Origin of the sequence: Adhaeribacter terreus (assembly GCF_042657365.1) — a bacterium.
GTDB classification, from domain to species: Bacteria; Bacteroidota; Bacteroidia; order Cytophagales; family Hymenobacteraceae; genus Adhaeribacter_A; species Adhaeribacter_A terreus.
On the sequence record NZ_JBHSKT010000012.1, the window covers coordinates 1 to 57,671 of the forward strand.

Consider the following 57,671-nt stretch of genomic DNA (forward strand, 5'->3'; position numbering starts at 1 on the left):
AAGATACGCCAGTCTTATCTAGCTTTCCAAACCGCTATTCCCCTTTCTGCTTCCCTACCCTCCCGGCTTTCCCGGTAACAATATTGCCTGCAACGCTTTAAGCTCCGAAAATATTTTTAAACTTTTTCCTGACCTCCCCGTTTAGGGCAGTTTTTATGGTCAAAACCGTAGCGTTTTCTCATTTTGCTCCAGAGCGACTATATAATAATCAAAAACGTTTCTGACTTTTTAATACAAAATCAGTAGCGTTTTTAACTTCTTATTAGATTTACTTAGGTAAAAATTAAAAAGCCGGCCAGAATTTAATCTAGCCGGCTTTTTAGTTTATATAATACCTTCTCCTAACCAAAGAATGATGCATTTGGCGTTTTTAACTGAGCAATTACAGTTTGGCCGCCTTTGGTTTTCTGACCTAGTTCTACTTTCATTTCGGTATCGAGTGGAACGAAGATATCTACGCGGGAACCGAATTTAATAAAACCGAATTCTTCGCCCTGGCTTACTTCATCTCCTTCCTTTACATACCATACAATTCGGCGAGCCATGGCACCGGCAATCTGACGAAATAACACTTCCGGACCGGCAGTGCTTTCTACCACTACTGTAGTACGTTCGTTTTTGGTACTGGACTTTGGATGCCAGGCCACAAAATAATTACCAGGATGGTACCGGAAATATTTTACTATGCCGGAAACCGGGTTACGCGTAATGTGTACGTTAATCGGCGACATGAAAATTGAGATCTGCTTACGCTTATCTTTAAAATATTCCGGCTCCTCTACGTCTTCAATAACTACTACTTTGCCATCGGCGGGAGCAATAATCAGATCTTCGTGTAAAAGCAGGTTGCGGAACGGGCTCCGGAAAAACTGCAGCAGTAACAGAAACACAATTGCGGAAGCAACAGCAAATATCTTATTGAAGGTATCGTTGGCAGCATTGAAGTTGAACAGCAAAATGTTCAACACTAATACTACGAGCAATGTAAAAAATAAAATTCTGCGTCCTTCCTTGTGAATTTTCATCTGTTTTGAAACGGTATTGTAATAATTTATAATAGCCCGGGTTGAAAAACAGCCCGGGCTATTGGTGTTTAACCGGCACTTTTTCCGGTTAAAATGATAGCGTTTTTAATATTAGAAACCGCCTCGGAACTTATAAGTCTGGGCCACTTTATCTATAGCAACAATGTAAGCTGCAATACGCATTGGCACATTGTGTTTCTGCGAAGTAGCGTATACTTTTTCGAAGGCATCGGTCATGATGCGCTCAGCACGCTCCGTAACCAGCTCTAAAGTCCATTTGTAACCTAAACGGTTCTGAACCCACTCGAAGTAAGAAACGGTTACCCCACCAGAGTTTGCCAGGATATCCGGCACTACCATGATCCCTTTTTCGTTGATGATCTTATCTGCTCTGGCGGAAGTTGGCCCGTTAGCACCTTCAACGATCAGTTTTGCCTGAATTTTATCAGCGTTTGCAATGGTAATTACGTCTTCAACGGCAGCTGGCACTAAAACATCTACTTTAGAAGTCAGCAGATCGCCGGGAGCAGCCATTAATTCTGCACCAGTAAAACCTTCTAAACGGCCTTTGTGCGCATTTTTATAATCAATTGCCGCATCGATGTCGATACCGTTTTCATTCCAGTAAGCACCGGTTACGTCGCTGATCGCTAAAATTTTAACGCCTTTTTCGAAAAGCAATTTAGCCGCCCATGAACCTACGTTACCAAAGCCCTGAACGGCAGCAGTAGATTTAGTTGGATCCATGCCCAGTTTTTCCATAGCAGCCATAGCCGAAACCATAACGCCACGACCAGTAGCTTCTACGCGGCCCAAAGAACCACCTAAAACCAATGGCTTACCGGTAACTACCGAGTTTACGGTCATACCTTTGGTTTTGGAATATTCATCCATCAACCAAGCCATTTCGCGCGGACCAGTACCCATATCCGGAGCTGGAATATCCTGGTCCGGACCGAAAGTATCGATCAGCGACAATGTATAGGCGCGGGTTAAACGCTCGATTTCGCCGGCACTCATTTTAGTAGGGTCGCAAACAATACCGCCTTTAGCGCCACCGTAAGGAATATCAACAACGGCACATTTCCAGGTCATCCAGGCAGCTAAAGCTTTTACCTCGTCCAGGAATACACCTTCGTCGTAACGGATACCGCCTTTAGAAGGACCTAAAATTGTAGAATGCACTACGCGGAAACCTTCGAAAACACGCACCGAACCATCATCCATCGTAACCGGAAGGTTTACGATAACCTGGCGGGCAGGCGATTTTAATACGTTATAGGTATCGTCATCCAGGCCAAGGCATTCGGCTGCGATGTTGAAACGTTCCATCATTGACTCGAACGGATTTTCTTTGTCCTTGATCGGAGCCGGTTCTTTATATGCCATTGTATTGCGCATAATAATATGATCTTTTAAAGGCTGTATTTTAAAGTTGAAATCAGGAGCCAAAGTTAGCAGATTCCCGCCATTGCAAAAAACAAAACGAGGGGAAAAATACAGGCTTTTTTTCTAGAATATTTTCAGGAACGCAACAACGAACGGCACCACCATAATAAGGCTGTCGAAACGGTCGAGAATACCGCCGTGGCCCGGAATTAACGTACCGGAATCTTTTACGCCCAGGCTGCGCTTCATCATAGATTCTACCAGGTCGCCCAAAACCCCGAAAACCGAGATAATTACCGCAATACCTAACCACTGAAAACGCGTCAGATCGGTCATGAATTCGGCTAACAGCCAGGCAACGGCAATGGCTAAAATGGTGCCGCCTACCCAGCCTTCCCAGGTTTTGCCCGGCGAAATGCGTTCGAATAATTTATGCGTACCGAAAGATTTACCGGCAAAATAAGCACCGGAATCGGCGGACCAGATGAGCAGCATAATACCCAGAATAGGCTGCCAGCTATATTGGCCGAACGGAAACGCGATTAAACTCAGCAGCGCAAACGGCATGGCTACAAAAAAAACGCCGAGCAACGTAACGCCAATATTCAGAAAAGGCTGCGCTTTTTTGCGGAAGAGTTCGGCCAGAAACGGTAGCATAATGGCCGGCAAAAGTATGAAGAGCAAGTTCTCGCGGATCATCGCTTTCTGATCGAGGAAAATCATTACAAAAACGGCTGCTGCCAGCAACACGCCTAAAAAGCGGTTTGGTTCTACGTTATTCACGCCCATAAGCCGGTAAAATTCCAGCACGCCCAAAATAGCCAGCAAACCGAAAAGCAGAAAAAAGGTCCATTCGCTGAACCAGATCGCCCCGATGAAAACGGCCCCGCCAATAACGCCAGCAATGATGCGGGTTTGCATATTATTAAGTTTAGAAGAATTTTCCGGGGCCATATCAAGTTGAAGGTTTCGGGTAAAAAGGCTAAAACGCTATGGTTTCAGGCTTAAAAAGTGTGATGACAAAAAAACGCTATGCTTTTACGGCAAAAAACTCAGGAAGCTGCCTTTTCCATTTCCAGGCAGTTTTCGGGCGTGTTTTCGTAGCGTTTTTTCAGGTAGAAAAGCAACAGCAAACTCATAACCAGCGAGAACAAACCCATGTACCAGGGCAGGGAATCGGTGCTTTCTACGTTGGCTTTTATCAGGTTTTGTTGCTGCAAATAAAGCATAAAAACCGTAAAACCGTTATTCATAAAATGCGCCGCAATGGGCACCCATAAATTCTTCGACCAAAAATACAGGTAACCGAAAAGCGCGCCTAAAAGCATACGCGGGAAAAAACCGTAGAATTGCACGTGAATGGCCCCGAATACAAAAGCTGTAAGCCAGATGGCTACGTGGTGATTTTTCAGCAAACGCGCCAGATTCTTCTGCAACACGCCCCGGAAAACTAATTCTTCGCCAATGGCCGGCACCAACGCAAAAGCTACCAAACCAATCAGCATTTGCCCGATAGTATCGAAGCGCGTCAGGAATCTGGTGAGTTCGGCTAAGGTTTCTTCCTTTTCTTTGGCCCAGAGTTCAAATCCTTTTAAAGCTTCGGGCAGCACCATTTTGGAGTTCCAGTCTATGAGCCACGAATTAGCCGGCATAATTACCAACGCCAGCAAAGCACTGAGAAACAGTAAGCCTACGTAGTTTTTCTTCGCAAAAAGATACCGTTTTACGCTAGGTTCGGCTAAACTTATAAAGAGCAAAGGCGCCGCCGTGAACATGAAAAAGTGCGTGGCCAGCTGGTAAAAAACCATCGCGCCGCGGCCGTTCGGGAAAGCCTGCGGATTTACGGTGATCTGCGATATATCGGACACGCTTAAGCCGAAGAACAAATTCAGGCCCAGCAACGCCCCAAACATACCCACGCAAATACCGCCCACCATAAAGCCCAGCAACAACAGAATTTTGGTAAACGGGTGCAACTGAGGCGAAATGAAACCTTTCATACCGGCAAATTGGTTTAAAAGCCGTAAATTTACGCGAATTTTTAAATTAAGATAGGTTTGGTTCAGATAGGCAACATTTCCCTCCCCGATTTTCCGCTTTTGCTTGCTCCCATGGAAGACGTGAGCGATCCGCCGTTCCGTGCGGTTTGTAAAGCCAACGGCGCCGACCTAATGTACACCGAATTTATTTCTTCGGAAGGTCTGATCCGTGCTGCGGCCAAAAGCCGGATGAAGCTCGACGTTTTCGATTACGAACGCCCGATCGGGATCCAGATCTTTGGCTCCGATATAGAATCGATGCGCGAAAGCGCGGTAATTTCTACCATGGCCGGCCCCGATCTGATCGATATTAATTATGGCTGTCCGGTGAAAAATGTGGCTTGCCGGGGCGCGGGTGCAGCTTTGCTGCGCGATATTCCGAAAATGGTAGAAATGACTTCGGCCATTGTAAAAGCTACACACCTGCCGGTAACCGTTAAAACCCGTTTAGGCTGGGACGACTCTACCAAAAACGTAACTGAAGTTGCCGAACGATTGCAAGACATTGGCATTCAGGCACTTTCGGTGCATGGCCGCACGCGTGTGCAGATGTATAAAGGCGAAGCGGACTGGACTTTAATTGCTGAAATAAAAAATAACCCGCGCATCAAAATCCCCATCTTCGGCAACGGCGACATCGATTCGCCGCAAAAAGCCGTGGAATACAAAAACCGCTACGGCGTTGATGGCATTATGATCGGTCGCGCGGCAGTTGGTTATCCGTGGATCTTTAGAGAAGTAAAACACTTCATGAAAACCGGCGAAATATTGGCACCACCAACCTTGGAAGAACGCCTGGAAGCCTGCAAAATGCACTTTCAGAAAAGCCTGGAATGGAAAGGTCCAAGACTTGGTGTTGTAGAAATGCGCCGCCATTATGCCAATTATTTCCGCGGTCTGCCAAATTTCAAGCCTTACAGAACGAGATTGGTAACCGTAGATGATCCGGCGGAAATTTATAATATTCTGGACGAAGTGGCTGTGGCTATGGCTGGCGTGGAAGTTGAAGTTAGCGGACAAAGCGAGGTTAAAAGTTATCCGGAAGCTATGAACAGCTATTAAGAAAACGGTATTGATTTTCATCGAAAAAGTGCCAGGTGATTTCGCCCGGCACTTTTTATTTTCCTTCGCCAGGCTTTCCGTTAAAAACACATTTATCCCGACTTTTTTGCTGAAATTTGCTACCGTTTTTAAAAATAGATTCCCATCGAAACCTCAGTTAAAACCCCAATAAACCCGGTAGCAACGGCGCAAGTGCCTGCAACCGGAACCCCTCCCCTTGCCTGGTTTATTTTAATCTTCCTTTCGCTGATCTGGGGCACTTCGTTTATCCTGATCAAAAAAGGCCTGGAAATTTACACCGCCGATGAATTGGGAGCTTTGCGTATTACCATTGCCTGTTTGTGTTTATTGCCTTTCGCCCTCAAAAACCTGACTTCTATTCCACAACGGTTCTGGAAATGGATTGCTTTCAGTGGTTTTATTGGCAATTTGATTCCAGCATTCTTATTTGCTTTTGCCGAAACCGAATTAGCAAGTGGCCTGGCCGGCGTTTTAAACTCTTTAACCGCCCTGTTTACTTTAATTATCGGAGCAATATTCTTTCAGCAGCGAATTACAAGTTTGCGGGTTGCGGGCATTATTATCGGTATTGTGGGCACGGCCGTTCTAATTTTTTCGGGTGGCGCGGAAGAAAATTCCGGAAATGCGTTGTATGGCGTGCTGGTGGTAATTGCCACGATCATGTATGGCGGCAGCCTGAATATTATAAAGCACAAAATGGCCGGTTTGAATGCGCTGGCTATGGCTAGTTTATGCCTTTTATGCGTAGGCCCGTTTGCATTTACGTATCTTTTCACAACGCAGGCCTTCAGCAAACTGGCGCATACGCCGGGTGCCTGGGAAGCGCTGGGTTACATTGCGTTGCTGGCCGCTTTCAGTACGGCAATCGGATTGGTGCTTTACAATAAGCTCATTCATATGACCACCACGCTTTTCGCCAGTTCTTCTACTTATTTAATGCCGATCGTAGCTTTACTTTGGGGTGTTTTAGACGGCGAAACCATTCATCTCTACCATTACGGCGGCATGTTTATAATTTTACTGGGTGTGTTTATCGTGAACCGGGCGAAGTAATTCACAACACTAACTTTCAACGTTTTACCCGACTTTTCAGCCTGAAAAGCATAGCGTTTTAACCGCTAGCCAAACCTTCATTTCGCATCAAAGACCAAATCTGGTTTCTGATTCTGCAATTTGTTATGTTTATTTGCGCGTCGGCTTGCATAAAACAAGCCAGGCTCATTTATACGCGATTTATCATGCATAAAATATTCGGGTTTATCGTTCTTTTGCTGCTTTTCAGCTGCGATAAAGAAAAAGAAGTTCGCACTGCTTCGTTACAACCGCCTTTAGTTACCGGGTTCCTTTTTAGAGATTTTTATGGCAACCCAATTCAGCAGGTTGGAAACCCAAACGTGAAAACAGAAGGAACTGATGCGGCAGGATACAGATCTTATATGACGGTTTATCCGAATCCGGTTAGAGATAAAGCCCAGGTTACTTTTTACTCACCAACACCAGCAGGTAAAAAAAGTCTTTGGATAGTGGCCGGTTTACAAGACCAGAATCTGAACAGCCATAATTTTATGCAAGCCAGTTTCCCCCAAATAGGCGGCCAGCCGCTTCTGAAAATTGATCTTGAACCAGATGCCCAATCCAGAGTTTTAACCTTAAACCTCGACAACTTTCCAGCCGGCGCTTATCGCGTTTATTTGCAACTAGGCGACCTTTTGCTCTGGGATAATATTCTGAAAACAAACTAATACCTTATCATAAACTATGAAAACCAAGCTTCTTACTTTTATTGCCTTTTTCTGTACCGTTTTTTCCTTTAACAGCTTTGCGCAAACTTCCGATTCTGTTGCCGTTCGCCGGACGGTAGGTTTAAGCGCTAATGTTCAGAATAGTGAATTAGGCATAACCGTACCCATTTTTATCTCCCAAAAATTTGTGCTGGCGCCGGCTTTAGGTTTTACTTATGCCGAAGGAATTGCTACTGATATCTCATTTGGCATTATGCCGAAATATTATTTCGAAACCGGCCGTTTTGCACCTTATAGCGCATTGCGTATTGGCGCGATCATGAATAAACCGAATTCTGAAAATATGGAAGCCAAAAGCACTACCGATCTCTTCGCCGGAATAGCCGGAGGCGCCGAATATTTCCCGATCCCGAATTTCAGTTTTGGCGTGGAAGGTCAGATCAATTTCACGAAAGCCGCCGAAGGATCTTCCAGATTTGGGAATACGGGCGGCATTACGGCCAATTTGGGCACGGCAGTAACAGCAAATATTTATTTCACGCGGAAATAAAACGAGCCCTTTACTTTTCAACCTGAATTTAATAGCGGTTTTTACATATTTAGTTACCAGAATATTCAACCGGAAAACAATTATACCGTAGCCTAAGTTATTAAGTAGGCAGTCTGGAGGAATTGCGTATTGAGAAAAAAAAGCCCCGGACAGCACGCACGCTAATTCCAGCTTAAAATTCCCTGGTATGAAAAAAATTGCAATTTTCAGTTCAGTTCTGTTGCTGCACCTTTCCGGCTGTGCCTTTAAAACTCCCGAAGAAAACACTGTGCAGGGCAACGTTAGCAACCCAAAGGAAGTCAGACCATTTGCTACGCACGCTACCGCTTTAGAAACGCTGGTCTTCGGGCCGTGGCAAGGCACCATTCCCTGCGCCGATTGCCCGGGCATAAATTACCAACTTACGCTGCAAAAAGACCGCACGTACGAAGAATCATCCGAATACCTGGAAAAAGGAACCAAACCTTTTCTGGAAAAAGGCACCTGGCTCATCACCCAGGATTCTGTGGTAATGCTTACCAAACCGGTCGGGCAATCGCAGTTCCGGTTTTCCAAAGGCAGTTTATTTATGCTCGATCAGCAGGGCCAGCCCATAACTTCCAGCATGGCCGAAAAATACCGTTTAAACCGGCCCGGCGCCGGAAACGGCAACGGCAAAACCAGTTCCATGGAAGCCAGACGGAAACAGGGAATCGATTTTGTAGCAATGGGAAATGGCAGCGCCTGGATCCTGGAAATGGACCTTGATAAAAGCATCAGCTTCAGCAGCCCGAACGAAAAAATAAAACTACAAGGCACCGAACCTTCGGAACAAAAACTGGCAAACGGCAAGGCTACGGTTTATCGGGCTAAAACGGAAGCCGGCACTTTAAGCGTACGCGTGACCAAAGAAGCCTGCACCGATAAAAAATCCGGGAAGCAACTGCCCTATACCGTAGTAGTAACCGCCAACGCAATGGATTATAATGGTTGCGGAAAATATCTTGCTGATGAAAACCTGAACGGAGACTGGGCTTTAACGGGCATGAATGGCAAACCGGTAAATCCGGAAGGCCTTCCCAAAGGAGCACCAACCATGCAAATAAAATTAGCTGAAAATCTGGCTGCTGGCAATGGAGGTTGCAACCGTTACTCTGGAACAATAGACGCAAAAGGCGATCAGCTGATATTCGGAGCAATAGCCAGCACCAAAATGGCTTGCGCCGGCGCCGTAATGACGCTTGAAAACGATTACCTGAAACTGCTTTCGGGCAAAACATTTACGTATGAACTTGAAGGCACTACCTTGCGCTTAAAAGCCAACGGACAAACCGCCCTCGTTTACCGGAAAAACTGATTAACCGCTTATTTATTTTCAGCTTTAAGAAGAATAAAAAAAACGGTTAACCAAGGGTTAACCGTTTTTCGTCATCTTAAAAAATCTAACCTTAAAACCTTTAAGTATTATTCTTTCTCCACGGCACCGGCCACGGCGCTTGCATTAACTTTGTAACGGTCGCTTACGGCCATGTAATTGGAGAATTGTTTTGGGTTCATGAAGCTTTGCAGCTTGAAATTGTAGCGGTCTTCGGCTTCATTCAATTTCTTGTTCAACATATCCGGGTCGTTGCTGTACATGCTCTGGATCTGAGCGGCAGCTTCCAGTTTTTCGGCGGTGTATTTCCGAACCTGGATGTATTCCGACTCGTTTAACTGTACTTCGTTCATCATGCGGCGGGCAATATCGGAGGCCTGCGAATTGATAGAAGATGAACCGGTTGGGGCCTGTGCAGAAGCATTAACAGAGATCAATGTAAAAGCAATAAAGGCAGAAGTAATTAATTTTTTCATGGCTCAGAAAGGTTTATATTTTGTATCTATTTTTTTCTTCATTTCAATTTATATTCCTTTAACTCTCAGAAACAGGCTTCGGTTGCTTAAAAATTGCACCAAAATTGCACTTTTCCCACATAACCCTAGTAGTTAGATAAGGTCATTTCAATTATGGAGTTTTTCACCCCAAAACCATAGCGTTTTTTCAGTGATTTTCTCCCGTAATCTGCCCAAAATCCTTTAGCCAGCATTAAAACATATTAATAATCAGATGTTTAATTCCGGATGATTATGATCTCAGTTTCTACCGGAACAAGCTCGCTTATCTGAATTTTCCGGATTCTGAAAACGGTAGGGTTTAAGGGCTAAAAAGTCGGGCTTCCGGAATTTCTGCATGTGGTTTTTATTTTCTTACTTCGCTGCTATTCTAATTTTCTGTTACATGCCTGCTTCTTCTGAAATTCTTGCCAATGCCCGAGCCTTTGTGAAAAACGAACTTGCCCGCGACAGCAGCGGCCACGACTGGTGGCACATTTACCGCGTAACCAACACCGCCCTGGAAATTGCCCGCCACAAAAACGCCGATCTGTTTGTTTGTGAATTAGCCGCGCTGCTCCACGACGTTGCCGATGAAAAACTGAATGCCAGCAAAGCCGCCGGTATGGAGAAAGTAAAAAACTGGCTCGAAGAAAACCAGGTTCCGGAAGAAGTTGCCGCACAGGTTCTGGAAATTATCAGCACCATGTCGTACAACGGCGGGCATAACGAACCCATGAAAACGCTGGAAGGAAAAGTAGTGCAGGACGCCGACCGGCTCGATGCACTAGGCGCGATTGGTATTGCGCGCACCTTTGCTTACGGCGGTCACAAAGGCCACCTCATGCACAATCCGGAGTTAGCCGTTCGCACCGAAATAACCAAAGAAGCTTACCGCAACGCCGAAAGTACGCCCATTAACCATTTTTACGAGAAACTGCTGAAACTGAAAGACCTGATGAATACCGATTACGGCAAGAAACTGGCCGCCGAAAGACATGCTTATATGGAAAATTTCCTGGCGCAGTTTTATGGGGAATGGGAAGGAAAACGGTAGGGTTTAGAGGGTAAAAAGTCAAAAGCCGGCTAAGTTTTTCAAATCAACAAACTGATTGAAAACGGAAACTGTTTTGCCTTTTTTCTGCTGCTGCACTTCTATCCGGAGCTTTTTAATACCAGCGGCAAGCCAACCATTAACCATGAAAGTTTCTTGCTCCGGTTTATTTTTACGCTTCGTAATATGGGCTTTGTGCAATAGTTTACCAGTAACTGCATCAGTGATCACAATTAAAAGCTCCGCCTTGTTCGGGTACTTTTCCAGCGGCAGCCGATACCATATCGGAGAATTTGCAATGCTGCGCATCGTTTTCCACTCCTGCTTTATTAATACCGGAACTTCGTTTGCGGTGCCGTATGCTACGATCTGGTAAAGGTAATTTCCTGCTTTCGGCAGCGAATGTGTGAAGGTATATGCCTTTAGCAATTTGCCATAACTATCGCGCATCACTGTTTTCCGGCCACATGCAATCGCTTTAAACTGCGTGGCTTCGCGGCGCAAAATCTGGAATTCAGTAGCTGAAACAGAATCTGGTAAAATCCATTGCAGCGTTACTCTACCGTTTTGTATAGAATTTTCGGCTGGTATTACGGGCGTAACTGAAGCCGGAATTCCGTTCGGTTTGGTGCTGATTGCGATATTGAACTGACATTGGTCGTTTAGATAACCGTCTATATTCAGCAAATAGGTTTGTTTGGCCTGAAGTCCTTCCAGCGGCACGAAAATATCGTCCTGGCTGGCCAGTGAGGTACAGGAAATAATATGATAGCTTTCTGGTTCGCAGGGCCTTCCGGTTAAAACTACCAGTTGCACGCCCCGGATATCGCGGCAGGTTTGCCCGCTGATGTTTACAAAGTAATCGCCTGAAACATCCGGAGCGAATTCGAACCACTGGTCGTTGTGATATTCCACGCATTTTCCGGTCAGGCTTTCATCTACGCAACTACGCTGCACGGTGCAACCGGTGGTGTTCGACCAAACAATTTCTTCAAGCTCTAAAATGCGGCGGTTTTCAATATTATCGTTCGGAACCTGCGCTTGGATAGAACCGATGCAAAACAGCCAGCATATCAGCCAGAGAACGTTATGCTTAGTGCTCATACTGTTATTCTAGTTGTTAATCATCGGATTCCAATTCAAAAATTGTTTCTACGCTGGCATTAAAAAGCTTTGCTATTTTTAGGGCCAGCACGGTAGAAGGCACAAATTTACCGGTTTCAATGGCGTGCACGGTTTGCCTAGAAACTGCAATGCGCTCTGCGAAATCTGATTGCGTAAGATTATGGGCGTTGCGGTATGCTTTTACGTGGTTTTTCAAAACAACATTGGCTTAAGAACCGGAAACGATTAGCGGAAGAAAAACAACAGCGCCAAACCAATGATCTGCACTACCACAAAAATGAGATAGAATTTTGGCTGAATGCGCATATTTTCGCTTACCGAATTATCGGCCGACGATAGATTCAGATTAAAATAAAGGCTCGCGTGAAAAAAAAGCAGGTATGCCAAAAGACAGCCGATCAGTAATTCCAACGTAAAAGGAACCTCAAAAATGCCTTTCTTAATACCGCTCATATTAATAATAATCAGCATGGTTGCCAATAACTGAAACCCAAGCCGCATGGCTACCGCCCTGATCTGTTGCACCCGTTCATCATCTATCTTTTCTTTGCTGAAAGCCATTAAAAACAACCCCAAAGCAAATATCCAGAGACTTCCTTGTACTTGCGAGTCGTAATTAAACGCTTCTACTGGCAAAACCTGCCCGGTAAACTTAAGCCAGCAGAAAAGTAAAAATCCGGCAAGCGTTATAATTGCTCCGGCAGACTTGAAAAAAAAGTTGTTCATCGGGAAAGGGGAAACTGTAGTGCTCATAAACTTCGGATTTAATAAAACATGCAGCAAATGTAAACTAAACTTTACATTTGGCAAAATTTTATTCATCCAGATTTACAAGCGCATTGCCCGTTTTACAAACGCCTTACTTTTTCAGCCTGAAACCCTAGCGTTTTGGCGCATCATTTTCCAGGCGAAGTTTGCTGTGCGTGCGGCCGTAGAAGAAATACACAATTAAACCCAAAACCAGCCAGGCCAGGAAACGGCTCCAGTTTGTAATGCCTAGTTCGGTCATTAAATACAGGTTGGTAACCAGACCTAGCACCGGAATTAAAGAAAGATTATTTTTGAAAGTATAGTAAACCAGCACGAGGCAAACCAACAGAAAACCAACCATGGGTAATTTATGCTGCGTTTCTTCCCAGCCGCCTTCAAATTTCAGAAAGTTATTAATTCCTTCGGCGTTGAAATAAAAACCGATCGCGAGAACAGCCACCAGAATTAATGGGAAAATGAATTTACCATTATAATACGGCACTTTAAAACCCGCCCGCATCCGGTGGTCCGGGTCGCGTTCCAGAATTAAAATGCCGGCGCAAACCAACACAAAGGCAAATAAAGTCCCAATGCTGGTCAGATCGGTAACTTCGGTCAGGTTCATGAAAAGCGCAGGCACAGCCACTACAAAACCGGTTACAATGGTAGCAAAACTCGGCGTCTGGTATTTCGGATGAATTTTAGCAAACGCTTTCGGCAGCAAACCGTCTCGGCTCATGCTCATCCAGATACGCGGCTGCCCCAGCTGGAAAACCAGCAAAACGCTCGCCATGGCAATAACTGCACTCACCGAAATAATGCCCGCCATAAAACCCAGATCCAGCCGTTCGAAAACGTAAGCCAACGGATCGCCAACGGCCAGTTCTTTATAAGAAACCATGCCCGTTAAAACCAGTGTAATAATTACGTACAAAACCGTGCAGATCACCAGCGCATAGATCATAGCTTTCGGCATGTCGCGTTGCGGGTTTTTGGCTTCTTCGGCGGTAGTAGAAATGGCATCGAAACCGATATAAGCGAAGAAAACGGCCGAAACGCCTTTTAAAACGCCGCTTACGCCATTCGGGGCAAACGGGCTCCAGTTTTCGGGCTGCACGTAAAAAGCCCCGACCGCAATTACCAGCAAGATCACGATCAGTTTCAGCAACACCAGCATATTGGCCGTACGTTTCGATTCTTTTATACCGATGTAAACCAGGTACGTGATTAAAACCACAATGAGCAACGCCGGAATATCGGCTACCAATCTCACAGAACCTAAAGCGGGGGCAGTTTGCCAGGCTTCGTAAGCATTTTGCAGGTTGAGCGGAATATCTTTTAAAGCCGTGCCGGAAGCCAGTAATTCAGAAACTTCCTTGTGGCCGCGCATGGCGCTCAGAAAATCCATGGTGAGGTAAGCCGGAATGTGAATATTCAACCCCGCCAGTAAAGACGTAAAATAATCGGACCAGGAAATGGCTACGGCAATATTCCCGATAGCGTATTCCATGAGCAAATCCCAACCGATGATCCAGGCAATTAACTCACCGAAGGAAGCATAAGCATAGGTATAAGCGCTGCCCGAAACCGGAATAGTACTGGCAAACTGCGCATAGCAAATTGCCGAAAATGCGCAGGCAATAGCCGTAAAAACGAAAAGCATCGAAACTGCCGGTCCGCCGGCCGCACTCGCATTACCAATGGTGCTGAAAATACCTGCTCCGATAATGGCTGCAATTCCCAGAGAAGTCAGGTCGCGGAGGGTTAGGTTCCGGGCCAGTTCCAGGCCACCATACATTTCGTCTTCGTAATGCGTTTCGCCGAGGAGGCGGTTTATATCTTTCTTGCGGAAAAGCGCTTTAAAATTCATGCGTGCCTAAATTAGGCTGAAAAGATAAGAAAATCCTGAAGAAAACTGCGCAAAAGCTGCTTTTCCTTTCCGCAAAACGCTATGCTTTCAGGCTGAAAAACTCTTTATTGCAACCGGACAGCCGTATTTTCAGAACCGAAGCCCGCTTTTCAGCTGCGAATAATTATGCCAAAGCCCCGTGTCGAATTCGGGCGTGGTGCGGTATAGAGCGTATTCCAGCATAAACTTTCGCCAGGTTACTCCTATTCCTACACCACCTTTTCCCACGAGCCGTTCCACATCTTTTGCCGGAAGCGTATAAGCGCAGCGTTTTTCATTGAGCACCCCGCCCTGCAACGTAGCATTGTAAAGCACCAGTTTTTCTTCTGCCGAAAGGAACGCGTAAGGCTTGAGTTTTTGGTACGTTTTCCCTACCATTTTTGCCGGCGCATAATTATTACTCCGGAAAGCATCGGTGGCGCCTAAGCATAAAACAAACCCGCCGTTCAGATCATTGTACAACGTTCCGGCGCGGGCCCGGGAAGTGAAATACAAGCCAGCCAGATCCTTTTTTTCGAGCAGGCGTTTTTCCAGTTTCAGATTATAATTCAGAACCATGTCGTGGGCTATCTGGTTTTTCCAGCCGTGCGGCAGGGGATCGCCAAGCCAGGTGTGGAGTTTGGTTTGAAAAGGTTCAGCACCCGACCACGGCCCCATTACGCCCAGATCCAGTTCCGAAGTAAAAAGCAGATCCTTTTCCGGTTTATAAGAGCGCTGAATAAGGCCGGCGTAAAAATAACCCGCAAACGGCCGGTCGCCGCGCTGAATTTCAGCCGGTTCAATTTCCTGCGGTGTAAAAGCATCGTTCACCAAAACCAGAACCGTACGTTGCCGGGTTCCGGGTAATTTTAAAAGCAATTTCCTGAAAAACCTGCGTTCGAAAAGCGGTGCAATGTATTCGGCCCGAATGCCCTGCGTATAATAATAATCGGTTTTAAAGTGTGCGTCGTTGTCGTAGCTTATTATTAACCAATGTGAAACGTTCACCGAATCGGGCGTTGTTGCTTTTAGTTCCTGTGCAGATAATGAACAAACCGGGAACGCCAACCACATGAATATAAAAACCCAACCACGCATAATTCTCCTGCACACACAATAGCCAATGCTTCTGATAGTTGTATGCGCGCAAAAGAAAAAAGGCTGAAGAAACCCAGCCTTTTTAGTAAGATGCCTGATTTATGAAGCAAACTTTAATTCCTGATTTGCAAACAGTTAAAGCTGGCCAACAAATAAAGCCTGAATTACAAAACGCTATGCTTTCAGGCTTAAAAACTACGGGTTCCATTTTCAGAGAAATGCTTTGTATTTGCTCATAAATTTCCGGCTTTGTCTTATACAGTTTGAAATGCATGCATCACTTTTCAGGCTTAAAAGCATAGCGTTTTCTGAAAAACAAAAAAGGCCCGACATGATGCCGGGCCTTTTCTATGGAAATTAAAAACAATAATTAACGCACTACAACAAAACGCTTTGTAGCTACACCTTCCGAAGTTTTAACCTGTAACAGGTAAGTTCCCGAATTCAGGTTAGCAACGTTCAGTTTTGCAGAGCCAGATACGTTTTTCAGGGCAGCAACCTGCTTGCCTGTCAGATCTAAAACGGCTACTTCAGCTTTCAGTGTATTGCCTAGTTCAATGTTCAGCACTTCTGTAGCCGGGTTTGGATAAACATTTACCAGACGGGCCAGCTGCGCATCTTTCACACCGTTTATCAGGATCGTTACGCTTTCATTCGCAAGGGTCAGGGTATCGCCAGTGGCTGTTTCTACAATAGCAAGGGTGTAATCGTAACCACCCGGAGCATTGAAGACCACGCGGAAAGCAGTAGTATCGTCAGCTAAAGTAAAACCAGCAGCAGGGCCGAACATTACTTCACCGTTTGCATCGAAGGTTAAAGGTAAAAAGTTACCAGAAACCGCATCTTCGTAGAACAGTTCAATATCGGAAGCTTGCGCCGGGTTAGTCAGGCTCAGTTTAATGTTCACAGTTTTACCAGCCATATCGCCAGCTTTCACACCTACCAGGAAGTCATTTTGCGCACGGGTTACCATGTTCGCACGAGCATTCAGATCAGAAGCAATAATTGCATCTACAAAAGCAGCAACAGTGATCGATTCTGCCGTTGGAGTAGCCAGCGCAACACCGGTAGCGGCATCTACAATTGCTAACGTGTAATCATAAACACCAGCAGAAGCAAACGTTATCTTGAAATTGGTAGCTAAGTTAGCCAGCGGGAAGCCGGTAGCCGGACCAAATTCCATTTCGCCGGTAGCGTTGAAAGTCAATGGCAGGAAGCTACCCGGAGTTGCTTCGTATAATAAAGTAATATCGGATGCCTGCGCCGGATTATCCAAAGTCATTTTCACTTTCACCATCTGACCAGCATAAGTACCGGTAGTAGTAGCAACAGAGAAGGCTTCTTCTACCGTTGTTTTTACGTTCGCGCGACCGTTAATATCAGAAGCGATGGTTGGAGCTACAGCCGGAGCAGCTACCGTTACAGATTCAGTAATGCCAGAAACTACAGCAACGCCGGTAACAGCATCAATAATTTCTAAAGTAGTAGCGTAAGTGCCAGCGGCGCTGTAAGTAACACGGAAGTTTGAAGTAGCATTAGCCAGCGGGAAACCAGTAGCCGGACCGAATACGAATACACCGTTTGCATCGAAAGTGAAAGGCATCCAGGTGCTGCTCAGCGTTTCGAAATATTCTAATGTCATGTCTGCAGCTTGTGCCGGGTTGGCTAACGTAGCTTTCACTTTTACCATGCGGCCAGCCATATCACCAGCTACAGTTGTTACGTCATACGTTTCCTGCACGCCGGTTACAACACCTGTACGGCCGTTTAAAGTAGAAGCAATGGTTGGGTTTACAAAAGCAGCAACGGTAACCGATTCAGTGGTTGGAGTAGCCAAAGCAACGCCAGTAGTCGCATCGTTAATCGCTAAAGTATAGCTATAAGTACCGGCAGCAGCGAAAGTAACTTTAAAGTTGGTAGCTGTATTCGCTAATGGGAAACCGGTAGCCGGACCGAATTCTGTTTCACCGGCAGCGTTAAAGGTTAATGGCAGGAAGTTACCCGGAGTTGCTTCGTACAATAAAGTCATGTCAGCAGCCTGCGCAGGATTAGTCAAAGTCATTTTCACTTTTACCATTTGTCCGGCAGAAGTACCAGTGGTAGTGGCAACCGAGAAATTTTCTTCAACGGTAGTTTTTACGTTCGCACGACCGTTAATATCAGAAGCAATGGTTGGAGCTACAGCGGGAGCAGCTACCACTACGCTTTCAGTAACCGCAGGAATCAGAGCCACGCCAGTAGTAGCATCCACGATCTCTAAAGTAGTAGCATAAGTGCCAGCAGCACTATACGTTACACGGAAGTTTGAAGTAGCATTAGCTAATGGAAAACCAGTTGCCGGAGGACCGAATACAAACACACCGTTCGCATCGAAAGTGAAAGGAACCCAAGTGCTGTTAGCAGTTTCGAAATACTCTAAGGCCATGTTTGCTGCCTGCGCCGGTGTAGATAAAGTAGCTTTCACTTTCACCATCGCACCAGCCATGCTGCCGGCAGTAGTAGTTACGTCGTAAGTTTCCTGCACACCAGTTACAACACCAGTGCGGCCGTTTAAGGTAGAAGCAATGGTTGGAGCCGTAGTTACAGCTGCAGTTCCGGTAAGTTTTACTTCATCCAGACGAGCCTCTACTGAACCTGTTTGTTTTGTCCAACGCAGTTTCAGACCATTGATCTGCGCAGCTGCTGGTAACTGAATGCCAGAAACGGTGTACCAGCCAGTAGTTGCGGTTGCAGCTTCAGCAAAAGTATAGGTAACCGGTACATAAGCTATGCCATCCCAGTAAGCAAGTTCAATAACCGGCAAATTGTTAGCCTGCTCTTTACGGTAAGCAAACTCTAAAGAAAGGTTTGTGTAACCAGAAGCGTCGATGCCTTCAATAGCGAAGATACGTTCAGCACCGGATGCCATCCAGATGTTGGCGTCGGTAGTGCCATCCGTTCCTTTTGTATTCGATTTACGAACGCTTGTAACGGTGGCCGAAGTCCCACTGGTCATTGTCAGGTTATCATTATCGAAACCATCCGCCGATTCATGTACAGGAACATCGGTGTTGTTATTAACCGTACCCATTTTCTCGAAGAAAATCTGGGTTTGCGCCTGGCTGGCATAGCCACCCAGTACCAGGGAAAGCACAAGAACAGCCTTCCTACATAAGTTTGTAAAATTGTTCATTAATAGATTAGATAAAGTATGTATAAAAATTGCAATGAATTCAATAAGTAACAAAAGACCTTACTCTTTCCGACCGCAAAGGTAGGATTAATATCCCGAGAATAGCAAGGTGTTATTGTAAATTATTAATCACAAGTCTGGAGACAACTAATTGTTGCTGAACGTTGCCTGGGTGTGAAAAAAAATAAATAAAAAGACAATGCGCTGCTAACAGCATAGCCGAATATCAGAAAGGAAAGGAAAAGAAGATAAACCGCCGGAAAAGTACAGGCAAAAAAAACCAAAACGCTATACTTTTTGCACTAAAAAGTATAGCGTTTTGGCAACATGGGATAAATAAAATTTCGCAAAACGCTATGGTTTCAGGCTTAAAAAGTGCTTATCGCGGCAGCAGGATCCTAAACGTTGTGCCTTTACCCACTTCACTCCATTTCACGAATAGTTTACCGTTGTGGTAATTCTCGATGATGCGTTTGGCCAGCGCCAGCCCTAAACCCCAGCCGCGTTTTTTGGTAGTATAGCCGGGCATAAAAACGTTGTCGATCTTATTTTTCGGAATGCCTTTGCCCGTATCTTTAATATCGATAGCAATAAAATTTTTACCGCTCAACGAAAGATTTACATCAATGCTGCCTTTGCCTTCCATAGCGTCTATGGCGTTCTTACAAATATTCTCCACCACCCATTCATAAAGCGGAATATTTACTTTGGCCGGAATATGGCTCGGAAAATCGGCGTGCAAACTGAAAATTACTTTCTGCGAAACCCGGCTTTTTAAATAGGAAAGTGCTTTTTCGGTTACTTTCAGAATGTTTTCGTCTTTTAAAACCGGCACCGAACCAATATTGGAAAAACGTTCGGTAATAATTTCGAGGCGCCGCACATCTTTGCCCAGTTCTTCTACAATTGGTTCATTCTCGAATTTCGGGTTATAGCGCAGATATTCGTACCAGGCCATTAAACTACTAAGCGGCGTGCCTAACTGGTGCGCAGTTTCTTTAGCCAAACCCACCCACACGCGGTTCTGCTCAGCTTTGCGCGAATAACTGAAGGCAAAATAAGCCATGAGCGCAAAACAGGCCATTACAGTAAGCTGCACATACGGGTAATAGCGCAGCTGCGTGAGCAAAGTAGAATCTTTGTAAAAAATGTAATTCGTAAAGCCTTCCCCAAATTCTACCAGAATAGGTTGGTGCTGCGCTTTCATTTCAGCAATTTCTTCGCGCAACAGCTCGGCTTTTCTTTCTTCGGTAATATTTTCCGGCAGCCTGAAATTCTTGTAATCCATCACGTTCTCTTCGCCGTCGGTCAGAATTACGGGCACCGATTTATTGGCTTCAATAATTTCTTCCTGAATAAAAACGGTATTATCGTCGGTTTCTGAGCCCACCATAAAGCGCAAACCTTTAGCATAAATATCAATAAGCTGCTGTTCGCGCTCGGCTACTTTTTTTACCAGCAGGTTGGTATAAACCACGGTGGCTGCGCCAATTAAGAGCGCAATAATTACAATTATGAGCTTAATGCGTGATTTTTGAGTGTAAAGGGAAGACATCATATTTTAAAATACCGCCTCATTGCGGCGTATTTTCAACGGAAAACAGGAAAGAAATATGCACTTTTTTCGGGATTATTTTTGTTGAGAAATTATGTGGCCCCCGAAAGCAAGCTAATTTATAATCGTTTTAAATAAGCAAAGCTTTGAGCTTCACCTTTACTATTAAGAAATACAAACGTAATTTTGCGTGTTGGTTTGAGTAATTGACTATGCTCCGTAATTTTAAAGCCGTTAGCCTCTCGCATAAAAAAGCGCCGTTGGCTATCCGCGAACTTATTGCTTTAGACGAAACTGCTTGCAAGCAATTTCTGCAGATGATGCAGACTTACCTGCAGGCTACCGATATCCTGATTCTTTCTACCTGCAACCGCACCGAAGTTTATTACAGCGCCGAAGAAGACCTGAGCGCCGAAATTGTAAAACTGCTGGGCGTTTCCAAAGGTATTGAAAACATTAGCCAGTATTTCGATTTCTTTACCATTCTGAACCAGCATACCGATGCCGTGCAGCACCTTTTCGATGTTTCGATGGGCCTGGAGGCGCAGGTGGTTGGCGATATGCAGATCTCGAACCAGGTAAAAACCGCTTACCAGTGGTCAGCCGATAATAATGCCGCCGGTCCGTTTTTGCACCGTTTAATGCACGCCATTTTCTTTACCAATAAGCGCGTGCAGCAGGAAACTTCTTTCCGCGACGGCGCCGCTTCTACTTCTTACGCCACCGTAGAACTGGTAGAAGAACTGACCGCCGACATGCACGAACCGAAAATTTTAGTTGTTGGGTTAGGTGAAATTGGCGCCGACGTTTGCCGCAATTTAGCTGCTTCATCGTTTGCTAAAAACGTAACCATTACCAACCGCACCTTAGCCAAAGCCAAAATTCTGGCCGAAGAATGCGACCTGAAAGTAATTCCGCTGGAAGAACTGGTGCCAGCCATGAAAGAAGCCGACGTGATCATTTCTTCGGTTGCCATGGATTCGCCGTTCTTTACAACCGAAATGATCAAGCGTCTGGATGTGCTTTCTTTCAAATTCTTCATCGATCTTTCGGTACCGCGCAGCGTAGAAGCCGAAGTTGAAAATATTCCGGGCGTTCTGGTGTATAATATCGATACCATTCAGAATAAAGCTACCGCTGCCTTGCAACTGCGTTTAGACGCTATTCCGCAGGTAAAAGCCATTATTACCGAAAGCATTGAAAGTTTCAACGACTGGACGAAGGAAATGCTGGTTTCGCCAACCATTCACAAACTGAAGAATGCGCTTGAGACCATCCGTCAGGAAGAAATGGCGCGTTACATGAAAAAGCTGAATCCGGAAGAACTTAAACGGATGGATGATGTAACCAAGTCTATCATGCAGAAGATCATTAAATTACCGGTTCTACAACTAAAAGCAGCCTGTAAACGCGGCGAAGCGGAAACCCTGATCGATGTACTGAACGATCTTTTCGACCTGGAAAAACAACCGGAAGAAATTCAGCACTAAAAACGGTATTGTTTTAAGCAAAAAAAGTAAAGCCCCGGCCTAATGGTACGGGGCTTTTTTATTGTCTATGCTTTTGTTCCGGAATTAATACTTCTTCCAGAATTAATGAACCGTTCTAAAATATTAAAACACTATATAGTAATATTAAATAATTTGGTTTATGTTTGAACTTTCTATAAACGGATATCAATTTTACGTCATTTCTATTCACAGAGCCTGCGTTTACCAATTATTTATAACAATTAAATTTTTATCCACATATTTAACAAAACAATTATGAAAAAAATTACCCTTCCAGCCTTAGCGCTTGTTGCAAGTTTAGCTTTTTCTAGCTGCTCTCAAAGACTTGTAGATTTTACTGTAATCAGTTCTAAAAATCATTCCTTGATGCTAGATAAGTCACAGGGGAAAAGGGTTAAAGCTTCTAGTATAGGACCTTTTGGCATAGGTGCCAGCATTAAGGATGCCATGGATAAAGCTCTTCAAAGTGCCGGACCAGATATGGATTTATTAGTTGATGGTGTAGTACGCGTAAACAATTACTTTTTTGTTGGCGGTTATCAAGTTGAAGGCCTAGCCGTAAGCTCCACCAAATTAAGAGGACAACTTGGTAAAGAAGGTTTTGAAGCGTGGTGTAAAGCAAATAACGTTTTTGACCCGAACAAAGCCGAAGTAATTGCAGAGTAATTTTATTTTTAGCACTAGAGCAAAAAAGGATGGCTTACGGGCCATCCTTTTTTGCTCTAAATCTAAAATCAAAAACTTTTTAAATATCGGTGCAGCATTCTTCCAGGCAATCTATCACGTCTATAAGTTTCGGAATAGAGAGGGAATAATAGATCTTGGTTCCAACTTTAAAAGACGAAAGCACGCCTTTATCTTTTAAAGTAATTAAATGTTGGGAGGCAATGGCCTGGGGCAAATCAAGATATTGGTAAATTTCGGTAACCGTCATTTTATCTTCTTTACCCAAAAGGTCCACAATTGCGAGCCGCTTCGGGTGCGCCAACACCTTCAACATCGCCGCGGCTTTATCAATTTTCTTAGATTCCACTCTGGATAATAACGTTCTCATAACTTAAAAAATTTTAAAACAGGTTCATTTACTTCGCACTTTCACGTTAAAACGTCACAAAATACCGGCGCCGTTCCCTCACGCATTGTGCGAATCATAAATTAACCGTTACTTTAAATTATGAACACTTTTCACGTTATCGGGCTTATGTCGGGCACCTCGCTGGATGGAGTCGACTTAGCATACTGTCGTTTTACGTTAGATAAAGGCAATTGGATATATAAAATATTAAATACTGCTACAATTGAATATCCCGAAGATTGGATTATTCGGTTAACGACCCTCCCGCAAGCTTCTGCGCTCGATTTTGTGGCTACTGACCAAGGCTACGGAAAATATTTAGGCGAACTGGTTGCCGCTTTTATAAAAGAAAACAACCTGAAACCGGATTTTGTAGCGTCGCACGGCCATACCATTTTTCACCAGCCGGCGCAACATATTTCCTGGCAACTTGGGCACGGTGCGTATTTAGCTGCTTCAGCTTACCTGCCCGTAATTTCCGATTTCCGCACGCTGGATATAGCTTTAAACGGCCAGGGCGCACCTTTAGTACCCATCGGCGATAAACTCCTTTTTTCCGGTTTCGATTTCTGCCTGAATCTCGGCGGCATTTCTAATATTTCCTTCGATTTCAGCGAAAAACGCATTGCCTACGATATTTCGGCTTGCAACATGCTGTTGAACACCCTAGCAAACGAACTAAAATTAGCTTATGATAAAAATGGCGAACTTGCCCGCAGCGGAAAACTGCACCAGCAACTTCTGAATGAGTTAAATGCTCCGGCTTATTTTACTGATAGCTTCCCGAAATCGTTAGGCAAAGAATGGGTTGATGCACACAGCTTAAAAGCTCTGCAAAATTCTGCGAGTTCCATTCCGGATAAACTACACACCACTTGTCATCACATTGCTTTTCAAATTTCCGAAGCGGTAAAAACGGTAGGCAAAACGGCACAAAAACCCAAAATGCTGGTAACCGGCGGCGGCGCTTTCAACACCTTTTTAATAGAATTGCTGCAAAAATATTTAGTCGAAAGTTGTGAAGTTGTAGTGCCGGAGCCCGAAGTAGCAAGCTTTAAAGAAGCGCTGATCTTTGCGTTTTTAGGTGTACTACGGTGGCGAAATGAAGTGAATTGTTTAAGCTCCGTAACCGGCGCGAGCAAGGATAATATTGGCGGGTCAATTTATCTGAATTAACATCTTTAACCAGTTAATGAATTCTTATCTTTGCCGGCAGAACTAAAATACCTCCTTATAAATGAAAGAATTACTTGCCAAATTTGAGAACAAACGTCCGGAAATAGTTTTTGAATGGAAAGACGCTGAAACTGAAGCCGAAGGTTGGGTAGTGATCAACTCGCTGCGCGGTGGTGCTGCCGGCGGCGGAACCCGCATGCGCAAAGGCCTGGACAAGCGCGAAGTAGAAAGCTTAGCCAAAACCATGGAAGTAAAATTCACGGTTTCCGGTCCGGCCATTGGCGGCGCCAAATCTGGCATTAATTTCGACCCGGCCGATCCGCGCAAACGTGGCGTGCTGGAGCGTTGGTACAAGGCCGTTATTCCGCTTCTGAAAAACTACTACGGCACCGGCGGCGACCTGAACGTGGATGAAATTCACGAAGTAATTCCAATTACCGAAGATTACGGCCTGTGGCACCCGCAGGAAGGCATTGTAAACGGCCATTTCAAAGCTACCGAACCGCAAAAGATCAACAAAGTTGGCCAGCTGCGCCAAGGTGTAATTAAAGTGATTGAAGACGCAAACTTCACGCCTTCTTTAGCCCGCAAATACACCATTGCCGACATGATAACCGGTTACGGCGTAGCCGAGGGTGTACGTCATTTCTACAACATCTGGGGCGGTGAGTTTAAAGGCAAGCGTGCTATTATCCAGGGTTGGGGCAACGTAGGCGCGGCCGCCGCTTATTATTTAGCTTCCGAAGGCGTTAAAATTGTAGGCATCATCGACCGCGTGGGTGGTTTGTTGAAGCCGGAAGGTTTCTCTTTCGAAGAAATTAAAGACCTTTTCCTGAACCGTCAGGGCAATGCACTTTCTGCTCCAAATCTGATACCGTTTACCGAGATCAACGAGCAGATCTGGAAAGTTGGCGCAGAGATCTTTATTCCGGCGGCAGCTTCAAGATTAGTTACTAAAGAGCAGGTTCAAACCATGATGACCAACGGCCTGGAAGTAATTTCGTGCGGCGCGAACGTACCGTTCCAGGATCCTGAAATTTTCTTCGGCCCTACCGGGGAATTTGCGGACCAGAACGTTTCCGTAATTCCGGATTTCATTGCGAACTGCGGCATGGCCCGCGTTTTTGCTTACCTCATGGGCGACAACGTAGAAATCACCGACGAAGCTATTTTCACGGATATTTCTACGATCATTGGCAACGCACTGAAGAAAACGCACGCGCAGAAAAACAGCAAAACCGAAATCGCTAAAACTTCTTTCGAAATTGCGCTGAGCCAGTTGCTGTAATTGATTTATCATAAACTGCTCTTTCGGATTTGTAATCCGAAAGTTTAGAGCTGCGGATTGCAAATCCGGAACAGCAGAGTACGGCTCCATAAGTTCCCTTGGCTTCGCTCGGGATGACGCAGTAACACGAAAATCCTCCCCCTACCCCCTCCGAAGGGGGACTAAAATTGTAAATGTGTCCGGAAGAAATTTCGGGCACATTTTTGCTTTAAAACGCTATGGTTTTCGACCAAAAAACCGTTATTGCAGTATTACCTTTGCCAAATCGTTGCACACGCAATTATGGATCTTCGCACATTTTTACGCACCGAATTCCTGAACAATACCATGGAGAATTATTTCTGGTTTGTAGGCATTCTGATGTTCGGTTATTTGTTTAAAACCTTCGTTTCCAAGCTGGTTTCGGAAATCATGTTCCGGCTGCTGAAGAAATATTCGCAGGACGTTACCAAATTCGATTTTAAGCGCCTGCTTATTCAGCCGCTCGAATTCTTGGTTTTCCTGTTCTTCCTTTATCTCGCTTTCGACAGGCTGAACTTCCCGAAGATAGACCTGCCGGCCAAGGAAGTTTATTACTGGAAAGGGAAACTGATCCGTGTTTACCGGGCTTTCCTCATCGTTTCGCTTACCTGGGTGGCTTTGCGTTTGGTAGATTTTATAGGCCTTATCTTCATGAAACGGGCCGAAAAAACGCTTTCCAAAATGGATGACCAACTCGTGCCGTTCTTCAAAGATTTCGGGAAAGTGATCGTGGTGATCATCGGGTTTCTGTTCATTATTTCCTTCGTTTTCGATCAGAAAGTAAGCAAGATCATTGCCGGTCTGGGAATTGGTGGTTTGGCGCTGGCTTTTGCCGCGAAGGAAAGTCTGGAGAATTTGCTGGCTTCGTTTACAATTTTCCTGGATCAACCTTTTATTGTAGGCGACCTGGTACAGGTGGGCGAAATTACGGGCGTGGTAGAAAAGATCGGCTTCCGGAGTACGCGCATCAGAACATTAGAAAAAAGCTATGTAACGGTGCCAAACAAAAACATGATCGATAAACCGCTGGATAACTTAACGTTGCGTACTTTCCGGCGGGCCAAATTCGATATTCATTTAACCTACAACACGTCTTCGGAACAGATCAAAAATATTGTAACCGATATTCAGCAGTACATTCTGGACCACCCGCGCACCAACGACGAAGGCCGCGTGCGCTTCATGAACCTGGGCCCCAGTTCCAAGGATATTATGCTGCAATATTTTGTAGATACCATGGATTGGGACGAATACATTGATACAAAGCAGGAAATCAACTTTAAGATCGTGGAAATTGTGGAAAAATATGGCGCTAAGTTTGCCTTCCCAACCACTACCCTGCACGTGGCTAAAGACGAGAAACCGGATCTGGGCCTGGAAAATCAGAATACTGAATGATTGAATTGTTAAATTGTTAAATTGTTAAATTGCTAAATGGTCTAAGGACTTTTTAAACCTGAAACTATACCGTTTTTTCGCTTCTTATTCCGAGTTTTTCGGCCTGAAACCATACCGTTTTAAAACAAAAAAGCTTCCCGATAAAGGAAGCTTTTTTGTTTATATTGAAGTTTTAAAATGTTTACCACCCTGCGCGGCGGCCACCTAAAACGTTGCCCAGAATAGAGCCCAGACCACCGCCTAAAATTCCGCCACTGGTTCTTCCTCTGCCGGCCCCCATCAGCCCACCTAAACCGCCCAATACCGAACCGAGGCCACCGCCGCTGCCCATTCCGCCCATGGTTCCGCCGCCCATCATGCCGCCTAAGCCGCCCCGGTTCATACCGCCGCCCATTACGTTACCGAGCAAGCCACCTAAAAGACTGCCGCCCAACAAACCGCCCATTCCGCCCATCATGCCTCCGCTTCTACGGCCGCCTCTTAATATCTGCGAAATGAGAATTGGTGCCGCAATGGCTAAAACGCCTTTCATTAAACCGCTGCTCGGAATACCGACTTTTTTCAGCATTTCGTCAAAACCGCCGCCACTTTCCGGAGTTACAGCTTGTCCGCCGCCCGCAAGAGCCCGCGGCGCTACTACTTCGCCTTTTCGGGCCGATTCGTCGGCTACTTCTACGAACTGTTTTAGCACGCCGTATTGTTGCTGGTTCACGCCTAAATAATCGGCCATGCCTTTAATCAGTTCTTCTTCCTGACCGGTTAAATTGCCGTCGGCTTTGGCGAAACTCATGATATCGGTAATGAAAGTGTAACGCAGATCGCTGCCTTTTAAAACATCGAGGCATTTCTGTACATTGATCTGCGACGGATCTTTGGCCACGCCCAAAACCGCCTGTTCCGATTCAGAAGAAAGGTGCGCGGTTTGGCTTAATGCCGAAAGGAACTGCAATTCCTGTTCGGTAACCTGATGATCGGCGGAGGCAATGGAGGCGATTGCGCCCAGATAAGCACCTTTTTCGGTGTCGGAATAATCTTTTAAGAGTTGTACGTCCTGGTTTTCCATAGTTTTAGCTTGACAAATGGCAGTTGAAAAATGATTTCGCGATTTGGCTAAACGGAAATATTCGTTGTTCGTTGCTCGTTATTCGTTGTTCGAGTTTCGAAGATGGAATTCAGACAGTTTTTAAGGTTAAAACGGTAGGGTTTTGGAGTGAAAAACTCAGCGTTAAGCTATTGCTGATTTTCAGAAGATCAGAATTTCATTTGCAGCCCGATTCCGCTACCTGCAAAACCGATTTCGAATTCAGGCTTATTTTTAAAGGAACGCTTCGCTACTCTTTGGTTATAGTAATCTATTGCCAGGCCTGCCTGCATATTTGAATGTAATGTTAAAGAAAGCGCGGCACCAAAAGCACCCAATGAGGTAAAAAGTATTTCCTGGCTTAGTTCGTTATTTTTATGCTTATAAATAAGCTGATAGCCTGCTAAAGCAAAACCAGTTCCAGCAAAAATATTAGCCCAGGTCTTTTCCCGCTGCGCTTTCCGCATATAATGATAGGCCGTTGGATTTATCTGAAATTGCTCCAGCAAAGCTTTTCCGGAAATTTTCTGCCCGTTCTGACGGTAAGTATAGAAACCCCAGCCGTTAAGTTCTCTACCTATTTTACCGGTTTGGGCAAACGCCGGCAGACTTCCCGAAACAGAAAGCAAAGCCAGCAAAGCGATAAAGCGAGCTATTTTCATGCGCAGAGAAATTAACGCTTTCAAGCAAAACGCAAATTCTCTGCTGTTCTTATGCTTATAACAAAATAAATTTCATGAAAAACGGTAGGGCTTTGGGTGGAAAAACTCAGAAATTAAAATACTGATCCTGTTCAATCTCGGCGGCTTTTTCTTCGGGCTTTTTACCTTTCAGCGCATCTACCAGTTCCTGTTTTTCTTCGCGGAGATCGTCTTTGAGTTTGGTTTTTACGCGTTCCTTATCGTAGGCAATTTTGTAGTTGTTCTCGCTACCTTTCAGGGTTAAGAAAAGCGTTGGGCCGCTGCTGGCCTGTACCACTTCCACGTTGCCGAAACGCTCGTCTTTGTCGCGTTTTTTCTCGCCGCGGGCCAACGGTATCCGGAATTTGTAATCCATCTGCTGGTCGAAAGTATGCGTGCCGGAAATACCAATGACCGACGCGCGGGAAACGTTGCTGCGGATTTCCATTTCCGGAATGTAAATAGTTTGGTCCTGGATCCAGAAATGGTTGGTAACTTCCGAAAAACGCAGGTTAGAAAGCTCGCTCCGGTCCACAAAAGCCGAAAGTTTCTGCATCGGTTCGAAATTGATGAGCTCGCCTTTCACCAGCGTCACGTTAATATCGGCCTCCATTTTATCGGTAAGCGGGTTCAGTTTGCTGTCGAAATACAGGTCGGATTTGATATTGGCCGTGAGTTCGCCTTTTAAGTGGCGCTGCTGCAAAAAGTTCTGGCCGAAATTCTCGAACACGTAAAACAGCGTATCTACCCGAATATCTTCGAGCCAGGCGCTGGTGCGTACTTTCAGGAAATTTTTGTTGCGCGCATCCAAACTCCCGCTCACCGAGAATTTTCCACCCGAAACGTTCAGCGAAATATTAGGCGAAGAAACCACCTGATCTTTTAAACGCACCGTGCCTTTCACATTTTTACTGTGGAACCGCCGGAATTGCAGTTTTTTAACGCGCGCGTTCAAATCGAAATCGAGTTTGGGCGAAACTACCAGTTTATATTCTTCCGGAGCAGTTTTTACGCCCGAAACCGTAGCGTTTTGCGCGCTCGCAGCTGCTAAAAGTTCATCGAAGTTGAGGTAATTAGCGTCGAAATCGGCTTCAATTCTTAAAGGCTGATCGGGCAGGAAAACGTAACCGAGCGCATTTTTAAAATAACCATCCAGCTTAAAATCGGAGCTGCCCAGTTTGCCGGTAAAATCGGAAATGGCCACGTCGTTTTTACGCAGCATAAACGTTCCGTTCAAATCCTGAAAACCCTGCGGATAAGCTTTCAGATTCAGATTCGCATTTTGCAGCTGCAACTCGCCCGAAGATTTGAGAATGTTGCTGGCCGGCCGTTTCTGAAAATCGCTTAAACTGCCGTTAATACTCACCTGTAATTTTGCCAGGCCGCTGCCGCTTTTAATTTCTTCCTGCGGAAAAATACCCAGTACGTGCGCAATATCAAATTCGGCTTTGGCATCGAGTTTCAGGTATGGATTTTTAAAATTCCGGTAAAGCACATTGGTGCTGAAAGGCCGCCCGCGCAGGGTGCCGCGCAGATTTTTCAGCTCAATTTCGGAAGTTGTGAGGTTGTGTTTTTTGCCGTTCGTAAACGTACCTTCCAGGCTTATATTCTGCAGTTTTTCTTTGTAATCGGGCTGAAAGAACGACGCATTTTTGCACCCGAAATGGAACGTAATACCCGGACTTTGCTTTTCGGAAGCTACGCCGGCAATGGTACCGTTGAAATACACATTGCCCTGGCTGCGGTATTTGCTGAATTGCTTCGCATATTTTCCGGGCAACAACGAGAGCAACGATTGAATATTCGTGTTGCGGCCTTTGAGTTTCAGATCCAGCACCGTTGCGTCTTTGTAATTCACATCGCCCTGCACTTCGTAAGCAGCTGGCCCAACTTTTACCATTGAAGGCTGAATCGTGACTTTTTTATCCTTTACCCCTACCGTTAGCGCCGTTTGCAGCAGAATATCTTTGGCTTTGAAGTAGGCATCTTTTTCGAGCTGAATGGTGTGTACAAACAGATCGCCGTCGGCTTTTATGTCCACTTTTTCGTCGGAAATAGCGAGGGCAGCTTTTAAAGTGCGAGCGTTGGCCTGGTAACTTTGCTGTAAACTTTCGTCGGTGTATTCCACCAAAACATCCTGCAGCGTAATTTTTTCGAGGTCGAATTTAAAGGCTTCGGAAGATGCTTGCTTGGTGCTGTCTTCAGCGAAAACCAGGTAATTTGGTTCGCCGGCATCGTTTATCTTCACATAAACCTGTCCGTTTTCGAGGTTACATTCGCGCACGCGGTAGGTTCCGGAAACAATATCTTTCAGGCTGAAGGTGAAATAAAGGCGTTTACCGGTAGCCAGCGGCGTTTTTTCTTCGGGCAAAGAACCGGAAATACGCACGTGATCTAAGGAAATGGCAACCTGCGGAAATTTTTCCCAAAGCGAAAGTTCGATCCTGCCCACTTCCACTTTGGTTTTTAAATGGCGGTTGGCTTCGGCCACAAAAAGCTGAATAATTTTGTCCTGGAACGCGTAAACCACTCCCACCGCCGTAGCCGACAGCAACATAAAAGCTGCGACGGCATAGAGCACCACCCGGTAAAATACTTTTTTCTTCACAAACAATACGGTTTTCAGGCTGGCAGCCAAAAGGTTAAAGATACGGCAGTTTTCAGAAGACTTCAAGCAGGAAACGCGCCAGAAATATTTTTTATTTTTTTCTGGTGAAAATTTGGCAAATCCAATTCAACCCACCATATTTGCATCACCAAAACGGACAGCAGGTTTGTTTTGAAGAAATGGGGTGTTAGCTCAGCTGGTTCAGAGCACCTGCCTTACAAGCAGGGGGTCACTGGTTCGAATCCAGTACGCCCCACCATTTTTACCCGAAACATTTTGTTTCAAACCCTCGGGGTGTTAGCTCAGCTGGTTCAGAGCACCTGCCTTACAAGCAGGGGGTCACTGGTTCGAATCCAGTACGCCCCACCACTTAAAAGCCTTTCGTGAAAACGGAAGGCTTTTTTTGTTTTTTGTACCCCTCCCAACCTTCCCCTAATTCAGGGGAGGGCTTTTTTCTGCCAACTTCTCGCCGGCCTGAAGGCTTGAGCAATTGAATTGGCTATAGCTATTCCTGCATTTCGGGTATTGCGGCAGAATTCGTACTTTTAAGCTTCATTTCCCTAGCGTTTTACCGCATGCAATTAATAGAAGTAAACGATTCCCGCACCCGTAAAGAATTCCTGGAATTTCCGGCGCGTTTATATAAAAATGAAAAGAACTGGATCCGGCCGCTGGATAAAGATATTGAAGCTGTTTTTGACCCGAAGCAGAACAAGAACTTTGAAAATGGCGAGGCGATCCGCTGGCTTTTAACCGACGAAAAAGGTGAAACGATTGGCCGCGTAGCCGCTTTTGTGAATGAAAGCACCAAAAATACCGGTGATTTTCCGGTGGGCGGCATGGGCTTTTTCGAATGCATTAATAACCAGGAAGCCGCTTTTACCTTGTTCAATGCCTGTAAAAAATGGCTGGAAGCGCGCGGCGTGGAAGCCATGGATGGCCCGATCAATTTTGGCGAACGCGATAAATGGTGGGGTTTACTGGTAGATGGCTTTACCGAGCCGAATTACGGCATGTTCTATCATATGCCTTATTACCAGACTTTATTCGAGGCTTACGGTTTCCAGGTTTATTTCAAGCAATATACCTTCTGGCGCAGCACCCGCGAAGATCTGGCTCCTGCCATTCGGGAACGGATAAAGCGCACCATGCAGCAGCCAGGTTATAGTTTTAAGCATGCTAATAAAAACAACCCGGAGAAACTGGCTTACGATTTTTACACGGTTTATACCAAAGCCTGGGCCAGCCATACCGGTATCAGCCGCATGACCATGGACAAGGCGCGCGACATTGTAAAAGCTATGAAACCGGTAATGGATGAACGGCTGATCTGGTTTGGTTATTATAACGATGAACCGGTAAGCTTTTTTGTGATGCTGCCCGAACTGAACCAGATCTTTAAGCACCTGAACGGCAAACTCGACCTGATTGGCAAGCTGAAATTTCTGTGGTTTAAATATAAGCTGAGCAAGAAAAGAGATTCGAAAAAAACCTTCGGAATTATTTTTGGCGTGGTACCTGAGCACCAGAGCAAAGGCGTGGAAACGGTTATGATCGGGGCTACGCAGGATATGGTAATGAAACTTGGTTATACCGACATTGAAATGAACTGGATCGGCGATTTTAACCCGAAAATGATTGCGGTAACGCGGCTTTTAGGCTCCAGCATTATCAAAACGCATATTACGTACCGCAAACTTTTCGATCCGAACCGGCCTTTTGAACGCTACCCGATCATAAAATAATTTCCGGATGGGCTTCAGACTTTTTAAGCTCCAATCCCTACCGTTTTTACCACAAATCTGTTCCGTTTGGCTAATTTAAAACCAACATATTTATTTCAGCTCAAAAAGCATGGGTTACCGGCTGTATTCTTCGTTTTATACCTCATTTTAGGGCTTTCTATTTATACCCACTACGGAATCTCTTTTGATGAGCATTGGGGCCGGGAAAATGGCATAATCAACGCGAAATACATCGTGCAGAAATTAGCGCCCGGCAACCTTGCTATTCAGGAGTTTTGCGTTGGCTGCCCAACCTTGGCCGATTATCCGGACGCAGACCATGGGCCTGTATTTGAGATCGGGACAACTTTTCTGGAGTTTGTATTTGGTATAAAAGACCCAGAAGCAATTTATAAATTAAGGCACCTGTGTTCGTTCCTCGTATTTTATTTAGGCAGCATCTTTTTTTATTTATTGCTGCACGACCGTTTCCGAAACTCGCTGATCAGTTTAACCGGCGTGCTCCTGCTTGTTTTATCTCCCCGCATCTTTGCCGAATCGTTCTATAATGCCAAGGATCTGCCCTTTTTAGCACTTATGATCATCGGCACTTATACGCTGATCCGGTTTGTAAATAAACCTGCTTTAAGCACTGCTTTCTGGCACGGACTAGCCTGCGGCCTGGCGCTTGATATCAGAATTTTAGGTTTACTGCTTCCGGCTGCTACCTTGGCTGCCAGTTTGCTCAATCTTAAAGGAATAAGGCCCGATGGAATTTCAGCTAAAGTTACATTCGTTAACCTGTCGTTTTTTCTGCTGTTTTTTGCTGTTTTTACCATTGCTTTCTGGCCGGTTTTATGGGAAAATCCGATAGGAAATTTCTTGAACATTCTTTCCCGCAGCAGTAAATATCCGTGGCCGGGAAATGTGCTTTATCAAGGCTACGTTATAGCGGCAACAGCATTACCCTGGCATTATTTACCGGTCTGGTTTTTTATTACCACGCCGCTTGGCTACACGCTATTATTCTTAGCAGGCTTCTCTACTGTTTTAATGCAGGTATTCAGAAGTGGGCTTGCCTTGTATAAAAACGCGCAGGAAAGACAGGACCTGATATTGGCTGGTTTATTTGTGGTGCCCATTTTGGCGGCAATCTTTTTAAAACTGGTACTCTATGACGGCTGGCGCCACATGTACTTTATTTATCCGCCTTTTATTTATGTGGCTACTTTAGGAATTTACACGCTTTACCGAAAATCAATTTCAGTAACCAATAAACAAACCGGTAAAATACTTCAGACCAGCCTGGTTGCCGCATTATTATTTCTTATGGGCAGCGTAGCATTCTGGATGGTGAAAAATCATCCGTACCAGAACGTTTATTTCAGCATTTATAAAGATGATAGCGTGCGGCAGAAATTTGAACTCGACTACTGGGGCCTGGCCTATAAACAGGGTTTGGAGTTTATAATAAAAGATTCTGATAAGCCGGCAATAAACGTGTATGTAGCCAATTTGCCGGGCCGGATCAATCAGTATTCATTGCCACCGGAACAGCGCCAGCGTTTGGTATATGTAGATCATATTTCCAAAGCCGATTATTTCCTGACCGAATACCGCTGGCACCCGACAGATTATCCGCTGCAGCAGGAAGTGTATCAGATAAAAGTAGACAACATCAAAATCTTCTCCGTTTTTAAACCAGACAAGGTTTATAAAGAGCTGAAAACGCATCTTTATTAACTGTAACTGTTGGTTAAAACGGAGGAAAAATGGAATGACTCACTGAAAGCCAAAGGCCAGTTGATCCCTACTTTTTCAGTGCTAAACCCTAGCGTTTTTCAGTGGCTTTGGAAAGGAAATATTGGTGCAGCTTTAAAACCTGCGGAATTACGAGTTGTGAATCGTCGTTGTAAATTACATGATCGGCGCGGCGCAGCTTTTCTTCTTCGGGTAGCTGTTTGGCGATGATGTTTTTCAGATCGGTTTCGGTGCGGTGCGTGTCGCGTTTGAGCAGGCGTTTCATCCGGATATCGAGCGGCGCAAAAACGGTTATCATTTCGTCAACCTGCTTATAGGCTTCGGTTTCGAACATAAGCGCGGCTTCTTTTAAAACGTACGGCGCTTTTTTATTTTCTTCTGCCCAATCAATAAAATCCTGCTTTACGTGCGGGTGCACCAGGCTATTGAGTTTCGCCAGTTTTTCGGGATCGGGAAATACGATGGAAGCCAGCTTGGTGCGGTTCAGGCCTTCGGCGGTAAATATTTCCGGTCCGAAAGCTGCGATAAGCTCCTGTTTTAGTTGCAGATTGTGAGCCATAACCTGTTTGGCCCGGAGATCGGAATCATACACGGGTATGTTGAGCAGGGCGAACAAATGGCTTACCATGCTTTTACCAGTGCCAATGCCGCCTGTTATTCCGATCTTCAACATAAAAAATTCAGGAAACTTAATAAACCACTTTTACTTTCTGCGGCGAAAACGATACCGTTTTAACAGTTTTTGGTTTCTGCAAGACTTTCAGAGTAACGGTAGAATCTTTCGGATTTACATTATCCAGATCGGCTTCCACGGTAAATTGTGAGGCGGGTACCACAGAATCGGCTGAAACAGCGTAATAAGTGAGCTTTACCACATTCGGTCGCAAAACAACCGGGCTGTTGATAGAATCGCGGTTGCGGACCCTTACAATAACCTGAAGATCCCTTCTAATGAGCGGAACTACATCAAAAACTACCTTTACTTCCTCGAAATCAGGCTTCAGAAGATTTTCGGGCACGAAGCCCAGCGGAATTTTCTTGCGGTAATTTGCAGTAATACCAGAATCGGGCAGATGAATAGGAAAAGGCGAAGGCAATGCTTTTACCAACGAAGCCGGTCCGGAAACGGTAACGCTTGCCGGCATAATTTTCATGTTGCTATCCAGCTGGTAACCCGCTGCAATCGCCGAATCGGAAAGTTGCAGGGCTAAGGGCAGCTTGCGGTGTTCCAGCTTCTCGAAATTGAAATAAATGGTATCGGTTACAACGTAGTTCAGATCAAGGCCGCTTAATGCCGCATTAACATAAGGACGCAATTGCCGGGAAGTAAGGAATTTGGTGTAACCGCGGCTGCGGAGGTCTATCTGGGCGGGATGAATGCGCAGATTCAGGGCTTTGCGGAGCAGTTTCCAGCCTTTGCCGTCTACGTTTATTATTACTTCTTTGGGAGGATCGGTAACCGGTATCTGCGTTTTCGGATTGTAAATAAAGTTTACCGGGTAACTGATGCGTACGTTTTCGTACTTCTTATTCAGCGCTTTTAAAACCCAGAACGTACCAGCCAGTAAAAAACAAAGAAGCACAACACGCCAGTATTGCCTTTCTTTATGAAAGAAAGGCTTTAACAGCCAGGCGATTATGTGCTTTACCCTGTCGATGGCGATGGTGTTTTATTTAAGCCTTGGCTTCGGTAGTATTGGCCGCCGAAGCAATAGCCGATTTTTCGAATTTCAGCTTAAAACCACGGTCTACTTCCAGCCATACGGTAGTTTCCTGAATCTCTACGATTTTACCGTGCAAACCGCCAATAGTTACCACATTTGTGCCTTTTTGTAACGATTCGCGGAATTTTTTCTGATCGCTGGCTTTTTTCTGCTGCGGGCGGATCATGAAAAAATAAAAGATAAGAATAATGGCGCCCCACAGCAAGATCTGCTGAATGCCTTCCATAGAAAAAGTTTGCAGGAAAACGGTATGCATTTAAGGTGAAAAAGTAAAATGGTTGGAAAAAGCAGTAAGCCCAAAGGCTTACTGCAGAATGTTGGTTTTAATGGTCAGCTCAGTAATGTTTGGCTGCGTGTTTGAGCGGATCGAGATCTGCTTGTTTTGCTGGCCGGTTTTACCTTTGCTATCGAACTGCACATCTATTTTACCAGACTGTCCCGGAGCGATCGGCTCTTTCGGGTAGCTTGGCACAGTGCAACCGCAGGAAGCAGTAGCACTTTCAATGATCAGGGGAGCTTCGCCGGTATTTTTAAAATTGAACGTGTGTTTTACTACATCGCCCGGTTTAATATCGCCGAAATCATGCTCGTACTTTTCAAAGCTCATAACCGGAGCCGGGCCCGTAGTTACTACTTCCGGGTTTGCGGTATTCGGGTTGTTGATCAGGTCAGAAGCAGAAAGATCTTCGGCAGTTGCCTCGTTGTGATTCGTTGTGGCCGTGTTGTTTTCGCCTTTCTTGTCGCAGCTTACGGTAGCAAAAAAGCCGAACAATACCAGCAATGCGTAAATAAGTCTGGTTTTCATGGTGTAATTAAGGAGTAAATAGTGAAACTAAAACGGTATTAAAACGACGCTTAAAACTATAAATTGCCAATAATGTAATCGGCGAATTCCATGGTTTTGGCTTTGCCGCCCAGGTCGCCGGTGCATTGCTCTTTGTTTAAAAGCGTTTTGTTCAGGGCGTTGGTAATTTTAGAAGCATGATCGTGCAGATCGATGTGGTGCAGCATCATGATAGCCGAACGCAACATGGCAGTCGGATTTGCTAAACCTTTGCCCGCAATATCAGGAGCAGAACCGTGTACGGCTTCAAAAATTGCCATATCATCGCCGATGTTGGCACCTGATACAACACCTAATCCGCCTACTAAACCGGCACAAAGGTCAGAAAGAATATCGCCGAAAAGGTTGGTGGTAACTACTACATCAAATTGCTGCGGCTTCACTACCAGCTGCATGCACATGTTATCGATGATCTTGTCGTCCATTTCAATTTCCGGGAACTCGGCATGCGCTTTTTTACCAGCTTCGAGAATAAGCGTTCCAGCCATTTTCAGGATGTTGGCTTTGTGCACCACGGTTACTTTTTTGCGACCGTGTTTTTTAGCATAAGCAAACGCCGCACGGGTAATTTTTTCGCAGCCTTCTACGGTAACGCGGGCAATAGAATCAGCAATGCCCAAACGCGCATCGTAGGTTTCCAGGCCAGAATACAAGCCTTCGGTATTTTCGCGGAACAGTACCAGATCTACGCCTTCAAACTTGGTATCGATGCCGGGAGTTGTACAAGCCGGGCGTACGTTCTGATAAAGATCGAATTTCTGGCGCAGCTGTACGTTAATGCTTTTGAAACCTTTGCCAACCGGCGTCGTGATCGGGCCTTTTAAGCCTACGCGGGTTTTCTCTAAAGAATCGATGAGCGACTGCGGAATTAATTCGCCTTTGCTGTCGAAGGTGGTCTGACCAGCGTTTTCTTCTTCCCAAGTTACGGGAACGTTAGCAGCGGCGAAAATTTTCTTAACGGCTTCGGTAATTTCCGGCCCAATGCCATCGCCGGGAATAAGGGTAACTACTTTCATATTCTAAGCTTCTTTCCGGCTGTTTATCTGGTTAATGAGCGAATCTACATCGCCTAATAGTTTCTCTGCTTTATCGCGGGCGTCATCAATTACGCGCTGTCCTTCGCTTTTGGCAGCAGATGGTGTATTTTCCTTACCGGCCAGCATATCTTCGGTAATATCGCGCAGCATATCGCGGTATTTATCTAAACGGAAACTCAGGCGATCGCGGGTTTCGCGGCCTTTATCGGGGGCGTAAAGCATGCCGAAAGCAGCACCTGCCGCAGCGCCGCTGAGGAAGGCAATGATGGCGGTTGTTTTTTTGCTCATGGTTTCAGAGGTTATTGATTTAGCTCGGTAAATATACTGTTTTTCGGGTGGCAGTCTTTACTTTTTCTCATAAAAACGATACCGTTTTGGCCCGAAACTTATTTATTATCCATCAAGCCGCGGCCAGATTTCCGGATCGTACCGGCATCAGTCAGGTCTTGGGCCAGTTTATCGAGTACGCCGTTAATGAACTGCTTACTTTTTGGCGTGCTGTAAAGCTTCGAGATCTCGATGTATTCGTTAATGGTTACTTTAACCGGAATGCTGCGGAAGATGTGCATTTCGCAAAGCGCCATTTTCAGGATGATCTTATCGATAACGGCTACGCGCTCAATATCCCAGTTTTTTACGCCGGCCGAGATCATGGCTTCGTATTTCTCGTCGTCTTCCAGGGTTTTGTCGTAAAGCTCCTCGAAAAAAGCTTTATCGTCTTCCCAATTGGTAGAAAGGTCGAGCAATGCCAGATTTTCGTCGGTAGTCTCTTCGATCATTTTGATCGTTTTCATTACCAGACTTTTCACAATGGCTTTGTTTTCCTGCCAGTTCAGGTCGTGCTCTTCGAACCATGCCTGCAGGTTTTTATCTTTGAAGATCAGCGTTTTGAAAAGGTATTTCGCCAGTTCTTTATCTGCCTCGAACGTATGTTCTTCTTCGCTTAAAACGTAAGCCTGAATGGTTTCGTCCTGCTTTAAAACGGTGCGGTAAAATTGCGTGATCAGGTCGGCGTCGCCTTCCCAGCTGATGCTGCGGCGAATAATGAGTTGCTGCAGCGATTTATTAGCCAGCAATTGCTGAATAACTTTATTTTCGGTGAGGCGCTGCAGGTTAATATCTTTTTTCTCGGTAAAGCGGGTGGCTTTTTTAATTTCCTCGTTGTTGATCTGCTTTACAATTTCGCCGGCAAGCGCCAGAATAGCCAGGTAATGATCGTAGATATTTTCTACGGCCGTCAGCATCTGGTTTCCGAAAAATTTGAAGTCTTTTTTTACCTGGTTCTGGTAGAAAGCAACGGCGCTGTTCACCGATTGCAGAATTTCCTTGTCGGTTTCTTCAGTATCGAACTGGCGGGTTTTATACCATTCTTTGAAAAGAAGCGTACCGATCTGTTTTTTACCTTCCAGGAGCTGTTTGTTCTGCACTTCCATGGAGTTGAGGTCCGGAGCAAAATCATCTTCGATCATGTCCAGCGCCATCAGGTAATCGGAACCTTCGGCTTGCATATACGCGTAAATGGCCTGCATGGCTTTGATCCGAAGGGTGCGGCGATTGAGCATTGTAAATAATTAAAAATTAAGAAATTAAGAATTAATAATGAGGCTTTCCCTCACTTGTATTTTTCGCGCCGAAGCGCTTTAAAATTTAAAAACGGTAGGCTTTTTGCCTTAAAAACTCCGCAGAAATTCAACGTAGTTCCAATAACCATTTAGCCATTAAACAATCTAACAATCTAACCTGGTCAAAGAACTGGACTGGCAGCAAATGGTAGGTCTTTTACCGAAAAAAGTGCTGCCGGGTTGAAACTAAAAGTGCCACAAATTTTTGCAGCACTTTTAGTTTAATATATAATACCGTTTTCAGGAGATTAGTAAGTAGCTTTTACTTTACCAATGTCAGAAATACGTTTCTCAGCCATTTTCATAGCAGCCAGCTGGGTGTACAAACCTTCGCGCTCAGCCATATCAAAAATGTTCAGGGTATAATCGTAGATCTTCTCAGTCTGATCGTAAGCCGCAGTGCGGTTGTAACCGTTCAGCTCTGAGTAAACGTTGATCAGACCACCAGCATTGATCAGGAAGTCTGGCGCGTAAACGATGCCTCTTTCAATTAAAGCCGGACCGTGAACGGTTTCGTCTTTCAACTGATTGTTCGCGCAACCGGCAATTACCTGGCACTTCAGACGGCTTAGGGTGTTGTCGTTGATCGTTGCACCTAAAGCACATGGAGAATAGATATCCACATCCAGATCATAGATCTCATCCAGGCCAACAATGGTAGCACCGGTACGGGCATTCAGATCTTTCAGACGCTCCTGGTCGATGTCAGTAATGAATAACTGTGCACCTTCTTTAACCAGGTGATCGATCAGGTAACCACCAACGTGGCCGGTACCCTGAACGGAGATCTTTTTGCCAGCCAGGCTATCGGAACCGAAAGCACGTTTTGCAGCGGCTTTCATACCTACGTATGTACCGTAAGCTGTAACCGGAGAAGGATCGCCGGAACCACCCATAGACTCTGGCAAGCCAGTTACGTAGTCGGTTTCCATTTTAATGTATTCCATATCCTTGCTGGTCGTTCCAACGTCTTCAGCAGTGATATATTTACCGTTCAGGTTCTCTACAAAACGGCCGAATTTACGCCACAGGGCTTCGGATTTATCTTTTTTGGAATCGGCAATGATAACTGCTTTACCGCCACCCAGGTTTAAGCCGGAGATAGCTGCTTTGTAGGTCATACCGCGGGAAAGGCGCAATACGTCGTTCAGGGCTTCGGCTTCGGTAGCGTAAGACCACATGCGGGTACCGCCCAAAGCAGGACCTAAAACTGTATTATGAATGCCGATGATTGCTTTCAGACCGGTTTCGTGATCGTGGCAGAAAACAACTTGTTCGTGCTGAAACTCGGATACCTGCCCGAAAACAGATGATTCCTTTTTAACTGGTACTTCTTTAATTTCGACCATTTTATGCTAATTAAAAGGTTATTCTGGGTTTGTAAAAAACTATATAGCAGCCCTATTACAATCCGGATGCAAAAGTAATTCAATTTTTGCAGAAAACCCAATTGGTATTTTTTTTAGGGTGGCTGGTTAACAGGTGGTGAAACATTGTGATTTTAAAATATTTGAATTTATTTCCGGTTATAATTCTGGGCAATGAATAAGACAAGAGTTGGGTGGTTTTGGTTGTATGGCTCTTTGCAGACTTCCGCAGAAGGATTGCAAAAACTTAGAATAATGTTTTTATTCAATCAGCAATGCGTGCGGGCAGGTATTGATCAGCAATGTGTACGAACAGGTGTTGATCAGCAATGCGTGCAGACAGGTCGCGACCTGTCCCTACATTAATTTGGCAATTGCTTTTGCTAAAGGTACCTTTGTTGTAAATTCCCTGCCGCTGTGAAATCGCTTTTATACTTAAATAAATATTTGTTCCGCTACAAATGGCGCCTTTTCTGGGGCGTTATTTTTGTGGCGGTTTCCAATTTGTTTGCCATTATTCCGGCGCAGCTGGTGCGGTATGCGTTTGATCTGGTAAAAGATGGCATCAAGCTGCACGAACTTTACGCAGGCACGGGTTTTCAGCCGGAGATCTATAGCGTTTTTGCGCGCAACATTCTGTTTTATGGCGCTTTAATTGTGCTCATGGCTTTGCTGCGCGGCGTATTTTTGTTCTTCATGCGGCAAACCATTATTGTAATGAGCCGCCTGGTAGAAAACGACCTGAAAAACGACATTTACGCGCACTACCAAACGCTGCCTTTAAGCTTTTACCGCCGCAACAATACCGGCGATTTAATGGCACGCATTTCCGAAGATGTGGGGCGCGTGCGGATGTATGTGGGTCCGGCAATTATGTATGGCATAAACCTGGTGGTTTTGTTTTTGCTGGTAATTCCGTACATGCTTTCGGTGAACGTGAAACTGACCATTTACACACTTTTGCCGCTGCCGCTGCTGGCTATCAGCATTTTTTATGTAAACAACATTATCGAACGGAAATCGGACCAGATCCAGAAAAGTTTGTCGGGCATAACCACGTTCGTGCAGGAAGCTTTTTCAGGAATCCGGGTTTTGAAATCGTTTGTACGCGAAGACGATTCGGCCATGAATTTCGACAAGGCCAGCAATACTTACAAAGAAAAGTCTTTAGAACTGAACTTTGTAAATGCGCTGTTCTTTCCGCTGATTCTGTTTTTAATTGGTTTGAGCACCATTATTACGGTCTGGATCGGTGGCAAGGAAGTGATAAACGGGAGCATTACGGCCGGAAATATTGCTGAATTCCTGATCTACGTAAACATGCTGACTTGGCCGGTTACAGCTTTGGGCTGGACGGCAAGTTTGGTGCAGCGCGCCGCCGCTTCGCAGGCCCGCATCAACGAATTCCTGGAAACCAAAACCGATATTATTTCGCAGCGGAATTTTGAAAAAGAAATTGAAGGCGACATTGTTTTCAAGAATGTAACTTTTGTTTATCCGGACACCGGCATTACAGCGCTCAGAAACCTGAATTTCCAGATCAAACACGGCGAAACGCTGGCCATTATCGGCAACACCGGCTCGGGAAAAAGTACGGTGGCTAATCTGGTAACGCGGCTTTACGATGTGAGCGAAGGCAGCATTTTAATTGATGGTATAGATGTCCGGGATTACAACATCAGCAATTTGCGCAGCCAAATAGGTTATGTGCCGCAGGATGTTTTCCTGTTTTCGGATACTATTAGGGCAAATATTGGCTTTGGCGTAAACACGCTGCCCGACAGCAAAATGGAACAAGCCGCCAAAGATGCCGACGTTTATGAAAATATCATGCGCTTTCCGGAGAAATTCGAAACCAAGCTCGGCGAACGCGGTATTACCCTTTCGGGTGGACAGAAACAGCGCGTTTCCATGGCGCGCGCGCTGGTTCGCGAACCAAAAATCCTGATCCTGGACGATGCACTTTCGGCGGTAGATACTAAAACCGAAAATATCATTCTGAACAACCTGCAACGTATTATGCGTAACCGTACTTCTATCATTATATCGCACCGGGTTTCTTCGGCCAAGCTGGCTAACCACATTCTGGTGCTGGAGGATGGCGAAATTGTGCAGCACGGCACGCACCAGAACCTAATGCAGCAGGATGGTTTATATAAACAGCTTTACGAGAAACAATTACTGACCGAAGCACAAGCTTAGTTTTTCGGGTAAAAAGCATAGCGTTTTTCAGTTCTTAGCGACAACAATACCTATCTGGCACTGTTTCTGCTTGACAAAAAATATGCAATAGGTTGTTCACCTTTAAGTGCAAGCAACGTATTAGAATAATTCAATTAGATTTTTACAATGCTGTAACCTGAACCAGTTACAGAAGTAAAAGAAAGAAACCTCTGCTAATGCCTTTGCGGCATCCATTTTCTTGCCGATAGTTTTTTTACCAACCCTTTAAATGTAAAAGCTATGAACAAAAAGAAAATTTTACTCGCTGAAGAACTGAAATATGCAAACCGTTTGAAATGGGGGTTTGAACAAAGCATTTCTACCCCGAAAAAATTACAAAAGCCAGGGGCTGCCACTACCTGCGAATGCATTGAAATCTACAATTTCGGAGATTACACATTCTCAGATAACTAACATTTCAGTTATCTCTTTTTCCACCGGTCGCCCCACAGCTTCCGGTTTTTTTTTGCGTTTTTTTTACAGATCGCAACTTGCGGCAGCACTTTCCAGCTCAATGGTGATGTGATGAATATTCCTTTTACTCAACATGCTTCGCACGGCTTCTTTCAGGATTTCCGTCTGAGCTAGCGTATAATCTTTGTCGGGGGTAAGGTGCAGGGTAAGCACATTGTATTCCCCATCGAGGCTCCACACGTGCAGGTCGTTAATGGCTGCAATACCGGGCACGGTGGTTAAAGCGGTCCGCAGCTCTTCTTCCTCTAACCCAGCTGGTGTGCCCTCCAGCAAAATCTGGAAACTCTGCCGGAAATTCTTAAAAACGTTGATCAGGATAAAGCAGGCAATACCTAGCGACAAAGCCGGATCGAGCCAGGGAACTTCCACAAAATACATAACCACACCGCCTATTAAAACGGCAAGCCAACCCAGCACATCTTCCAGAAAATGCAGCGCAACAGCTTTTTCGCTTAAACTTCCGCCTTTCTGCAAGCGCAAAAAAGCCACGCCATTCACTAAGAGACCAATTATAGCAAACCCGATCATACCGGTGGCGCTGGCTGGCTCAGGGTTGAAAAGCCGGAGCAAAGCTTCCCTGATCACAAAGCCGGAACCCAATAGAAGCACCGCCGAATTTATAAGCACACCCAGCAACGAAAACCGCCGGTAACCAAACGAAAAGGCAGCATCGCGATGGCGACCAGCCACCCGCTGAAAATACCAGGCCAACCCTAACGAAACAGAATCGCCAAAATCGTGCACCGCATCAGACATTACAGCTACACTGTTGATGTAAAAGCCACCAATAAGCTCAAAAATGGCAAAAGCCGTATTTATCCAGAATGCCAGCACCAGATTCTTTCCGGCGTGCACATGGGCGTGATGCAAATGGCTGTGGTCGTGCGTATGTGTTGACAAAGAAGGAAGCGATCTAAAAAGTTTATCCGGAGTTTTTTCTTTTGCAAGCATACGGTTTTGGGAGTAAAAACGCTACCGTTCCGGTAGTTTTGTTCGCATATTCGGCACCCTTCCGAATTAATTTGCGTATTTTCTGGTTAGTAAAGGCAGTGTGCCGAACATAATATGCCGGCAATAATTAATTCTTAACAAACCCTTATATCTATGGCCGCTAATTTAGAACAGATTGGAGCCCGCTTTCGCTTTTATATGAAGATGAAAGAAATGGGAATATATGAAATGGGCGTACTTACCGGAACTTCAGCGCCGCTGATCTCCAATATTATGGCCGGCAAAAATTACACCATGGATGAACTCCTGAAAGTGCTTACGCAAATAAAGGACCTGAATGCGCACTGGGTAATTTACGGCGAAGGAAATATTTTTAAACAAGCCACACATAATGGCCCGATCGTGCCGGAAAAAAGAATGCAACACCTCCAGGAAATGCAGCTGCTGCTCGAAAAACTCGATGCGATCGAAAAATCGAAAGCAAACCGTAACCAGATAGATGAATTGCGGGCCCGCATTGCAGCGCTTACCACCCAGCTTTAAAATAATCTCTTTCTAGAATTCATATAAAAAAACTGCCGCAGCATAAGTTCCGGCAGTTTTTTTGCTTTAAAACCATAGCGTTTTTACATAAACTTCCGGTTTTCAACATTGCCCTTCCAGAATATCCAGTAGCTCCATAATGCGGTTGCCGAGCACTTCAATTTTTCTCAATTCATTTTTTGAAGCATCTTCTACGCCAGCGTGATAATTTTTTACAACGATCCGTGCCAAACGGTGCATATCGGTATGTATGGTTTCCAGTTCTTTCAGTTCCGGCGAATCTTTACAATTTTTCAGCAGATAGGTTTGCATCCACTGACCAAAAGCACAATCATGCTCAGATAACACGGGCGCTTCGTCAATATTGGCGCCCAACAGAATTGCCCGCAATTTAGACTTAAACAATAAATGTTTTAAGCGCGCCTGTTCGAATTCGTTTTTAGTTTCTGTTGCCATGACTAGTTTTTCCGACGGAAACAATACCGTTTTTCCGGGAATATTTAAACGGGGCGCAATTCGTTAGGTTAGCCCGTTTCAAGCCGATATGCAAATTTTAACCTGCACGCTTACGGCTTCAAGGAAACGCATAAAAAAACGACAGATCCAGAAGAACTGTCGTTTTTAATTATTCTAAACTTCGCCTATTAATTATTTTGAAAGTACGATCTTAATAACTTTTACTTCTTTACCAGTTATCAGACGAGCCATATAAACGCCTTTCGGCCACTGGCTACCGTTTACTTCTATGCTGCGGCGCTCGTTTGCAGTTGCAGCACCTTCTGCCACTTTCTTCACCAACATGCCTTTCAGGTCATAAACTTCCAGGGCATATGCACCGGTTTCCGGCATTACAAAGTCGATCTGGGTAGTTTGTGCGAATGGGTTTGGAACAGCTGTCATTACAATGTCGGAAGCAATTTTATTGTTGTTGCAACCACCACCATTGCTAGGTTTGCCTGGCTGATTTCCGGAAGGAAGGCAGCTGCCTAATACGTCGCCATGAGCCAGGTGAGCCTGTACCGCATTTACTGAAACGCAGATCTCATGCCCATTGTGGCAGATCGTTACTTTCTCGTTCCGGTTACCACACGATGCATTTATTGCTTTAACAGTCACCTGGTCGGTAGCAGTGCAACCGGCAGCATTGGTAACAGTTAAAGTATAGGTAGTGGTAGTAGTTGGGCATACATTAATAGAAGCCGTAGTTGCACCATTACTCCATAAGTAAGAATATGCGCCATTTGAATTAGAAGCAGAACCCGTTAAAGTTACGCATTTCATCTGGTTGTAATTGGTTACCACAGTCTTATCCGGGCCGGCATTTGCAGTGAAACCCGCACCTACAGTAATGGTAGCAGTTGCCGTGTTAACACAACCGTTATTATTTGTGAAAGCATACGAAATAGTATGGGTACCTAAACCTGCTACCGCCGGATTGAAAACACCGTTACTTACACCTTTTCCAGAATAAGTGCCACCCAATGGCTGACCACCAGTTAAAGTAATGTTGCTATTACTGCTGCAAACACTCGCAAAATTATTAAGCGTTACTACCGGAAGCGGATTAGCAATTATAGCAATGGTTTGCACTGGAGATGAGCAAACACCATCTTTAACCACTACTTCGTAGGTACCCGGAGCCAGGCTGGTGAATACGTTCGAATTCTGGAAAATAATGCCGCCATCGATTGAGTATTCGTAGTTGGTACCACCTGTGGCAGTTACAGTAATAGCACCTGTAATATCATTTCCGCAAGGCACATTGGTTACTGCTGCAGTAGCAGTCAGATTACACAGCGGCAAAACATTTACAGTTACAGTCTGCTGCGCAGAAAGCGGAGGATTTACGTTATCAGTAGCTACAAATTGCACAGAGTAAGTACCGGAAGAACCAGCTGGTGGTGTCCAGGTGAAAGTACCGTTTGGTGAATTACCGGTAGTTGTCTGGGCAAAAGCAGCGCCCATGCTCATTGGCAAACCACTGGCGCGCAGTGTAGCCTGATTTCCATCTGGTTCAGTAGCGTTTACATTGAACTGCAGGGTCTGGCCTTCACGAATGGTCTGCGCATTTAAGCTGCCTAAAACCGGCGCATGGTTGGTAGTTGGCACAATGTTCAGCATGAAATCGCGGTAAACATAAGCTCCGGTCAGCACACCATTGATCTTTTCTTCCAGCTTCACATTTACTAACCAAATGCCTTGTTGCGGGTTGGTCCAGGAAACGGTACCGTTGTTTGAAATAGAAAAGCCGGTAGCAGTCATATTGCCATAAGGGTTGGTAGCAATACCGTAAGGAATATTCAGCGTATATTCCTGATCGTGATTCTCAGGGTCGGTGTTGTTGAAGCCAAAGCTTAATGGCACGTTGGCTGCATAGTTAAACACCGGCAGGTCGTAGAATTGCGGAGAAGAACTTGGTTTTGCAGGGTCATAATTTACAGCTGCAAAGAGGCCCATATCGGTCTGCGAGAAGTTAGCACCACCATTTACACGGCAGCAGCTGGTCCAGCTGATGGTATAAAGACCCGGTGTTGGCCAGGTTACGATCTGCTCTTCTACTTTTTCTACGGTTACACCATCTGGCAGCGGTGTAAGAGACACCATGCTCAGATTGGTATTTAAGGTTGGGCTACCAGAATAGGAAGGAACCACACTACCTGGTAACTGCGAACGCCAGTAGCTTTTTACAGTAACCTTGTAGGTTCCGCTACCCAGGTCTTCGTACGTGATCTGGCCGCCTTTGTAATGCGAAGCGTATGCACTCACGCTGAAGAACAAAGCGACAAGAATAGATACCAGCGAACGGGCACCTGAGATTTTAAAGATCGGCTGACCGTTGCTGCCCTGAGCCCGGGTCGAGAACCGGCGCTTCTGCTGCGGGGCATAATAGCCCGGCGTTTCAGAAGCTTTTTTCGAAAGTAGAAGTTGCATCATAATTGTAGAATTTTGGGTAAGAGTCTTCTTAAAAAAACACTAAATTTTCTAAAGAGAAACCTGTTACAGCTTTAACACGGCAGAAAAATACCCCGGGAAATACAATTGCGCAACTACATGTTTGGGTAGCAAAAGCCTTTTTAACAGCTTTTACCTAATTTTTCACGATAAAATACCAGGAATCGATAAAAATAAATTACAATTTACGTTATAGCAACAATTCCCAGACCTTATGAGCCTGGGAATTGTGTTAAAATCTGGCAGTTTTTGGGGATTACCGATCAGGAACCGATCAGGTTGGTTTTTAGCGCTTTCGAAACAACTTCTGACTTGCTGTTCACACGCAGTTTTTTGTAAAGATTCTTCAAATGGAAACGTACGGTATCTAACGAAATATCGAGTTTATCGGCAATAAGTTTGTAGCTTAATCCATCTACCAAACACTGCACGATCTGGCGCTCGCGGCTGGTAATTTCAATTTCTTCGTGCTTGGGTGCGTTAAAGAAATCGAGCACTTTGCGGGTTACGATCGGGGAAAGATAACCATTGCCTTCGCGCACAGAATCTATGGCGGTTTTTACCTCGAAGAAAAGGTTGTTTTTCAGCAGATAACCGTTCGCGCCGGCGTTGAATGAACGGAAAATATAAGTAGATTCCTCGTTGCCGGTGCTCATAATGATCTTGGTATCTGGCAAATGTTGCTTGAGCAAACGTAAACCATCGAGCCCCGACATACCTGGCAAACCAATATCGAGTAACAAAATATCAACCCGGCGCGCCTCATTATCCAGATTCAGGAATTCTTCAATAGAATCAACAAGCACGGCACAGCTAAGGCCTGACTGGCGGTTCAGAAAAGTACGCAAACCTTCACGAATCGTGGTATCATCTTCAATAATGCCAATAGTAGTCATGTCCTTCATTTATCGGTGAGTTTTCTAAAGTAGGTAATTTTTTTTCTATTTCAAAATTACTTGGCACAACAAAAAACCCGCCATAACGTTTCATTATGCTGTACTATTTTTCCACATATTAGAAAAATAGTATATATCAAACTTGCTAAAATCCTGAAAGCACATTTCTGACAAACTGAAACCGCTATGCTTTTGGGACTAAAAACTCAGCAACCAGCACTAGTGTTCAGACACTTACAAACAAACAGGCTGTAACCCGCTATTTTTCCTGCTCAAAAACAATGGCTTCTGCGTGACGCGTATCCGGATAGCGTTCAACAAAAAAATCCTGAAGGAGGATATTTTTATTTTTGGCGTAGTTAAAAATTGCCGGAAAAAGTTTATTCGGAGCTAATAAATAGTGCGCATTGATGCTGCCTTGCACCGCTTTTTTACCGGCCGGAATGGTTCTTACTGCATAACCTGCAGGCAAAGTCATTTTCGGATCTGAAATTACAACCCCGATAAAAGCATTGATAGAATCTTTGTGTTTTTCCGGATCGTTGTAATAAATGCCGCCGGGATTGCCGGCCAGTTTCTTTTCCTCAACCAGTTTACCGGCTTCCAGAAAGAGTTCGCCAAACTTATCGCTTTTAACAGACCCTTTATATTCTTTTCCGGCAACGTAGATCTCTGAGGTAGTTATCTGCTTAATTTCGGGGTTGCTGAAACCGCCCAGCCAGCCGTAACCAGCACCGCCTAACAATAAGATTACAAAAATTCCGATCAGTAATTTTTTGGTGTTCATGTGTTTAAAACATCTTTGTATTGCATCTGGTGAAGCTGGGCGTAATAGCCGTTATGCTTCAGAAGTTCGTCGTGGCTGCCGCTTTCTTTAATTTCGCCGCGGTCCATTACTATAATTTTATCGGCGCGCTGAATGGTGCTCAGGCGATGCGCAATTACAATGGAAGTACGCCCCTGCATCAGTTTTTCGATCGCAAACCGTATCAATTCTTCGGTTTCGGAATCTACGCTGGAAGTGGCTTCATCGAGGATAATGATCTTCGGATCGTAAACCATGGCGCGCACAAACGAAATTAACTGCCGCTGCCCTACTGAAAGTGTAGCGCCGCGTTCCATTACATTATAATGTAAACCGCCGGGCAAACGCTCAATAAACTTCCTCGCTCCTACTAAGTCTGCGGCTTCCCACATTTGGGCTTCGGTTATGCTTTTATTTCCGAGGCTGATATTATCGGCAATGGTTCCGGAGAAAAGGAAAACGTCCTGCAAAACCAAACCAATGTGTTTGCGCAATTCGCTCAGATCGTACTCTTTCAGGTCGTGGCCGTCTATGGAAATGGTGCCTTTGTTTATTTCATAGAAGCGGCTGAGCAAATTAATGATGGAAGTTTTTCCGGCGCCGGTGGCTCCTACCAAGGCAACGGTCTGACCACTTTTCACCTCGAAATTGATACCCTTTAGCACATATTCTTCGTCGTTGTAGGCAAACCAAACATTCTCGAATTTCACGTCGCCTTTCAGAGTTTTAGGCTTCAGCTCGCCGGAATCAGCAATCAGTTCGTTACTGTCTAGAAGCTTTAAGATACGATCGGTACTTACCACGCCTAACTGCAACGTATTAAAGCGGTCGGCTATTTGCCGGATCGGGCGGAAGAACATGGCAATGTACATAATGAAGGCGATGAGCGTTCCGAGGGTAACTTCATGATTAATTACGCCTTTGGCACCGTACCAAACCAGCAAACCCGTTCCGGCCGCACCAATAACTTCCGCTACCGGAAAATAAATGGAATAATAAAGCACGGAACGGATATTGGCTTCGGTGTGGGTTTTATTGATCTCCTGGAATTTCTTGTTTTCGCGTTCTTCGTTGTTGAAGATTTGCACAATGCTCATGCCGGTAATATGCTCCTGCACAAACGAGTTTAAAGCCGCCACTGCCGTGCGCACTTCCTGAAACGATTGCTTTACTTTTTCCTTGAAAATATAGGTACTCACAAACAGCAACGGGAACGTGGAAAGGCTCACCAACGTCAGTTTCCAGTCGAGGTAAAACATATAACCAAGAATGAAAACCAGTTGCAACACATCGCCGATCATGGCCGCCAAACCTTCAGAGAAAACATCGGAAAGGGTTTCTACGTCGGAAACGTTGCGTGTTACCAGCGTACCGATTGGCGTACGATCAAAGAATTTCAGGCGCAGTTTTAAAATATGGCGGTAGAGTTTAACCCGGATATCGCGCACAATATTCTGCCCGAGCCAGCCCGCAAAATAGGTATGCAAATACGAAACCAAGGCATGCGCCACCAGCAAAACGCCGAGCCATATAAACATCCGGTTCAGCCCGTGCATATCGCCAATCAATACGTGGTTATCTACCGTGTACTGGATCAGGAACGGGCGAATAGTACCCAGAATAGCTGAAGCAACGGTTAAAAATATAAGGAAGTAGAAAAATTTGCTGTACGGCCGCACAAACACGAAAAGCCTTTTCAGAACTTCACTGTCGAATGCTTTGCCGGTTTTGGTGCTTTTGGTTTGTTCCACGGGGAAAATATGCGCCGTTAGTTTTTACGCCTGCAAAGATACGGGAATTTAGTTGTTAGTTTTTGGTTGCTGGTTGACGGAGTTTTTGGGGTGAAAAGGATAGCGTTTTAGTAAAAGGAAATTTAAATTTTAGGCAAAGGCTTATCTGAAATAAAAGGCTTCTTATAGTTATTCACTTTGCCCATATTTATTTTTCCATCTATGTTAACTTTTCCTTTATTTGAATCAACCATTAATAAGCCCTCATTAACTAGGTTTCCATTATCATCACAATTGAAATCATATCTAATTGTATCGACACTTGAGATTTGAAAATTTTTATCAATAAGCCCTGTTTGGGAACAATAAGTTAAACCACAGTCAGACGTACAACCTTTTATGGTTAGTGGCTCTTGGCTAATTACCTCCCCTTGCTTTGAATAAGTAACTAAAACCGGATAAAAATCATCTGCAGGGAACAAGTAAATAAGTGCATAAAAATTTGATGTAGAAGGCAGAATACCATAACAAAATATTTCATCAAGATATTCAGCTTTTAAAAAGAGCGTATCAGTTGAATGTGCATTAAGTTTTGCAAGTTTAGAGAAATCCACACGAACACTATCATTACTGGATAATCTGTAAATAAAGGGTAATTCAACGGGCTTAAATTTTTTAATAAAATCACTAAAAAGCCTTTCCTTTTGTATATCCCGAGTATTGATTCTTGAACTTTGTTTTTCTTCTAAAACTGTTTTTGAACTTTCATTACCTACTTTGTCCGAAGTACAGGAAAAACAAAGTACCAAGAGCAGACATAAACTTAATCTCAGCATAAAAATTTCTTTGGAAACTAAAATCAATATAAACCAAAACCGCCGGAAACGGTAGCTTCCGGCGGTTAAAAAGTAGAAGAAAACGGTATGCTTTCCGGCTTAAAAACTAAACGGCGGCGAATGCCTGTTCCATATCAGCAATCAAATCTTCCGGATGCTCTACGCCGATAGACAAACGCACCATATTTTCCCCGATGCCCATTTCAGCACGGTCGGCTGGCGTAATATCGGAGTGCGTCATAGAAGCCGGATGCTCCGCTAAAGATTCCGTTCCGCCTAAGCTTACGGCCAGTTTCATCAGTTTCAGGTTATTCAGAAATTTGAACGCTTCTGCTTCGCCGCCTTTAATATCGAAGGCGATCATGGAACCAGCCGCCTTACATTGTTTCTCGAAAATAGCTTTCTGCTGCGGTTTATCTTCCAGCATGCCCAAGTAATGGATCTTTTCCACTTTCGGATGTTTTACCAGCCATTCGGCAACTACTTTCGCATTTTTTGCGGAGCGTTCCATTCTTATTTTCAGCGTTTCCAGGCTGCGCATCAACATCCAGCCCGTCCATGGAGAAGCCATAGAACCGGAGAATGTACGCATGCCTTTCACCTGCTTAATTAATGCGGCAGAACCTAAACAGGCGCCGGCAATAATATCGGAATGACCACCAATGAATTTTGTGGCGGAATAAATGATCAGGTCGGCGCCATGCTTTAACGGGTGCTGGAAAACCGGGCCTAAAAACGTATTATCTACCGTGAGCAATACTTTTTTATCGGCTGTAGAATATTTTTTAGCAAGATTAGCGCAAGCCTGAATATCTACCAGGTGGTTGGTTGGGTTAGCCGGCGTTTCGATGAAGATCATGGCCAGTTTATCGCCGATATTTTTTTCCTGGATCAGTTTATCAACTTCTTCGGCCGTGGTGTTCGCTTTAAAACCAACCGCCGTAATGCCAAATTTCTTCAGAATATTTTTGATGTAATAATCGGAGCCGCCATAAATTGGTTCGCTGTGCAGAATTACGTCGCCGGGGTTAAGCAATGCCAGTAAAGTTGTACTTGTGGCCGCCATACCGCTGGCAAAAACCGCTGCTTCTTCGGCTTCGTCCCAAAGGCACAAACGGTTTTCCAGAATTTCCAGATCGGGGTTGTTCAGGCGGCTGTAGATCAGGCCCATTTCTTCTTTTTCGCCTTTCTCGCGCAAGCCGTAAGCCAGTTCAAAAAAGGCTTTTCCATCTTCCGCTTTTTCAAAAACGAAGGTCGACGTCTGGAAGATCGGGCTTTTAATAGCCCCCTGCGATAATTCCGGACGGTAACCGTAGCTCATCATTAAACTTTCGGGCTGACATTTGTGCTCGCCCAGGTATTCGGTGTATTTATTTTCTTCAGAGATCATGATGTTAATGTGCTAATATTTTAATGTGCTAATGTGCTATAAATGCAATGTAAATTCTTGAAAACGGTAGCGTTTCGAATTAAAAAACCCAGTTCGAAACGCTAAAGAGAAAGTCAGAATTTTCTTTCAAAAATTCTGATGTCCGTAATTTGATACTGGTGTCTGATTTAACTTTCGCCGGTTGGCATATTGCTGATCTGGCTATAGAAAAGCTTTTTCTGCTCCTCGAAATACCCTTCCGGATACTCTACTTTCGTAAGAAAAAGTCCTTCGGCGGGTGCTGCGCCGCTGGCTTTACTCCGGTCTTGGCTTTTAATAATATTGCCAAAATCAGTTACTGAAATTCTGCCTTTGCCCACGCTTAAAAGTGTCCCAACCACCAAACGCACCATGCCTCTTAAAAACCGGTTCGCCTTTATAGTGAAGATCAGCAAATCGTTTTCCCGCTTCCAGAAAGCTTCATAGATGTGGCAATTGTAATGCTTGGTGTCGCCTTTCACTTTCGAAAACGCCGTAAAATCCTGAAAACCCAGCAACAGTTTCGCCGCTTCGTTCATTTTGTCCACGTCGGGTTTCCGGCTTAAATAATAGGCAAAATCGGCCAGGAAAGGATTCTTTTGTAAGCTGATGCGGTATTCATACGTGCGGGCAATGGCATCGAAACGCGCGTGCGCCTCCGGACCAACTTCATAGATTTTATTAAGCGCAATATCCTTCGGCAATATTTTATTGATGCGGAATATTGTTTCTTCGGGCTTGAGCTGGAAAGGCAGATCGAGGTGCACCAATTGCTCGGAGGCATGCACGCCGGTATCGGTGCGGCCACTGCCTATAGTATTAATGCCGACCTGGTAGATTTTCTGCAGACTTTCATTTAAAACCTGCTGCACACCTAGCGCATTGGGCTGCAATTGCCAGCCATTATAACGCGTGCCGTTGTAGGAAATATGAAGAAAGTACCGCATTTGCTACAAAGATACTTTTTTCAAACGGATTAGGTAAATTGCTGAATAGTTAAATAGTTGAATTGTTAGTCGGTTTTGAGTTTTTGAGCCGGAAAGCCTACCGTTTTGCAGGAACAGCGAATTGCAAAAAAACCTCACAAATCTTTGAAACCTGTGAGGTTTACCTTGGAAAAATGGTAGCGTTTTAGCGCATAAAAGTGTTAAAAGCAACCCGTTTAACTTCTTTGCTCCGGTTTCCGGAAAAATCTAAAGCTGTGATATTCGCTTCGTAGTTTTTGTTCCGGTTCAGGTAGAAATTGCCGCCGCAATCGCTTCTATAAATGCTGAACTGATTCCTCCGGCCACCGCCAATAGCATAAAATATTTTACCGTCCATTTCCACTTCAAACAGCTGTTCCAGAAATCTATTCCCGGGCGTGTAATCATAATATACCGGATTGCTATCTTCCACCTGAAAGCTGAATTTAACCCCGAAATTCCCAACGGAATTCACTCTGAAATCAGGCTCCTGCCATGTGAGTTCTTCTTTCCACGCAACCGGTTCATAGTCAGCTGCAAGCGTCACATGCCACTTCCTACGACCTACTTTATGCTGATAAGTCTGAAACAGCGAATCTGTAATCGGAGCATTATTTTTCCTGAATTGCACCTGCAACTGCACCGAATCGTTTAATTTCAGCTGCTCTTTCGCCTGCAACAAAAACTGCGTATCAGGACCGATGCCGTTTACTTTGCGCAGAATAGTTACTTTTATTTTCCGCTGCTTATTGGTCAACAGGTAAAATTCCAGTTCATCGAGTTTATTCGTCAGCTTGAATTCGGCAGCTTCGAACTCCAGTAAAAAAACAGGGTTCCGGGTAATGCTACCTTCTCTGGGATAAATGCCCACATATTCCGCCGCGCATAATGCATTAGCATTCTCAGCAAGCAGAAAACTAAAAGCGAAGGCCAATATCATTTTTATTCCGAAGTGCATATTTTACCAAATATTCTGAAACTACAATATAAGAAAACATATTATATATTACCGAACATCCTGAACAAATTTCAAAAAACGGTAGGCTTTTAAAGCAAAAAAGTCCGCAGCTTTACAGCAACGGACTTTCTGATTTTAATTTTCAGTTTGCTTACAGCTTTTCGTAAATAATAGCCGCGCCCTGACCAACCCCAATACACATCGAAGCCAGGCCATATTTCACGTTGTCGCGTTTCTGCATTTCGTGTAAAAGCGTAGCTGTTATCCGCGTACCACTCGCGCCCAGCGGGTGACCAATGGCAATGGAACCGCCGTTCACGTTGATCTTAGCCGGGTCTAGTTGCAGATCCTGCGCACAGGCAACCGCTTGCGAGGCAAAGGCTTCGTTCAGCTCGATCAGATCCAGATCAGAAGCTTTCAGACCGGCGCGTTTTAAGGCTTTTTGCGTAGCCGGAACCGGCCCCATGCCCATGTACATCGGGTCTACGCCGGCAATGGCGGTAGAAACTACGCGGGCAATCGGTTTCAGGTTGAAGCGTTTCAGGGTTTCTTCGTCTACCATTAAACTTACCGCCGCGCCATCGTTTATGCCCGAAGAATTTCCGGCGGTAACGCTGCCATTCTCTTTCACGAAAGCAGGTTTCAGTTCGGCTAATTTTTCAACGGAAGATAATCTTGGATGTTCATCAACGGCAAAAACAATTGGGTCGCCTTTGCGCTGCGGAATAGAAACCGGCACAATTTCTTCGGCAAATCTATTGGCTTTGGCGGCTTCCTGGTATTTCAGCTGCGAGTTATAGGCAAACTCGTCCTGCATTTCGCGGGTGATGTTCCATTTCTTGGCCACGTTTTCCGCCGTTTCGCCCATAGAATACGGGTAATGCAGTTTGCTTAACGCATTGTTGGTAAAGCGCCAGCCAATGGTAGTATCGTAAATTTCCGGCGTTCTGGAGAAGGCAGTTTCAGCTTTGGCCATCACGAAAGGCGCACGGGTCATGCTTTCTACGCCACCAGCTAAATATGCAACGCCGTCACCTGCCTTAATGGCGCGCGAAGCATCGATAATAGACTGCAAGCCGGAAGCGCATAAACGGTTTACGGTTACGCCGCCAATTTCCATAGGCAAGCCAGCTAATAATAATGCCATACGGGCCACATTGCGGTTATCTTCGCCGGCCTGGTTAGCAGCGCCAAAAATTACGTCTTCCAGCAAGTTTACATCGAAACCCGGATTACGCTTTATTAATTCTTTTATAACATGCGCAGCAAGGTCATCGGGGCGAACAGTGGCCAGCGTGCCGCCAAATTTTCCAACAGGGGTTCTAACTATATCAACTATATAAGCAGCACTCATAGGTTTTTCTTTTAGGCTTCTTTGGTTACTTTTGCAATTCCGTTGCAAGTTAAACACTTATTATGATACAAAGAATTCAATCCGTATTTCTGCTGCTTATTGCCCTTTGCATGGTGGCTTTTTTGTTCCTGCCTATCTGGTCGAAAACCGATGCTGAAACCGGCACCAGCGCTACGTTAACCGCTTTTTCTTTAACTCAAACGGCTACGGCCGGCACTGAAGCGGCTGCCACTTCAACCAACACCATTGCCATTGCTATTCTGGCTATTTTAGCGGGCGCGGTGGCCATTTACGAAATTTTCCAGTACAAAAGCCGCTTAACGCAAATGAAACTGGGCATG

The 57,671-nt window shown here is 45.0% G+C and carries 52 protein-coding genes and 2 tRNA genes (1 of these 54 running past the window's edge); 19 read left to right on the plus strand and 35 right to left on the minus strand.

Going from position 1 to position 57,671, the window contains the following annotated elements; genetic code table 11:
* Window positions 1-341: 341 nt before the first annotated feature.
* The 4 genes from ACFPIB_RS15915 to ACFPIB_RS15930 form a co-directional block, all read right to left on the minus strand.
* Window positions 342-1,025: a phosphatidylserine decarboxylase family protein gene (locus tag ACFPIB_RS15915; protein WP_378018463.1), complete on the minus strand. Its 684-nt coding sequence runs from the start codon at window positions 1,023-1,025 to the stop codon at window positions 342-344.
* Between the two features lie 111 nt (window positions 1,026-1,136).
* Entirely contained in the window at window positions 1,137-2,414 is a 1,278-nt protein-coding gene (locus ACFPIB_RS15920) for a Glu/Leu/Phe/Val family dehydrogenase (RefSeq protein ID WP_378018538.1), read from the minus strand.
* 123 nt (window positions 2,415-2,537) lie between these two features.
* A complete protein-coding gene (locus ACFPIB_RS15925; RefSeq protein WP_378018464.1) occupies window positions 2,538-3,335 on the minus strand; it encodes a phosphatidate cytidylyltransferase in 798 nt (265 codons plus the stop codon).
* Between the two features lie 131 nt (window positions 3,336-3,466).
* Entirely contained in the window at window positions 3,467-4,414 is a 948-nt protein-coding gene (locus ACFPIB_RS15930) for a CPBP family intramembrane glutamic endopeptidase (RefSeq protein WP_378018465.1), read from the minus strand.
* Between the two features lie 57 nt (window positions 4,415-4,471).
* Between ACFPIB_RS15930 and dusB the strand changes: the two genes are divergently transcribed.
* The 5 genes from dusB (at window position 4,472) to ACFPIB_RS15955 (ending at window position 9,164) form a co-directional block, all read left to right on the plus strand.
* On the plus strand, window positions 4,472-5,515 hold the full coding sequence (gene dusB, locus ACFPIB_RS15935) for a tRNA dihydrouridine synthase DusB (protein WP_378018466.1): 1,044 nt from the start codon (window positions 4,472-4,474) through the stop codon (window positions 5,513-5,515).
* A 192-nt stretch (window positions 5,516-5,707) separates the two neighbouring features.
* Window positions 5,708-6,589: a DMT family transporter gene (locus tag ACFPIB_RS15940; protein WP_378018467.1), complete on the plus strand. Its 882-nt coding sequence runs from the start codon at window positions 5,708-5,710 to the stop codon at window positions 6,587-6,589.
* A gap of 185 nt (window positions 6,590-6,774) precedes the next feature.
* Window positions 6,775-7,278, plus strand: coding sequence for a hypothetical protein (locus ACFPIB_RS15945; protein ID WP_378018468.1), 504 nt, complete (start codon window positions 6,775-6,777; stop codon window positions 7,276-7,278).
* A 16-nt stretch (window positions 7,279-7,294) separates the two neighbouring features.
* Entirely contained in the window at window positions 7,295-7,828 is a 534-nt protein-coding gene (locus ACFPIB_RS15950) for a hypothetical protein (protein WP_378018469.1), read from the plus strand.
* 187 nt (window positions 7,829-8,015) lie between these two features.
* Window positions 8,016-9,164 (plus strand): META domain-containing protein, encoded by a 1,149-nt coding sequence (locus ACFPIB_RS15955; protein ID WP_378018470.1) that lies wholly within the window; start codon window positions 8,016-8,018, stop codon window positions 9,162-9,164.
* Between the two features lie 107 nt (window positions 9,165-9,271).
* Here the strand turns inward: ACFPIB_RS15955 and ACFPIB_RS15960 are convergent, their stop codons facing one another.
* A complete protein-coding gene (locus ACFPIB_RS15960; protein WP_378018471.1) occupies window positions 9,272-9,658 on the minus strand; it encodes a hypothetical protein in 387 nt (128 codons plus the stop codon).
* Window positions 9,659-10,082: 424 nt separating this feature from the next.
* On the opposite strand from ACFPIB_RS15960, the gene ACFPIB_RS15965 reads away from it, so the two are divergent.
* The gene (locus ACFPIB_RS15965) at window positions 10,083-10,733 is read left to right on the plus strand and encodes an HD domain-containing protein (protein ID WP_378018472.1); all 651 of its coding nucleotides are present in this window, start codon (window positions 10,083-10,085) and stop codon (window positions 10,731-10,733) included.
* An 18-nt stretch (window positions 10,734-10,751) separates the two neighbouring features.
* On the opposite strand, the gene ACFPIB_RS15970 is transcribed toward ACFPIB_RS15965, so the two are convergent.
* The 7 genes from ACFPIB_RS15970 to ACFPIB_RS16000 all read right to left on the minus strand — a co-directional run bounded on the left by ACFPIB_RS15970 (window position 10,752) and on the right by ACFPIB_RS16000 (window position 20,321).
* Complete coding sequence (locus tag ACFPIB_RS15970; RefSeq protein ID WP_378018473.1) at window positions 10,752-11,834, minus strand: hypothetical protein; 1,083 nt, start codon at window positions 11,832-11,834, stop codon at window positions 10,752-10,754.
* 16 nt (window positions 11,835-11,850) lie between these two features.
* Window positions 11,851-12,051: a helix-turn-helix transcriptional regulator gene (locus ACFPIB_RS15975; protein WP_378018474.1), complete on the minus strand. Its 201-nt coding sequence runs from the start codon at window positions 12,049-12,051 to the stop codon at window positions 11,851-11,853.
* A gap of 29 nt (window positions 12,052-12,080) precedes the next feature.
* Complete coding sequence (locus ACFPIB_RS15980; RefSeq protein WP_378018475.1) at window positions 12,081-12,608, minus strand: hypothetical protein; 528 nt, start codon at window positions 12,606-12,608, stop codon at window positions 12,081-12,083.
* A 127-nt stretch (window positions 12,609-12,735) separates the two neighbouring features.
* The gene (locus ACFPIB_RS15985) at window positions 12,736-14,475 is read right to left on the minus strand and encodes an amino acid permease (protein WP_378018476.1); all 1,740 of its coding nucleotides are present in this window, start codon (window positions 14,473-14,475) and stop codon (window positions 12,736-12,738) included.
* Window positions 14,476-14,604: 129 nt separating this feature from the next.
* Complete coding sequence (locus ACFPIB_RS15990; RefSeq protein ID WP_378018477.1) at window positions 14,605-15,567, minus strand: lipid A-modifier LpxR family protein; 963 nt, start codon at window positions 15,565-15,567, stop codon at window positions 14,605-14,607.
* Between the two features lie 394 nt (window positions 15,568-15,961).
* Window positions 15,962-18,724, minus strand: coding sequence for a T9SS type A sorting domain-containing protein (locus tag ACFPIB_RS15995; protein ID WP_378018478.1), 2,763 nt, complete (start codon window positions 18,722-18,724; stop codon window positions 15,962-15,964).
* A gap of 418 nt (window positions 18,725-19,142) precedes the next feature.
* A complete protein-coding gene (locus tag ACFPIB_RS16000; protein WP_378018479.1) occupies window positions 19,143-20,321 on the minus strand; it encodes a sensor histidine kinase in 1,179 nt (392 codons plus the stop codon).
* 209 nt (window positions 20,322-20,530) lie between these two features.
* Here ACFPIB_RS16000 and hemA point away from each other — a divergent pair, with 209 nt between their 5' ends.
* A complete protein-coding gene (hemA, locus tag ACFPIB_RS16005; protein ID WP_378018480.1) occupies window positions 20,531-21,808 on the plus strand; it encodes a glutamyl-tRNA reductase in 1,278 nt (425 codons plus the stop codon).
* Window positions 21,809-22,084: 276 nt separating this feature from the next.
* Window positions 22,085-22,495, plus strand: a complete 411-nt coding sequence (locus ACFPIB_RS16010; protein ID WP_378018481.1) for a hypothetical protein — start codon at window positions 22,085-22,087, stop codon at window positions 22,493-22,495.
* A gap of 79 nt (window positions 22,496-22,574) precedes the next feature.
* On the opposite strand, the gene ACFPIB_RS16015 is transcribed toward ACFPIB_RS16010, so the two are convergent.
* Complete coding sequence (locus ACFPIB_RS16015; RefSeq protein WP_200507840.1) at window positions 22,575-22,883, minus strand: ArsR/SmtB family transcription factor; 309 nt, start codon at window positions 22,881-22,883, stop codon at window positions 22,575-22,577.
* A 120-nt stretch (window positions 22,884-23,003) separates the two neighbouring features.
* Between ACFPIB_RS16015 and ACFPIB_RS16020 the strand changes: the two genes are divergently transcribed.
* The 3 genes from ACFPIB_RS16020 to ACFPIB_RS16030 all read left to right on the plus strand — a co-directional run bounded on the left by ACFPIB_RS16020 (window position 23,004) and on the right by ACFPIB_RS16030 (window position 26,787).
* Window positions 23,004-24,080 carry an anhydro-N-acetylmuramic acid kinase gene (locus tag ACFPIB_RS16020; RefSeq protein WP_378018482.1) on the plus strand — a complete coding sequence of 359 codons (1,077 nt, stop codon included), beginning with the start codon at window positions 23,004-23,006 and terminating at the stop codon, window positions 24,078-24,080.
* 61 nt (window positions 24,081-24,141) lie between these two features.
* Window positions 24,142-25,368: a Glu/Leu/Phe/Val dehydrogenase dimerization domain-containing protein gene (locus ACFPIB_RS16025; protein ID WP_378018483.1), complete on the plus strand. Its 1,227-nt coding sequence runs from the start codon at window positions 24,142-24,144 to the stop codon at window positions 25,366-25,368.
* 282 nt (window positions 25,369-25,650) lie between these two features.
* Window positions 25,651-26,787, plus strand: coding sequence for a mechanosensitive ion channel family protein (locus ACFPIB_RS16030; RefSeq protein ID WP_378018484.1), 1,137 nt, complete (start codon window positions 25,651-25,653; stop codon window positions 26,785-26,787).
* A gap of 181 nt (window positions 26,788-26,968) precedes the next feature.
* Here ACFPIB_RS16030 and ACFPIB_RS16035 read toward each other — a convergent pair whose 3' ends face one another.
* The 3 genes from ACFPIB_RS16035 to ACFPIB_RS16045 all read right to left on the minus strand — a co-directional run bounded on the left by ACFPIB_RS16035 (window position 26,969) and on the right by ACFPIB_RS16045 (window position 31,186).
* Window positions 26,969-27,850, minus strand: a complete 882-nt coding sequence (locus tag ACFPIB_RS16035; RefSeq protein ID WP_378018485.1) for a TerB family tellurite resistance protein — start codon at window positions 27,848-27,850, stop codon at window positions 26,969-26,971.
* A 188-nt stretch (window positions 27,851-28,038) separates the two neighbouring features.
* Window positions 28,039-28,530 carry a hypothetical protein gene (locus tag ACFPIB_RS16040; protein ID WP_378018486.1) on the minus strand — a complete coding sequence of 164 codons (492 nt, stop codon included), beginning with the start codon at window positions 28,528-28,530 and terminating at the stop codon, window positions 28,039-28,041.
* Between the two features lie 106 nt (window positions 28,531-28,636).
* Window positions 28,637-31,186 (minus strand): AsmA-like C-terminal region-containing protein, encoded by a 2,550-nt coding sequence (locus ACFPIB_RS16045; RefSeq protein ID WP_378018487.1) that lies wholly within the window; start codon window positions 31,184-31,186, stop codon window positions 28,637-28,639.
* A 151-nt stretch (window positions 31,187-31,337) separates the two neighbouring features.
* Here ACFPIB_RS16045 and ACFPIB_RS16050 point away from each other — a divergent pair.
* The 4 genes from ACFPIB_RS16050 (at window position 31,338) to ACFPIB_RS16065 (ending at window position 34,623) form a co-directional block, all read left to right on the plus strand.
* Window positions 31,338-31,415 (plus strand) — tRNA-Val (locus tag ACFPIB_RS16050).
* 32 nt (window positions 31,416-31,447) lie between these two features.
* Window positions 31,448-31,525: transfer RNA gene (locus tag ACFPIB_RS16055), tRNA-Val, on the plus strand.
* A 206-nt stretch (window positions 31,526-31,731) separates the two neighbouring features.
* Window positions 31,732-32,901: a hypothetical protein gene (locus ACFPIB_RS16060; protein ID WP_378018488.1), complete on the plus strand. Its 1,170-nt coding sequence runs from the start codon at window positions 31,732-31,734 to the stop codon at window positions 32,899-32,901.
* A 66-nt stretch (window positions 32,902-32,967) separates the two neighbouring features.
* Complete coding sequence (locus ACFPIB_RS16065; protein WP_378018489.1) at window positions 32,968-34,623, plus strand: glycosyltransferase family 39 protein; 1,656 nt, start codon at window positions 32,968-32,970, stop codon at window positions 34,621-34,623.
* Between the two features lie 88 nt (window positions 34,624-34,711).
* On the opposite strand, the gene coaE is transcribed toward ACFPIB_RS16065, so the two are convergent.
* The 8 genes from coaE to ACFPIB_RS16105 all read right to left on the minus strand — a co-directional run bounded on the left by coaE (window position 34,712) and on the right by ACFPIB_RS16105 (window position 41,217).
* Complete coding sequence (coaE, locus tag ACFPIB_RS16070; RefSeq protein WP_378018490.1) at window positions 34,712-35,314, minus strand: dephospho-CoA kinase; 603 nt, start codon at window positions 35,312-35,314, stop codon at window positions 34,712-34,714.
* A 16-nt stretch (window positions 35,315-35,330) separates the two neighbouring features.
* Window positions 35,331-36,224, minus strand: coding sequence for a YbbR-like domain-containing protein (locus ACFPIB_RS16075; RefSeq protein WP_378018491.1), 894 nt, complete (start codon window positions 36,222-36,224; stop codon window positions 35,331-35,333).
* 91 nt (window positions 36,225-36,315) lie between these two features.
* Window positions 36,316-36,621 (minus strand): preprotein translocase subunit YajC, encoded by a 306-nt coding sequence (gene yajC / locus ACFPIB_RS16080; protein WP_378018492.1) that lies wholly within the window; start codon window positions 36,619-36,621, stop codon window positions 36,316-36,318.
* A 48-nt stretch (window positions 36,622-36,669) separates the two neighbouring features.
* Complete coding sequence (locus ACFPIB_RS16085; protein WP_378018493.1) at window positions 36,670-37,170, minus strand: DUF1573 domain-containing protein; 501 nt, start codon at window positions 37,168-37,170, stop codon at window positions 36,670-36,672.
* Between the two features lie 56 nt (window positions 37,171-37,226).
* The gene (locus tag ACFPIB_RS16090) at window positions 37,227-38,225 is read right to left on the minus strand and encodes an isocitrate/isopropylmalate dehydrogenase family protein (RefSeq protein ID WP_378018494.1); all 999 of its coding nucleotides are present in this window, start codon (window positions 38,223-38,225) and stop codon (window positions 37,227-37,229) included.
* A gap of 3 nt (window positions 38,226-38,228) precedes the next feature.
* Window positions 38,229-38,534, minus strand: coding sequence for a YtxH domain-containing protein (locus ACFPIB_RS16095; protein WP_378018495.1), 306 nt, complete (start codon window positions 38,532-38,534; stop codon window positions 38,229-38,231).
* 98 nt (window positions 38,535-38,632) lie between these two features.
* Window positions 38,633-39,808 carry a transcription antitermination factor NusB gene (gene nusB / locus ACFPIB_RS16100; protein WP_378018496.1) on the minus strand — a complete coding sequence of 392 codons (1,176 nt, stop codon included), beginning with the start codon at window positions 39,806-39,808 and terminating at the stop codon, window positions 38,633-38,635.
* Between the two features lie 308 nt (window positions 39,809-40,116).
* Window positions 40,117-41,217, minus strand: coding sequence for a Glu/Leu/Phe/Val dehydrogenase dimerization domain-containing protein (locus ACFPIB_RS16105; protein ID WP_378018497.1), 1,101 nt, complete (start codon window positions 41,215-41,217; stop codon window positions 40,117-40,119).
* Window positions 41,218-41,652: 435 nt separating this feature from the next.
* Between ACFPIB_RS16105 and ACFPIB_RS16110 the strand changes: the two genes are divergently transcribed.
* Entirely contained in the window at window positions 41,653-43,437 is a 1,785-nt protein-coding gene (locus tag ACFPIB_RS16110; RefSeq protein ID WP_378018498.1) for an ABC transporter ATP-binding protein, read from the plus strand.
* 261 nt (window positions 43,438-43,698) lie between these two features.
* Entirely contained in the window at window positions 43,699-43,872 is a 174-nt protein-coding gene (locus tag ACFPIB_RS16115; RefSeq protein WP_378018499.1) for a hypothetical protein, read from the plus strand.
* A 63-nt stretch (window positions 43,873-43,935) separates the two neighbouring features.
* On the opposite strand, the gene ACFPIB_RS16120 is transcribed toward ACFPIB_RS16115, so the two are convergent.
* Window positions 43,936-44,883 (minus strand): cation diffusion facilitator family transporter, encoded by a 948-nt coding sequence (locus ACFPIB_RS16120; protein WP_378018500.1) that lies wholly within the window; start codon window positions 44,881-44,883, stop codon window positions 43,936-43,938.
* Window positions 44,884-45,036: 153 nt separating this feature from the next.
* Between ACFPIB_RS16120 and ACFPIB_RS16125 the strand changes: the two genes are divergently transcribed.
* On the plus strand, window positions 45,037-45,426 hold the full coding sequence (locus tag ACFPIB_RS16125; protein WP_378018501.1) for a hypothetical protein: 390 nt from the start codon (window positions 45,037-45,039) through the stop codon (window positions 45,424-45,426).
* Window positions 45,427-45,528: 102 nt separating this feature from the next.
* On the opposite strand, the gene ACFPIB_RS16130 is transcribed toward ACFPIB_RS16125, so the two are convergent.
* The 10 genes from ACFPIB_RS16130 to ACFPIB_RS16175 form a co-directional block, all read right to left on the minus strand.
* A complete protein-coding gene (locus ACFPIB_RS16130) occupies window positions 45,529-45,882 on the minus strand; it encodes a CZB domain-containing protein (protein WP_378018502.1) in 354 nt (117 codons plus the stop codon).
* Between the two features lie 192 nt (window positions 45,883-46,074).
* Complete coding sequence (locus ACFPIB_RS16135) at window positions 46,075-48,360, minus strand: Ig-like domain-containing protein (protein ID WP_378018503.1); 2,286 nt, start codon at window positions 48,358-48,360, stop codon at window positions 46,075-46,077.
* A gap of 281 nt (window positions 48,361-48,641) precedes the next feature.
* Complete coding sequence (locus tag ACFPIB_RS16140) at window positions 48,642-49,283, minus strand: response regulator (protein ID WP_378018504.1); 642 nt, start codon at window positions 49,281-49,283, stop codon at window positions 48,642-48,644.
* A 250-nt stretch (window positions 49,284-49,533) separates the two neighbouring features.
* A complete protein-coding gene (locus ACFPIB_RS16145) occupies window positions 49,534-50,061 on the minus strand; it encodes a GyrI-like domain-containing protein (RefSeq protein WP_378018505.1) in 528 nt (175 codons plus the stop codon).
* The gene (locus ACFPIB_RS16150; RefSeq protein ID WP_378018506.1) at window positions 50,058-51,830 is read right to left on the minus strand and encodes an ABC transporter ATP-binding protein; all 1,773 of its coding nucleotides are present in this window, start codon (window positions 51,828-51,830) and stop codon (window positions 50,058-50,060) included. Before ACFPIB_RS16150 ends, ACFPIB_RS16145 begins: the two co-directional genes overlap by 4 nt.
* A 122-nt stretch (window positions 51,831-51,952) precedes the next feature.
* Window positions 51,953-52,645, minus strand: a complete 693-nt coding sequence (locus ACFPIB_RS16155) for a hypothetical protein (RefSeq protein ID WP_378018507.1) — start codon at window positions 52,643-52,645, stop codon at window positions 51,953-51,955.
* Window positions 52,646-52,751: 106 nt separating this feature from the next.
* Complete coding sequence (locus ACFPIB_RS16160; protein WP_378018508.1) at window positions 52,752-54,035, minus strand: cystathionine gamma-synthase family protein; 1,284 nt, start codon at window positions 54,033-54,035, stop codon at window positions 52,752-52,754.
* Window positions 54,036-54,202: 167 nt separating this feature from the next.
* A complete protein-coding gene (gene truA / locus ACFPIB_RS16165) occupies window positions 54,203-55,000 on the minus strand; it encodes a tRNA pseudouridine(38-40) synthase TruA (RefSeq protein ID WP_378018509.1) in 798 nt (265 codons plus the stop codon).
* 184 nt (window positions 55,001-55,184) lie between these two features.
* Complete coding sequence (locus tag ACFPIB_RS16170; RefSeq protein WP_378018510.1) at window positions 55,185-55,976, minus strand: hypothetical protein; 792 nt, start codon at window positions 55,974-55,976, stop codon at window positions 55,185-55,187.
* Window positions 55,977-56,127: 151 nt separating this feature from the next.
* Window positions 56,128-57,330 (minus strand): thiolase family protein, encoded by a 1,203-nt coding sequence (locus tag ACFPIB_RS16175; RefSeq protein ID WP_378018511.1) that lies wholly within the window; start codon window positions 57,328-57,330, stop codon window positions 56,128-56,130.
* A 62-nt stretch (window positions 57,331-57,392) separates the two neighbouring features.
* Here ACFPIB_RS16175 and ACFPIB_RS16180 point away from each other — a divergent pair, with 62 nt between their 5' ends.
* Window positions 57,393-57,671 carry the 5' portion of a DUF4293 domain-containing protein gene (locus ACFPIB_RS16180; RefSeq protein ID WP_378018512.1) on the plus strand. Its footprint extends 204 nt past the window's final position, so the window shows 279 of its 483 coding nt (coding positions 1-279); it begins with the start codon at window positions 57,393-57,395; its stop codon lies off the right edge, out of view.

What these genes read in the sequence shown, in the direction of transcription:
- ACFPIB_RS16155 (WP_378018507.1), bottom strand. Translation starts at nt 52,645, where the DNA reads ATGCTGAGATTAAGTTTATGTCTGCTCTTGGTACTTTGTTTTTCCTGT.
- ACFPIB_RS16020 (WP_378018482.1), top strand. Translation starts at nt 23,004, where the DNA reads ATGAACACTTTTCACGTTATCGGGCTTATGTCGGGCACCTCGCTGGAT.
- ACFPIB_RS15980 (WP_378018475.1), bottom strand. Translation starts at nt 12,608, where the DNA reads ATGAGCACTACAGTTTCCCCTTTCCCGATGAACAACTTTTTTTTCAAG.
- ACFPIB_RS16160 (WP_378018508.1), bottom strand. Translation starts at nt 54,035, where the DNA reads ATGATCTCTGAAGAAAATAAATACACCGAATACCTGGGCGAGCACAAA.
- ACFPIB_RS16135 (WP_378018503.1), bottom strand. Translation starts at nt 48,360, where the DNA reads ATGATGCAACTTCTACTTTCGAAAAAAGCTTCTGAAACGCCGGGCTAT.
- ACFPIB_RS15960 (WP_378018471.1), bottom strand. Translation starts at nt 9,658, where the DNA reads ATGAAAAAATTAATTACTTCTGCCTTTATTGCTTTTACATTGATCTCT.
- ACFPIB_RS15945 (WP_378018468.1), top strand. Translation starts at nt 6,775, where the DNA reads ATGCATAAAATATTCGGGTTTATCGTTCTTTTGCTGCTTTTCAGCTGC.
- ACFPIB_RS15965 (WP_378018472.1), top strand. Translation starts at nt 10,083, where the DNA reads ATGCCTGCTTCTTCTGAAATTCTTGCCAATGCCCGAGCCTTTGTGAAA.
- ACFPIB_RS15930 (WP_378018465.1), bottom strand. Translation starts at nt 4,414, where the DNA reads ATGAAAGGTTTCATTTCGCCTCAGTTGCACCCGTTTACCAAAATTCTG.
- coaE (WP_378018490.1), bottom strand. Translation starts at nt 35,314, where the DNA reads ATGTTGAAGATCGGAATAACAGGCGGCATTGGCACTGGTAAAAGCATG.
- ACFPIB_RS16090 (WP_378018494.1), bottom strand. Translation starts at nt 38,225, where the DNA reads ATGAAAGTAGTTACCCTTATTCCCGGCGATGGCATTGGGCCGGAAATT.
- ACFPIB_RS16060 (WP_378018488.1), top strand. Translation starts at nt 31,732, where the DNA reads ATGCAATTAATAGAAGTAAACGATTCCCGCACCCGTAAAGAATTCCTG.
- ACFPIB_RS16125 (WP_378018501.1), top strand. Translation starts at nt 45,037, where the DNA reads ATGGCCGCTAATTTAGAACAGATTGGAGCCCGCTTTCGCTTTTATATG.
- ACFPIB_RS16015 (WP_200507840.1), bottom strand. Translation starts at nt 22,883, where the DNA reads ATGAGAACGTTATTATCCAGAGTGGAATCTAAGAAAATTGATAAAGCC.
- hemA (WP_378018480.1), top strand. Translation starts at nt 20,531, where the DNA reads ATGCTCCGTAATTTTAAAGCCGTTAGCCTCTCGCATAAAAAAGCGCCG.
- ACFPIB_RS16085 (WP_378018493.1), bottom strand. Translation starts at nt 37,170, where the DNA reads ATGAAAACCAGACTTATTTACGCATTGCTGGTATTGTTCGGCTTTTTT.
- ACFPIB_RS15950 (WP_378018469.1), top strand. Translation starts at nt 7,295, where the DNA reads ATGAAAACCAAGCTTCTTACTTTTATTGCCTTTTTCTGTACCGTTTTT.
- ACFPIB_RS15925 (WP_378018464.1), bottom strand. Translation starts at nt 3,335, where the DNA reads ATGCAAACCCGCATCATTGCTGGCGTTATTGGCGGGGCCGTTTTCATC.
- ACFPIB_RS16040 (WP_378018486.1), bottom strand. Translation starts at nt 28,530, where the DNA reads ATGAAAATAGCTCGCTTTATCGCTTTGCTGGCTTTGCTTTCTGTTTCG.
- ACFPIB_RS16010 (WP_378018481.1), top strand. Translation starts at nt 22,085, where the DNA reads ATGAAAAAAATTACCCTTCCAGCCTTAGCGCTTGTTGCAAGTTTAGCT.
- ACFPIB_RS16140 (WP_378018504.1), bottom strand. Translation starts at nt 49,283, where the DNA reads ATGAAGGACATGACTACTATTGGCATTATTGAAGATGATACCACGATT.
- ACFPIB_RS15920 (WP_378018538.1), bottom strand. Translation starts at nt 2,414, where the DNA reads ATGGCATATAAAGAACCGGCTCCGATCAAGGACAAAGAAAATCCGTTC.
- ACFPIB_RS16120 (WP_378018500.1), bottom strand. Translation starts at nt 44,883, where the DNA reads ATGCTTGCAAAAGAAAAAACTCCGGATAAACTTTTTAGATCGCTTCCT.
- ACFPIB_RS16095 (WP_378018495.1), bottom strand. Translation starts at nt 38,534, where the DNA reads ATGAGCAAAAAAACAACCGCCATCATTGCCTTCCTCAGCGGCGCTGCG.
- ACFPIB_RS16175 (WP_378018511.1), bottom strand. Translation starts at nt 57,330, where the DNA reads ATGAGTGCTGCTTATATAGTTGATATAGTTAGAACCCCTGTTGGAAAA.
- ACFPIB_RS15990 (WP_378018477.1), bottom strand. Translation starts at nt 15,567, where the DNA reads ATGTGGTTGGCGTTCCCGGTTTGTTCATTATCTGCACAGGAACTAAAA.
- ACFPIB_RS16025 (WP_378018483.1), top strand. Translation starts at nt 24,142, where the DNA reads ATGAAAGAATTACTTGCCAAATTTGAGAACAAACGTCCGGAAATAGTT.
- nusB (WP_378018496.1), bottom strand. Translation starts at nt 39,808, where the DNA reads ATGCTCAATCGCCGCACCCTTCGGATCAAAGCCATGCAGGCCATTTAC.
- ACFPIB_RS15915 (WP_378018463.1), bottom strand. Translation starts at nt 1,025, where the DNA reads ATGAAAATTCACAAGGAAGGACGCAGAATTTTATTTTTTACATTGCTC.
- ACFPIB_RS16145 (WP_378018505.1), bottom strand. Translation starts at nt 50,061, where the DNA reads ATGAACACCAAAAAATTACTGATCGGAATTTTTGTAATCTTATTGTTA.
- ACFPIB_RS16000 (WP_378018479.1), bottom strand. Translation starts at nt 20,321, where the DNA reads ATGATGTCTTCCCTTTACACTCAAAAATCACGCATTAAGCTCATAATT.
- ACFPIB_RS16035 (WP_378018485.1), bottom strand. Translation starts at nt 27,850, where the DNA reads ATGGAAAACCAGGACGTACAACTCTTAAAAGATTATTCCGACACCGAA.
- ACFPIB_RS16170 (WP_378018510.1), bottom strand. Translation starts at nt 55,976, where the DNA reads ATGCACTTCGGAATAAAAATGATATTGGCCTTCGCTTTTAGTTTTCTG.
- ACFPIB_RS16130 (WP_378018502.1), bottom strand. Translation starts at nt 45,882, where the DNA reads ATGGCAACAGAAACTAAAAACGAATTCGAACAGGCGCGCTTAAAACAT.
- ACFPIB_RS16115 (WP_378018499.1), top strand. Translation starts at nt 43,699, where the DNA reads ATGAACAAAAAGAAAATTTTACTCGCTGAAGAACTGAAATATGCAAAC.
- truA (WP_378018509.1), bottom strand. Translation starts at nt 55,000, where the DNA reads ATGCGGTACTTTCTTCATATTTCCTACAACGGCACGCGTTATAATGGC.
- ACFPIB_RS15970 (WP_378018473.1), bottom strand. Translation starts at nt 11,834, where the DNA reads ATGAGCACTAAGCATAACGTTCTCTGGCTGATATGCTGGCTGTTTTGC.
- ACFPIB_RS15985 (WP_378018476.1), bottom strand. Translation starts at nt 14,475, where the DNA reads ATGAATTTTAAAGCGCTTTTCCGCAAGAAAGATATAAACCGCCTCCTC.
- ACFPIB_RS16030 (WP_378018484.1), top strand. Translation starts at nt 25,651, where the DNA reads ATGGATCTTCGCACATTTTTACGCACCGAATTCCTGAACAATACCATG.
- ACFPIB_RS16105 (WP_378018497.1), bottom strand. Translation starts at nt 41,217, where the DNA reads ATGGTCGAAATTAAAGAAGTACCAGTTAAAAAGGAATCATCTGTTTTC.
- ACFPIB_RS15955 (WP_378018470.1), top strand. Translation starts at nt 8,016, where the DNA reads ATGAAAAAAATTGCAATTTTCAGTTCAGTTCTGTTGCTGCACCTTTCC.
- yajC (WP_378018492.1), bottom strand. Translation starts at nt 36,621, where the DNA reads ATGCATACCGTTTTCCTGCAAACTTTTTCTATGGAAGGCATTCAGCAG.